The organism is Arthrobacter bambusae (assembly GCF_030812595.1).
GTDB classification, from domain to species: Bacteria; Actinomycetota; Actinomycetes; order Actinomycetales; family Micrococcaceae; genus Arthrobacter; species Arthrobacter bambusae_B.
Genome location: NZ_JAUSSZ010000011.1, coordinates 55,123 through 112,793 on the forward strand (window position 1 = coordinate 55,123; position 57,671 = coordinate 112,793).

Annotated in this window: 48 protein-coding genes and 1 tRNA gene (1 of these 49 running past the window's edge); 27 read left to right on the forward strand and 22 right to left on the reverse strand. The window is 63.9% G+C overall.

Annotation, left to right across the window (positions count from 1 at the left end; all coding sequences use genetic code 11):
* The first annotated feature begins 104 nt into the window (after positions 1 to 104).
* The gene (locus J2S96_RS15065) at positions 105 to 800 is read left to right on the forward strand and encodes a GNAT family N-acetyltransferase (protein ID WP_306865171.1); all 696 of its coding nucleotides are present in this window, start codon (positions 105 to 107) and stop codon (positions 798 to 800) included.
* A gap of 112 nt (positions 801 to 912) precedes the next feature.
* Entirely contained in the window at positions 913 to 3,237 is a 2,325-nt protein-coding gene (locus tag J2S96_RS15070; RefSeq protein ID WP_370873132.1) for a DEAD/DEAH box helicase, read from the forward strand.
* Here J2S96_RS15070 and J2S96_RS15075 read toward each other — a convergent pair.
* From J2S96_RS15075 to ssd, 7 genes are all read right to left on the reverse strand, one after another.
* Positions 3,234 to 3,611, reverse strand: coding sequence for an Rv3654c family TadE-like protein (locus J2S96_RS15075; RefSeq protein WP_306865175.1), 378 nt, complete (start codon positions 3,609 to 3,611; stop codon positions 3,234 to 3,236). The two genes, J2S96_RS15070 and J2S96_RS15075, sit on opposite strands and share 4 nt — an antisense overlap.
* Positions 3,608 to 4,159 (reverse strand): TadE family type IV pilus minor pilin, encoded by a 552-nt coding sequence (locus J2S96_RS15080; RefSeq protein WP_306865177.1) that lies wholly within the window; start codon positions 4,157 to 4,159, stop codon positions 3,608 to 3,610. The genes J2S96_RS15075 and J2S96_RS15080 overlap by 4 nt, the downstream gene beginning before the upstream one ends.
* The gene (locus tag J2S96_RS15085) at positions 4,156 to 4,518 is read right to left on the reverse strand and encodes a DUF4244 domain-containing protein (RefSeq protein WP_306865179.1); all 363 of its coding nucleotides are present in this window, start codon (positions 4,516 to 4,518) and stop codon (positions 4,156 to 4,158) included. The genes J2S96_RS15080 and J2S96_RS15085 overlap by 4 nt, the downstream gene beginning before the upstream one ends.
* Before the next feature lie 178 nt (positions 4,519 to 4,696).
* Positions 4,697 to 5,329, reverse strand: coding sequence for a type II secretion system F family protein (locus tag J2S96_RS15090; RefSeq protein WP_306865185.1), 633 nt, complete (start codon positions 5,327 to 5,329; stop codon positions 4,697 to 4,699).
* Entirely contained in the window at positions 5,329 to 6,120 is a 792-nt protein-coding gene (locus J2S96_RS15095; protein WP_306865188.1) for a type II secretion system F family protein, read from the reverse strand. The genes J2S96_RS15090 and J2S96_RS15095 overlap by 1 nt, the downstream gene beginning before the upstream one ends.
* Entirely contained in the window at positions 6,117 to 7,370 is a 1,254-nt protein-coding gene (locus J2S96_RS15100; RefSeq protein WP_306865191.1) for a TadA family conjugal transfer-associated ATPase, read from the reverse strand. The genes J2S96_RS15095 and J2S96_RS15100 overlap by 4 nt, the downstream gene beginning before the upstream one ends.
* Positions 7,367 to 8,725, reverse strand: a complete 1,359-nt coding sequence (gene ssd / locus J2S96_RS15105; protein WP_306865193.1) for a septum site-determining protein Ssd — start codon at positions 8,723 to 8,725, stop codon at positions 7,367 to 7,369. The genes J2S96_RS15100 and ssd overlap by 4 nt, the downstream gene beginning before the upstream one ends.
* A 159-nt stretch (positions 8,726 to 8,884) precedes the next feature.
* Between ssd and J2S96_RS15110 the strand changes: the two genes are divergently transcribed.
* The 3 genes from J2S96_RS15110 (at position 8,885) to J2S96_RS15120 (ending at position 11,932) form a co-directional block, all read left to right on the forward strand.
* On the forward strand, positions 8,885 to 10,591 hold the full coding sequence (locus J2S96_RS15110) for a bifunctional 3'-5' exonuclease/DNA polymerase (RefSeq protein WP_306865196.1): 1,707 nt from the start codon (positions 8,885 to 8,887) through the stop codon (positions 10,589 to 10,591).
* A 44-nt stretch (positions 10,592 to 10,635) separates the two neighbouring features.
* Positions 10,636 to 11,499 carry a CHAD domain-containing protein gene (locus tag J2S96_RS15115; RefSeq protein WP_306865199.1) on the forward strand — a complete coding sequence of 288 codons (864 nt, stop codon included), beginning with the start codon at positions 10,636 to 10,638 and terminating at the stop codon, positions 11,497 to 11,499.
* Between the two features lie 232 nt (positions 11,500 to 11,731).
* Positions 11,732 to 11,932 carry a YegP family protein gene (locus J2S96_RS15120; RefSeq protein ID WP_306865202.1) on the forward strand — a complete coding sequence of 67 codons (201 nt, stop codon included), beginning with the start codon at positions 11,732 to 11,734 and terminating at the stop codon, positions 11,930 to 11,932.
* Positions 11,933 to 11,947: 15 nt separating this feature from the next.
* Here J2S96_RS15120 and J2S96_RS15125 read toward each other — a convergent pair whose 3' ends face one another.
* Genes J2S96_RS15125 through J2S96_RS15135 form a run of 3 tightly spaced genes read right to left on the reverse strand, consistent with a single transcriptional unit; the run spans position 11,948 to position 14,585 of the window.
* On the reverse strand, positions 11,948 to 12,628 hold the full coding sequence (locus J2S96_RS15125) for an NUDIX hydrolase (protein ID WP_306865206.1): 681 nt from the start codon (positions 12,626 to 12,628) through the stop codon (positions 11,948 to 11,950).
* A complete protein-coding gene (gene nth / locus J2S96_RS15130) occupies positions 12,625 to 13,416 on the reverse strand; it encodes an endonuclease III (protein ID WP_306865209.1) in 792 nt (263 codons plus the stop codon). The genes J2S96_RS15125 and nth overlap by 4 nt, the downstream gene beginning before the upstream one ends.
* Positions 13,417 to 13,427: 11 nt before the next feature.
* On the reverse strand, positions 13,428 to 14,585 hold the full coding sequence (locus J2S96_RS15135) for a hypothetical protein (RefSeq protein ID WP_306865212.1): 1,158 nt from the start codon (positions 14,583 to 14,585) through the stop codon (positions 13,428 to 13,430).
* 422 nt (positions 14,586 to 15,007) lie between these two features.
* On the opposite strand from J2S96_RS15135, the gene acs reads away from it, so the two are divergent.
* From acs to J2S96_RS15165, 6 genes are all read left to right on the forward strand, one after another.
* Positions 15,008 to 17,044, forward strand: a complete 2,037-nt coding sequence (gene acs / locus J2S96_RS15140) for an acetate--CoA ligase (RefSeq protein WP_306865214.1) — start codon at positions 15,008 to 15,010, stop codon at positions 17,042 to 17,044.
* A gap of 176 nt (positions 17,045 to 17,220) precedes the next feature.
* On the forward strand, positions 17,221 to 18,537 hold the full coding sequence (locus J2S96_RS15145; RefSeq protein WP_306865217.1) for an ABC transporter substrate-binding protein: 1,317 nt from the start codon (positions 17,221 to 17,223) through the stop codon (positions 18,535 to 18,537).
* A gap of 68 nt (positions 18,538 to 18,605) precedes the next feature.
* Positions 18,606 to 19,610, forward strand: a complete 1,005-nt coding sequence (locus J2S96_RS15150) for a carbohydrate ABC transporter permease (RefSeq protein ID WP_306865221.1) — start codon at positions 18,606 to 18,608, stop codon at positions 19,608 to 19,610.
* Positions 19,607 to 20,518, forward strand: coding sequence for a carbohydrate ABC transporter permease (locus J2S96_RS15155; RefSeq protein ID WP_306865223.1), 912 nt, complete (start codon positions 19,607 to 19,609; stop codon positions 20,516 to 20,518). Before J2S96_RS15150 ends, J2S96_RS15155 begins: the two co-directional genes overlap by 4 nt.
* A 6-nt stretch (positions 20,519 to 20,524) precedes the next feature.
* A complete protein-coding gene (locus tag J2S96_RS15160; RefSeq protein WP_306865225.1) occupies positions 20,525 to 22,552 on the forward strand; it encodes a beta-galactosidase in 2,028 nt (675 codons plus the stop codon).
* Positions 22,553 to 22,576: 24 nt separating this feature from the next.
* Positions 22,577 to 23,356: a DeoR/GlpR family DNA-binding transcription regulator gene (locus tag J2S96_RS15165; RefSeq protein ID WP_306865228.1), complete on the forward strand. Its 780-nt coding sequence runs from the start codon at positions 22,577 to 22,579 to the stop codon at positions 23,354 to 23,356.
* A 23-nt stretch (positions 23,357 to 23,379) separates the two neighbouring features.
* On the opposite strand, the gene J2S96_RS15170 is transcribed toward J2S96_RS15165, so the two are convergent.
* On the reverse strand, positions 23,380 to 24,399 hold the full coding sequence (locus J2S96_RS15170; protein WP_306865231.1) for a LacI family DNA-binding transcriptional regulator: 1,020 nt from the start codon (positions 24,397 to 24,399) through the stop codon (positions 23,380 to 23,382).
* Positions 24,400 to 24,412: 13 nt separating this feature from the next.
* On the reverse strand, positions 24,413 to 25,615 hold the full coding sequence (locus J2S96_RS15175; protein WP_306865233.1) for a Gfo/Idh/MocA family protein: 1,203 nt from the start codon (positions 25,613 to 25,615) through the stop codon (positions 24,413 to 24,415).
* Between the two features lie 246 nt (positions 25,616 to 25,861).
* Here J2S96_RS15175 and J2S96_RS15180 point away from each other — a divergent pair, with 246 nt between their 5' ends.
* The 4 genes from J2S96_RS15180 to J2S96_RS15195 all read left to right on the forward strand — a co-directional run bounded on the left by J2S96_RS15180 (position 25,862) and on the right by J2S96_RS15195 (position 31,648).
* Complete coding sequence (locus tag J2S96_RS15180; RefSeq protein ID WP_370873130.1) at positions 25,862 to 26,824, forward strand: carbohydrate ABC transporter permease; 963 nt, start codon at positions 25,862 to 25,864, stop codon at positions 26,822 to 26,824.
* Positions 26,825 to 26,836: 12 nt separating this feature from the next.
* Positions 26,837 to 27,805 carry a carbohydrate ABC transporter permease gene (locus J2S96_RS15185; RefSeq protein WP_306865236.1) on the forward strand — a complete coding sequence of 323 codons (969 nt, stop codon included), beginning with the start codon at positions 26,837 to 26,839 and terminating at the stop codon, positions 27,803 to 27,805.
* A gap of 134 nt (positions 27,806 to 27,939) precedes the next feature.
* Entirely contained in the window at positions 27,940 to 29,292 is a 1,353-nt protein-coding gene (locus J2S96_RS15190; RefSeq protein ID WP_306865238.1) for an ABC transporter substrate-binding protein, read from the forward strand.
* 166 nt (positions 29,293 to 29,458) lie between these two features.
* Positions 29,459 to 31,648: an alpha-galactosidase gene (locus J2S96_RS15195; protein WP_306865241.1), complete on the forward strand. Its 2,190-nt coding sequence runs from the start codon at positions 29,459 to 29,461 to the stop codon at positions 31,646 to 31,648.
* Between the two features lie 109 nt (positions 31,649 to 31,757).
* Here J2S96_RS15195 and aroQ read toward each other — a convergent pair whose 3' ends face one another.
* Entirely contained in the window at positions 31,758 to 32,222 is a 465-nt protein-coding gene (aroQ, locus tag J2S96_RS15200; RefSeq protein ID WP_306865244.1) for a type II 3-dehydroquinate dehydratase, read from the reverse strand.
* A 137-nt stretch (positions 32,223 to 32,359) separates the two neighbouring features.
* The gene (locus J2S96_RS15205; protein WP_306865246.1) at positions 32,360 to 33,544 is read right to left on the reverse strand and encodes a MarP family serine protease; all 1,185 of its coding nucleotides are present in this window, start codon (positions 33,542 to 33,544) and stop codon (positions 32,360 to 32,362) included.
* A gap of 247 nt (positions 33,545 to 33,791) precedes the next feature.
* Between J2S96_RS15205 and J2S96_RS15210 the strand changes: the two genes are divergently transcribed.
* The gene (locus J2S96_RS15210; RefSeq protein WP_011775987.1) at positions 33,792 to 34,469 is read left to right on the forward strand and encodes a Crp/Fnr family transcriptional regulator; all 678 of its coding nucleotides are present in this window, start codon (positions 33,792 to 33,794) and stop codon (positions 34,467 to 34,469) included.
* An 85-nt stretch (positions 34,470 to 34,554) separates the two neighbouring features.
* On the opposite strand, the gene J2S96_RS15215 is transcribed toward J2S96_RS15210, so the two are convergent.
* From J2S96_RS15215 to J2S96_RS15225, 3 genes are read right to left on the reverse strand one after another with little or no spacing between them, the layout of a single operon-like run.
* Positions 34,555 to 35,466 (reverse strand): NUDIX hydrolase, encoded by a 912-nt coding sequence (locus J2S96_RS15215; protein ID WP_306865248.1) that lies wholly within the window; start codon positions 35,464 to 35,466, stop codon positions 34,555 to 34,557.
* A 17-nt stretch (positions 35,467 to 35,483) separates the two neighbouring features.
* Positions 35,484 to 36,020: a RidA family protein gene (locus tag J2S96_RS15220; protein WP_306865250.1), complete on the reverse strand. Its 537-nt coding sequence runs from the start codon at positions 36,018 to 36,020 to the stop codon at positions 35,484 to 35,486.
* 2 nt (positions 36,021 to 36,022) lie between these two features.
* Positions 36,023 to 36,178, reverse strand: a complete 156-nt coding sequence (locus tag J2S96_RS15225) for a DUF4177 domain-containing protein (RefSeq protein ID WP_009359196.1) — start codon at positions 36,176 to 36,178, stop codon at positions 36,023 to 36,025.
* Positions 36,179 to 36,215: 37 nt separating this feature from the next.
* On the opposite strand from J2S96_RS15225, the gene J2S96_RS15230 reads away from it, so the two are divergent.
* From J2S96_RS15230 to J2S96_RS15250, 5 genes are all read left to right on the forward strand, one after another.
* Positions 36,216 to 38,486 (forward strand): transglycosylase domain-containing protein, encoded by a 2,271-nt coding sequence (locus tag J2S96_RS15230; protein ID WP_306865275.1) that lies wholly within the window; start codon positions 36,216 to 36,218, stop codon positions 38,484 to 38,486.
* Positions 38,479 to 39,441: a metallophosphoesterase gene (locus J2S96_RS15235; RefSeq protein ID WP_306865277.1), complete on the forward strand. Its 963-nt coding sequence runs from the start codon at positions 38,479 to 38,481 to the stop codon at positions 39,439 to 39,441. Before J2S96_RS15230 ends, J2S96_RS15235 begins: the two co-directional genes overlap by 8 nt.
* A 302-nt stretch (positions 39,442 to 39,743) precedes the next feature.
* Positions 39,744 to 41,573, forward strand: a complete 1,830-nt coding sequence (locus J2S96_RS15240) for an ABC transporter ATP-binding protein (RefSeq protein ID WP_306865279.1) — start codon at positions 39,744 to 39,746, stop codon at positions 41,571 to 41,573.
* Entirely contained in the window at positions 41,570 to 43,387 is a 1,818-nt protein-coding gene (locus J2S96_RS15245) for an ABC transporter ATP-binding protein (protein ID WP_306865282.1), read from the forward strand. The genes J2S96_RS15240 and J2S96_RS15245 overlap by 4 nt, the downstream gene beginning before the upstream one ends.
* Before the next feature lie 84 nt (positions 43,388 to 43,471).
* Positions 43,472 to 43,548 (forward strand) — tRNA-Pro (locus J2S96_RS15250).
* Positions 43,549 to 43,834: 286 nt separating this feature from the next.
* Here J2S96_RS15250 and J2S96_RS15255 read toward each other — a convergent pair.
* Positions 43,835 to 44,059: a hypothetical protein gene (locus tag J2S96_RS15255; protein WP_306865284.1), complete on the reverse strand. Its 225-nt coding sequence runs from the start codon at positions 44,057 to 44,059 to the stop codon at positions 43,835 to 43,837.
* 137 nt (positions 44,060 to 44,196) lie between these two features.
* Between J2S96_RS15255 and J2S96_RS15260 the strand changes: the two genes are divergently transcribed.
* A complete protein-coding gene (locus tag J2S96_RS15260; protein ID WP_306865287.1) occupies positions 44,197 to 45,483 on the forward strand; it encodes a helix-turn-helix domain-containing protein in 1,287 nt (428 codons plus the stop codon).
* A gap of 82 nt (positions 45,484 to 45,565) precedes the next feature.
* Here the strand turns inward: J2S96_RS15260 and J2S96_RS15265 are convergent, their stop codons facing one another.
* Both J2S96_RS15265 and purD read right to left on the reverse strand, forming a co-directional pair.
* Positions 45,566 to 46,501, reverse strand: coding sequence for a phosphoribosylaminoimidazolesuccinocarboxamide synthase (locus J2S96_RS15265; protein ID WP_306865290.1), 936 nt, complete (start codon positions 46,499 to 46,501; stop codon positions 45,566 to 45,568).
* 3 nt (positions 46,502 to 46,504) lie between these two features.
* Complete coding sequence (gene purD, locus J2S96_RS15270) at positions 46,505 to 47,815, reverse strand: phosphoribosylamine--glycine ligase (RefSeq protein WP_306865338.1); 1,311 nt, start codon at positions 47,813 to 47,815, stop codon at positions 46,505 to 46,507.
* 242 nt (positions 47,816 to 48,057) lie between these two features.
* Between purD and J2S96_RS15275 the strand changes: the two genes are divergently transcribed.
* From J2S96_RS15275 to J2S96_RS15295, 5 genes are all read left to right on the forward strand, one after another.
* A complete protein-coding gene (locus J2S96_RS15275; protein WP_306865293.1) occupies positions 48,058 to 49,635 on the forward strand; it encodes a molybdopterin-dependent oxidoreductase in 1,578 nt (525 codons plus the stop codon).
* A 36-nt stretch (positions 49,636 to 49,671) separates the two neighbouring features.
* Complete coding sequence (locus J2S96_RS15280; protein WP_306865297.1) at positions 49,672 to 50,688, forward strand: asparaginase; 1,017 nt, start codon at positions 49,672 to 49,674, stop codon at positions 50,686 to 50,688.
* A gap of 52 nt (positions 50,689 to 50,740) precedes the next feature.
* On the forward strand, positions 50,741 to 51,127 hold the full coding sequence (locus tag J2S96_RS15285) for a sterol carrier family protein (RefSeq protein WP_306865300.1): 387 nt from the start codon (positions 50,741 to 50,743) through the stop codon (positions 51,125 to 51,127).
* A 103-nt stretch (positions 51,128 to 51,230) separates the two neighbouring features.
* Positions 51,231 to 52,697, forward strand: coding sequence for an FAD-dependent tricarballylate dehydrogenase TcuA (tcuA, locus tag J2S96_RS15290; protein ID WP_306865302.1), 1,467 nt, complete (start codon positions 51,231 to 51,233; stop codon positions 52,695 to 52,697).
* A gap of 36 nt (positions 52,698 to 52,733) precedes the next feature.
* Entirely contained in the window at positions 52,734 to 53,369 is a 636-nt protein-coding gene (locus tag J2S96_RS15295; RefSeq protein WP_306865304.1) for a GntR family transcriptional regulator, read from the forward strand.
* Between the two features lie 160 nt (positions 53,370 to 53,529).
* Here J2S96_RS15295 and J2S96_RS15300 read toward each other — a convergent pair whose 3' ends face one another.
* Both J2S96_RS15300 and J2S96_RS15305 read right to left on the reverse strand, forming a co-directional pair.
* Positions 53,530 to 55,020 carry a cation:dicarboxylate symporter family transporter gene (locus J2S96_RS15300; protein WP_306865307.1) on the reverse strand — a complete coding sequence of 497 codons (1,491 nt, stop codon included), beginning with the start codon at positions 55,018 to 55,020 and terminating at the stop codon, positions 53,530 to 53,532.
* Positions 55,021 to 55,153: 133 nt separating this feature from the next.
* Positions 55,154 to 57,671, reverse strand: partial view of an aminotransferase class I/II-fold pyridoxal phosphate-dependent enzyme gene (locus J2S96_RS15305; RefSeq protein WP_306865309.1) — the 3' portion only. Its footprint extends 380 nt past the window's final position; 2,518 of the gene's 2,898 nt are visible here — the last part of the coding sequence; the start codon falls outside the window, past its right edge; the stop codon is at positions 55,154 to 55,156.

The window sequence follows — 57,671 nt, forward strand, 5'->3', positions numbered from 1 at the left end:
CCCCAAACCCGTGTGTCGAGCTATGGTGCGGTTGACCAAAGTGTTAATGGAGCTGTTACTGACCGGCCCTGTTGATTCCCGAACCGCTAGCATAGTCTCTCTACATGAGCCACGACGCCTTGGTTGAAGACATCGCTGAGCTGCTCGACGTCTGGGTGGCTGGCTGGTCCGGGTCCCGGAATTACGAAACGCGCAAGGAAGGCCGATTCCCGGCAGCTTTGCGCGCGGACAAAACCGGCGACTGGGAATACTTTGCGCATGACCCCTCGGATGCCGAGTTCGCCGAACTGGCGGCCAAGACCGCCCAGGCGGACAGCCGCATCCTGACGATCCTCACGAACGACGCTGGGCGCTATACCCAGCTGGCTCGGGAGAACCAGCTGAACATCACTTCGGATTCCCAGACCATGATGATCGTGGACATGGGGACTCAGGATGCCGAAGACCCTTGGCTCTCTGATGACGACCTCAAGCTCTCCACTTCCGAAAGCAACGGCGTCCACTATGCGGTGGTCCATGCCGGCGAAGAGGTGGCAGCCAGCGGTCAGGTGTTCGTGGTCCGGCAGACGGCGGTGTTCGACAAGATCGTCACCGAACCCAACTACCAGCGCCGCGGACTTGGCAGTTTCGTCATGAAAGCCCTCGCCGCCCAGGCATTTCAACACGACGTCGACAGCGGCCTCCTTCTGGCTTCCTTGGACGGACAGCATCTTTACTCGCACCTTGGCTGGAAGCACGTCTGCCAGGTACTCATGATGTCCACCAAGCCGGTCGACGAGACCGACCTGTCTGTGGCCTAGCCAGCCGTCCTGTGGCGTAGCCGACTTCGGTCCGCTTCAGGACCGCGGCGGCGCCGGCAACCGTCGTTTTCCGGCGCAATGGCAGAATGTTCAGGTGGACGCAACTGAATCGATGATCTCCCTTCTGGGCAGGAGCCCGGACCCGGAGCAGTTGCGACATGTCCGCACGATTCCGGCGCGCCAGGCCGTCCATGAAGCATGGCCTGGCTGGGCTCATCCCGATGTGGTTGCCGCCTACGGGTCCTTGGGCATCCATGAACCTTACCGGCACCAGATCGAAGCAGCCGAACTCGCCCACTCGGGCCAAAACGTCGTTATTGCCACGGGGACCGCCTCGGGCAAGTCGCTTGCCTATCAGCTGCCTGCCCTCGACGCGATCCATCGTTCCGAGTTGCGGGTGTTGTCCGAGCCGGGCAAGATCCACGACGACGGCGCCGTCACCCTGTATCTCTCTCCCACCAAAGCACTTGCAGCCGATCAGCTGGCAGCGATCCGCGGGCTCAGGCTCCCTACGGTTCGGGCGGAAACGTACGACGGCGATACGGACCAGTCCCAGCGCCGCTGGATCCGCGATCATGCCAACTTCATCCTCGCCAACCCCGACATGCTGCACTTCGGGATCCTGCCCAACCACACGTGGTGGGCCCGTTTCTTCCGCAGGCTGCGATACGTCATCGTGGACGAAGCGCACAGCTACCGTGGGGTCTTCGGGTCCCACGTCGCCAACCTCATGCGCAGGCTCCGGCGAATCTGCGCCTACTACGGTGCTGGCACCTCCTTTCCTGAACCGGTGTTCATTGCGGCGTCCGCGACAGCTTCAGACCCCGGCACGTCCTTTGCCCGGCTCATCGGCACTCCCGTCCGCGAAGTTTCCGAGGACTGTTCACCGCATGGCTCCACCACGGTGGCCTTTTGGGAGCCTGCCCTGACCGAGCTGAAGGGCGAAAACGGGGCGAAATCCCGCAGGACCGCCGTGGCTGAGACCGCGGACTTGCTGGCAAATCTGGTGTCCTCCCGGGTGCGGACCATCGCCTTCATCAAATCCCGGCGCGGCGCGGAAACAATTTCATCCATTACCAAACGACTCCTCGACGAGGTGGACCCTAGCCTGCCCCGGAGGGTTGCCGCGTACCGCTCCGGCTACCTTCCAGAGGAGAGACGGGCTTTGGAAAAAGCCTTGCGCTCCGGTGAGCTGCTTGGCGTCTCCAGCACGTCCGCGTTGGAATTGGGCATTGACATTTCCGGGCTCGACGCCGTGCTGGTAGCCGGCTGGCCCGGTACGAGGGCGTCCCTGTTCCAGCAGATCGGGCGGGCCGGCCGTGCGGGCCAAAACGCCATTGCCGCATTCATTGCCAGCGACGATCCCTTGGACACGTACCTCGTGAACCATCCGGAGGCGATCTTTGATGTGTCTGTCGAAGCCACCGTCTTCGATCCAGGAAACCCTTACGTGCTGGGCCCACACCTGTGCGCGGCGGCGGCCGAACTCCCCATCGGTGTGGCCGAGCTTGGCATGTTCGGGCCAACGTCCGAGTCGCTGCTGAATCAGCTGGTGGAACAGGGGTACCTGAGGAAACGGCCCGCGGGCTGGTTCTGGACCCACCCCGAGAGCGCCGCGGCCATGGTGAACCTCCGCGCGGACGGCGGCGGCCCCGTAAGCATCGTGGACTCCGACACCGGCTCCCTTTTGGGCACCATGGACTCGCCACAGACGCATTACCAGGCGCATGCAGGTGCGATCTATGTGCACCAAGGGGACAGTTACCTGGTCGAGGAACTGAACGAAGAGGACCATTGCGTGGTGGTTCGTCGAACCAACCCGGACTACTACACCACAGCACGGGACGTGACCCAGATCGAGGTGCTGCAGACGCTCCGGACGATGGAATGGGGGGATATCGCTGTCCACTTCGGCGAAGTGAAGGTAACAACACAGGTGGTCTCCTTCCAACGTAAGGCACTGATTTCCAATGAGGTCTTGGGCGAAGAACCGTTGGAACTCGGGGCCAGGGATCTCTTCACCAAGGCGGTGTGGTTTGTGGTCCACAACCGTTCACTGACTGCCGCGGGCCTTGTCGAGGCACAGTTTCCGGGTGCGCTCCACGCCGCTGAGCACGCCGCCATCGGGCTTCTCCCGCTGGTCGCTTCAAGTGACCGTTGGGATATCGGCGGTGTCTCAACAGCGCTCCACGCCGACACCGGAGTTCCTACGATCTTTGTCTACGACGGCCATCCAGGCGGCGCGGGATTTGCCGAGCGCGGCTTCGAAAAAGCCAAAGTCTGGTTGACCGCCACAAGAGACGCCATCGAAGCATGCGAGTGTGACACCGGATGCCCTTCCTGCGTTCAGTCCCCCAAATGCGGCAACAAGAACAATCCCCTGGACAAGGACGCCGCCGTCACGCTGATCAACGTGCTCCTACGGGACGCGTCCTAAGGCGGCGGCCCAGCTCGAGAGCGGCCGCCCGCTGTCCCGAAGAATGCACCGCGGACCAGTTCAGTGCGGATCTCCACGATCCCGCCTCCAAGCACTGTGCAGGCCGACAAGGAAGCTCCGTGCCGCGCGGCCGTTTCGCTCGCGACCAGGCAAGGATCCCCCGCTGTCAGGCCGCGTGCCGCGTCGGCTCCTGCGAGCGCTGCGAGGTCGGCAGCAGATGCTGCGCGGTGGGCCATCGCCATGGCCCGGGCCAACGTGAGTGCCGCCACCATGCAGACCATGACAACAAGGGCCAGGGCAATGGCCAGGATGGTTCCCGACCCGTGTTCCGCCTCGCGACAGTGCGCACCGGCGCGGGCACTGCCCGCCCTCACGCCGCAACCTCTTCCATAGCGGCTTGGGGCCCTGCAACCTGCACAGCACCTCTGAAATCCACAGCGCCTTTCCGGACCGCGAGCCCTGGAACAGTGGCGGCGGACGGCTGCGGGGCCTCACCCCTTGCCGATGCCGTCGCCGAGAGACTCCACGGGATGAGGGAGCCCAACGGGCCGGCGACCCGTGCAGAGACTGTGACCTTGATCCATTCGCCGTCGGCGGCAACCACAGTCGAGGCCGTATCTCCAGCCAATTTTCGAACGATTCCGTCCACGGTTGCGTGGCCATCTCCCCTGGCGAGGGCCCTGGCTCCTGCCCTGGCTGCCTCTTCCAAGCGAAGTTGCGTAATTCCCGCGGCCGATCCTGCCAGAAGCAAGGCCAGAAGAAGCAGGACAGCGGGAAGTGCCACAGCGAATTCCGCAGTGACGGCACCGTTGGCCCTTTCGGGGAAAACACCTCGCCGCCGGCGCCTCCGCGGGGTGTGGAGCTTCTCCGCCGGTGGACGCACCGAACTCTCGGCGCCGAGGTTTGCACCGTGCCGTGTCATGGCAGGGAAAGCGCGCTGCGAATGAGGTTGAGGAGGAAGCCACGAACTTCCTCGCTGCGAAGGATGACCACAAGAAGTCCGGCGAAGCCCACCGCCGCCAGCGTGGCGATTGCATACTCCGCCGTGGCCATTCCAAGCTCGGACCCCATGAGCCGCTTCTTCGACCTTTTCGGAGAGGAAGAATCGTCACTGGAACCCGCACGGCTTGTTGCAGCGTTGGAATTCAACTTGGTTGCACGCCGAACGGCCTTGCTTCCCGGCGGGACCGGGAACAATTCCCGGATCTCGGCTTCCAGCCTGGGAGGGGCTGCCTGGGCGAGGGCCAGGGCGGTCTGGACCGTATCGGCGGTTGCTTTCATTTCCGTTCCTTTCTGCGGGGCCGGCTTGGCTGCCGGACATACTTCGACTCTTCCGTCGGTACCGGGGCTTCAAAAGTCCCGAAGTCTCCTAAGTGGAAAACTCGCGCCTGACCGTTTGTGTGGAGGGAAACTGGCTTGAGCGGGATACCTCAAGCGCCGGCTCGGTCCGGGCCGCCGGCTATCCACCGGACGGAAGCATTGCCAACAGCACCGGGACGACACCGAGACAAATGAAGGCAGGCAGGGAACACAGGCCCAGCGGGATCACAAGCTTCACTCCGAGCGCGGCGGCGCGCTTTTCTGCCGCCCTGAACTGTTCACGCCGGAGGCGTGCTGCCTGGGCATAAAGGATGGCCGAGGATGGCGCTCCTGTCAGGGCCGCGAACGCGAGCGCGTCCTTGAGTTTGAGCGCTTCGGCGCTGTGCCGTCCCGAACTCCGCCACGCAGTCTCCCAATCCGTTCCGATGTCGAGCGCAGCGACCACCCTGCCCAGGGGGCGGCTGAGCTGCGGGGATGCGCACCCGGCGATCAACTCGAGGGACCGTCCCAGTCCCGCCCCTGAATCGAGCATGGCAGCCACAAGTTCAAGGATCATGGGCACGTTGCGTAAGCCGTCCTGGCCCTGAAGATCCGGGAGAGCGCCCCCTGCCTCGCCCGGGTGGGCCTTCTTCAGCGGGCCGTTGCTCGCGGGGGAGCCCCGATGCATTCGCAGGGCTGTACGCCGCCGGGCCCTCCCCTGATGCGCAAGCCCGAGAATTGCTGCGAAGATCAACGCCAGGGACGCTGCGATGGCTGGGAAAGTCGGGCCCATCAGTCAACGCCCGCGGCGGCATGTACCAAACGGGATGACCAGAGTCTGCCGGTGACGGTCAGGACTCCCCCAGCTGTGAGCGCTGCCAATCCGAGCCCATTGGCCAACAGGACCCCCACCGGGTCCACTCCAAGCATCATGCCCAGCCCCAGGCCGAACACCGGCAACCACGTCAGGAGGCGCGCTGTGGCTTTGGGTCCGGCCAATGCAGTCTGCCGAGCATCACCGGCGTCGTCCTCGGCCTCAAGCTGGGCGGCGAATCGTGTGAGCACGTCGGCCAACGGACAACCAGTCGCCTCCGCAACGTCCAAACAGGAGGCAAGTTCTCCCCAGACTCTGCGCTCCACGGGATTCCCGGATTTAGGATCCATTGCTGACGACGCTCTGATGGCCTCGGCGACCGAGGCACCGAGCATCGAGGCCGCCCGTGCTGCAGCGAGAACCTGAAAAGACCCGGAGGACAGCTTGGGCAATCCCGAAGCCTTCCCCCGCGCATGAAGGATCTCCGGGTTGCCCGCATCAACGCACTGATCCCTGCCCTCATGAACCATCCAGAGTTCCTCCCAGACCCTCGACGTAGAACGGCCTCCCCGGAGGAGCGCGGCCAACTGCTGTACGAGTACCGCGAGCGGCAATGCGTCCGCGCGGGAGTGTCTCAGGTGCACGCGCGTCACACGCCCCGCCGAGCGAGCACAAGGCAGAGCGCGCACTACCCGTTTGCCAAGTCGCCGGGAGGGCTGGAAGATCACCCATGCAGCAGCCGCCAGGGCGAGCATCAGGAGGCCGCTCACTCGACCACTCCGGAGCGACCTGCGCGGAGACTCGAGCCTTGGAGCCCGGGCAGAAGTCCAGGGTCCACCGCGATGCGGGCTGTGAGGTACTCCCACGCGGGACCGGCCACAGCGGTACCGGCCCGCAGTTCCACAGCAGGCACGATCGACTGGGCATTTCCGTCCTCCGCCAACATTCCAATACAGGAAACCCTTCTGCCGGCAGGCGTCCGCTCGACGTGGACCACTGCGTCCAAGGCCGTTGAAAGCTGGAGCTGAACGGCTTCGCGGCTCAAGCCTGCGAGCGCGCCCAAGGCCACGAGCCTGGCGGGGACTGCGGAGGCCGCGTTTGCGTGGATGGTGCCACCGCCGCCGGTATGCCCGGTGTTGAGTGCCGTCAACAGCTCGCGGACTTCGGTACCACGGCACTCGCCCACGATCAACCGGTCCGGCCGCATCCTCAGCGCCTGCCGAACGAGTTCACCGAGGCCGACTGCGCCGCCGCCTTCCAGGTTTCCGTGCCTGGCTTCAAGCGAAACCACATGCGGGTGGACGGGGTTCAGCTCCGAAGCGTCTTCAATCAGGACAAGCCGATCATGGGGGCTGCTCAAGCCGAGCATCGTGGAGAGCAGTGTGGTCTTCCCGGAACCGGTGGCCCCGCTGATCAGGAAGCTCAGCCTGCGGTCAACCACGGCCTGCAGCACCTGCTGGACGGATGCTCCAAACATCCCTCCCGCACGGAGCTCGTCCATGGAGAACACCTCCTCGCGCCTAATCCGAATGGACAACAAGGTTCCGCGGGTGGAAATCGGAGGTAGCACCGCGTGCACCCGGTATCCACCGTCGAGACGCACATCGACGCACGGCGAACCGTCGTCCAAACGACGCCCACCGGCCGCCACGAGCCGGGAGGCCAAGGCACGGATCTGAGCTTCGCCGTCGAGGTGCAACTGGGCCCGTTCCAGTCCTTTACCGCGGTCGAACCACACCGAGTCCGGGCCATTCACGAAGATGTCCGTTACGGCAGGATCGCGTGCAAGCTGTTGGAGAGGTCCAAGTCCGCTCAGTTCGGCGCTGATCGATTCGACGGCGGCAAGCGCCCCTGCGGTTCCGAGCAGCCTGCCCGTGGCATGGACAGCCGCGGCTACGCGTGATGGAGTGACCGGTCCGGCGTCGGCCATGACGGTTTCCCGGACGGTTTCAAGGAGCGCGGCGTCCAAGTGCCGGTTATTCCGTCGACGCTCGCCGCTTGGGAATACAGGGGAACTCATACTGCTCCGTCGTCGAGTAGTTGAAGGACGGATTCCGCAAAGCGACGCACGGGCTTGCGCTTGCCGAATTCCAGAAGGCGTCCAAGCTCAGCAGCTCCTGCAGTCCCGCGGAGTTCGGGGAGCACGCCGTGAAGCGGCAGTCCGAGCGATTCTGCTATGAGGGGTCCGTCCAGGGCCGAACTCGCATTTCCGCGTATTACCAGTGCCGTGTCAACGGGCGGCAGCTCCTGGAGAAGCCTGGCCGCGGCTACTGCTGCGCGGAGTTGGGCCGGTGCCACAAGAAGGATCCTGTCGCAGTCCCAAGCGAAGGTGCCCAGCGATTCCGTTCCGCGGCCGATATCGACAATGACCAGCTCGAACCCCCGTCTCGCCGCATCCAGGACAGCCGCGACGGCCCCGGGTTCCACGTCCGGGGAACGGTCGCGGTTTCCCGGCCAGGACAAGAAGGAGAAACCTCCGGCTATGGGCAGTGACTCGCTTAGCTGCCCGGTGCCGATGCTGCCGCTGGCGCCTGCAAGGTCGGGCCAGCGCAGTCCTGGCGCATCTTCAGCGGCCAGGCAGAGTTCAAGGCCCCCTCCCCTGGGATCGCCATCAACAAGCAGCGTCCGGACTCCGTGGACCGCCGCGTCCTGCGCCAGCCAGACCGCAGCGGTCGACGCGCCCGCACCACCGCATCCGCCTGTCACCCCGAGGACCAGCCCTCCGGGGTCCGGGTCACGGGACCTCCCGAGGTGCTCCGCCAGCCAGGCCGCAGCTTCGGGCAAGACGGCAACGCGTTCGGCCCCCAAAGCCGCTCCCAGTTGCCATACGGAGCCGCTTTCACTGTTGAGCCCCAGTAAGACGGACGGTGCACGACGGCGGGGCGGGAGTTCGCGGACATCGCTGCCAAGAAGCACCATCCCCGCGTTGTCCCACAAGGACAAAGCGGCCGATAAATCAACGGCTGTCCGGAGATTGGCACCGACAGCGGCTGCGATCCTCTCTGTTTCAGCTTGTAGCGGGGTGTTTCCTGTCACGAGAAGGACGTCGCCGGAGGTGCCAGGAAGCCACCGTTCGCGAGACACCGGGTCTGGTTCCGGTCCGGACCTGGGGCCGGACTCTGCGGATGGAGGCCGGCCGCGCTGAAACACCGACGAGCCGCGCCCAGCGCGACGCCCGGCCCGCGCTCCTACGCCGTTGGCCGCTCCCGCCTCGGCACGGGCCGCCATATCGCCACCCGCCCCGGTATCGGCACGCGCTCCGGTACCGGCACCCGCCCCCGCATCGGCACCCGCCGGGAAGCCATTGCGTTTTTCGTTCGGGCCGACCCCGCCTGCACCGCTGCTGCCGATCCGTTCGAGATGTTGCCCGCTCATGAAGCCACTCTCTCCGTTCCACCGTGGGCATTGAAGTGCCGTATCGACGTATGTGGACAAACGACCGCGACAACCTCTGTGGAGGACGAGTACGCATCGCGGACGGCACCTGTCCTCGAGGTGCAAGGTTCCACGGAATCACAGGGCAGAATTGTCAGCATGTACCTGCTGCTCGCCGCCCATCCAGACGGCGCAGCTATTCAGGAAAGCAACGCGTCCGGAGCTGCCCTGGCTGAGCCGCGGGTCGTACGAAAGGCCGATCTCGCCGGCGTCGTGAGCGCGTTGGAGAAGGGCCGTCCGCGCTGGGTCTGGAACCGGACTCAGGATTGGTACCCGGCATTGCTCCAGGCCGGGGTGGAACTGGAACGGTGCCATGACCTCACGCTCTGCCGCGCCATCCTGATCCACTCCGAGTTCACGGCTCATACCGACTATGCCCGCAGCGCCGAAAAGCTCACGCAAGACGAGGAAATGCCTGTTCCACCGCGGATCCTCCAGCCTCCCCCGCCGCCCGCGCCTGCGCATGCCGGGCAGGATGCGCTGTTCGACGACCTGGTCCGGCACAGCATCCAGCCTGGGCTGAACGAGATCCGGGCCGAGTTCGCGGCCCAGCAGCACGCGCTCGGCCAGGCCTCCACGGAGGAAGGACGGCACCACCGCCTGAAACTGCTGCTGGCTGCAGAATCGGCCGGCGCCCTGATCGCCGCCGAAATGCAGTTCACGGGCGTGCCGTGGCAGGAGACCTTGCACGAAGAAATCCTCGAAGGCCATCTGGGTCCCCGGCCTCCAGCCGGCCAGCGGCCAGCCAGGCTGGAGGCTCTCTGCAACGAGCTTCGCGGGATTCTCCAGTCTCCGAAGCTCAATCCGGATTCACCGCAGGACCTCATGCGGGCCCTGCACCGGAATGGCATTGAAGTGAAAACCACCCGCCAGTGGGAACTCAAGGAATCGAAGCATCCGGCCATCGAGCCGCTGCTGGAATACAAGAAGCTCTCGCGCCTGTTCGCCGCCAATGGTTGGTCCTGGCTGGACGCGTGGGTGAGCGACGGGAGGTTCCGTCCCGAGTATGTGGTGGGGGGCGTGGTTTCCGGGCGTTGGGCGTCCAGGGGAGGCGGCGCGTTGCAGATCCCTCGCCAGATCCGGGGCGCGGTGCACGCCGACCCGGGGCACAAACTGATCGTTGCGGACGCCTCCCAACTAGAACCCAGGGTTCTCGTGGCGCTGGCACAGGACTCGAAGATGGCCGAGGCTGCGCGCGACAAGGATTTGTACGCGGGCATCGCCGCGCAAGGCTTCGGTGGCGACCGCTCAAAGGCCAAAATCGCCCTGCTCGGCGCAATTTACGGCGCGACCACGGGCGAATCCGGGCGCCTCATGCCTCAGCTCACCCGCACTTATCCCCGCGCAGTCGGCTTCGTCGAACAGGCAGCCCGCGACGGCGAAGGCGGCCGTAGCGTGACTTCAAGGTTGGGCCGCAGCAGCCCTCCGCCGTCGGAACGCTGGGTCCGCAGCCAGCAATCCACGACGGCGGAAGAACAGCGGCGTGCGGACAGCATCGCGCGCTCGCGGGGCCGTTTCACGCGGAACTTCGTGGTGCAAGGTTCCGCGGCGGATTGGGCGTCGTGCTGGCTTGCCGAACTTCGACGCCGGCTGCGCACCGCACGTGCCGACGGCCTGCCCTCAGGGGAACTCGTGTTCTTCCTGCACGACGAAGTGATGGTCCACGCCCCTACCGAGTCGGTAGAAGCGTGCATCAATGCCATCGAAGAGGCCGCAGCCGCTGCGAAGGAATTGCTGTTCGGGCGCGTTCCGGTCGAATTTCCGGTGAGTGTCGCCGTCGTCGATTCCTACGACAAAGCGAAGTAATTGGCGCTATTGCCCCGGGGACAACAGCAGAGGACGATTACCCCGTGGGACACACAGGCCACGCACCGCTGGCCGCATACATCGCCTTCCAACTGACGGAGTTGGAAGGACAGTTGCCGCTGATCGCAACGGCCGATCCGGAGGCTGTACACAACGCAAGGCTTGCCCTTCGCAGGCTCCGCTCAGTCCTCAGCTGCTACCGGGGCATGATCCCGAGACTCCCCCGGCAGGCCCGCGAGGAAGTCGACTGGCTCGCGACTTCGCTCGGCGAGTCCAGGGATGCCTACGTCCTGGCACAGAGGATACGGCTATCGCTCGACACCAATGATTCCTGGAAAAGCCCCGAGGCCGTGCACGCGGCCGTGGAGGAACTGGAAGCTTCCAGCGCCCGGCTGGCGGCTGCCCTGGGCGGGCACAAGCGCAGCAAGCGCACGGTGCGGGCCGCGAGGGCCGCACTGTTGGAAGTCCCTGCCGGCACGAAATACCAGCCCCCGACGGCGGACCTTGCGGAGCGCCTGCAGGCACGGTGGGAGCGGTTGCAGCACAGCCTCGGGGAGCAGGCGGGCACCAGCGACCCGGAGGTGCGCAACGCGGCGTTCCACCAGGCGCGCAAGGACGTCAAGTGCCTCCGTTATTCGGTGGAGGCTATAGCGGATGCCTTCAGCCATCACGCTTTCGGGGTGATCCAGCCGGCGATCGGCCTGCAACGGGTGTTGGGCGAGCAGCACGACGCCGTGGTGGCGACCGAATGGATCAGGGAACTGGCAGATAACCCGGGCATTGACTCCGACGATGCCCGAATCCTGGAATCGATGGAGGTCCGGAGGCGCCTCAACGCCGAGGAAGAGTTCAGGATGGCGATCGCCGAATACCCGGTCCCGGCGCCGAGGCGCGCGTTGATCTTTTGAGGCGCGGAACCCTAACGGCGGGAAGGCCCGAAAGCGAGTCATATGGCGGAAACGAACCCGGCATGACCCGGGCAGGTCATGTACCCCAAAGTAACTTCAACTCTGCCGTTCCTTCTGGATAGTCTCGCCATATGGTGTTCGAGGTGAGGAACGCCACAGTGCGCAGACGCACTCGCTGCAAGTCACTAAGCAAGTCACTAAGCAAGGCCGTATTCAAGGGGGAACAGCAACGATGGCTGGACGATTCGAAATTCTCAAAGACAGCGAAGAGGGCTACCGGTTTCGGTTGACGGCAGCCGATGGAACCCTGGTGGCGGAATCACCGCGGTTCAAACACCTGAAAGCGGTAGTTGCCGGCATCAACGCCGTACGCGAAAACGCCGCCACGGGAATCGTCGTGGACAACTCAAAAACAGCCCGGCGCGCCGCATAGCGTTGATCGGCGCAGCTAGATCTCGATTTCGAGCAGTCGCTCGGTGTCCCAAGGAACAGTCCAGCCCAAAGCGTCGAACAGTCCGCTGAGCACCATCCCGGTGAAACCCCAGACCACCAGTCCGTTGACCCGGAAGACCGGGCTCGAGAAGGTCCGGCCCAACCGGGTGAGCGTCCCGGTGTAGCGATTGTCTGGATCCAGGAGGTCCCGCACCGGCACGCGGAACACTTGGGCGGATTCGGCGTAGTCCACCACCCTCACGGGCGACGGCGACGCCCACCACGCCAAGACCGGGGTGACCACAAAGTTGCTGCGGATCAGGCCGAGTTCCGGCATGACCCCGAGCACCTGGACACCACCGATGTCCAGGCCGGTCTCCTCCACCGCTTCCCTGAGAGCTGCCGCGACAGCTGAATCATCCCCGGGATCGATGCTGCCGCCGGGGAACGCCACCTGGCCTGGATGGTCGTCCAGGGTGTGCGCGCGTTCCAGAAGCAACACGTCCAGATCCGCCGGTGCCACCGGTTTCCCGGATTGGGCAGGGACGTCGTCCAAGGCCCCGAAGAGCATGAGCACAGCCGCTTTCCGTGCTTTTTCCGGATCGACGGTTGCAGCCGCAATCCGTGGATCAGGACCGGGATGCAGGCCGGAATCAATCCTTGTGATGAGACTGACGAGGTCCTCGAGCGCGGTCATGCCGGTCTCCTTTGCGATTCCATCCGAATCTCCGCCGCGCGATGGGTCTCGGCAAGGAGCTTTGCGAGAAGCGCTTCCTTGCCCGGGGCCAGTTCGTATTTGAGCAATTTGGCAGCTTTGACGGGATCCTTTTCGCCTTCACCGTAACTCGGGCACCAATTGGCCACCGCGCACGCCCCGCACGCCGGCCGGCGCGCATGGCAAACCCTGCGACCGTGGAAAACCACCCTGTGGGACAGCATGGTCCAGTCCCTGGGCTCGAACAGTTCCGCGACATCGAACTCGATCTTCACGGGATCCTCGGAGCTCGTCCAAGCAAACCTGCGCGCCAGCCTGCCGAAATGCGTGTCCACGGTGATTCCTGGAACTCCGAATGCGTTCCCTAGCACCACATTCGCCGTTTTACGCCCGACGCCGGGAAGCGTCACCAGGTCTTCCAGCCGGCCGGGAACCTCGCCGTCGAAGTCGTCCACCAAGCGTGTGCTGAGCGCCAGGACGTTCTTCGCCTTGGCACGGAAGAAACCGGTAGGCTGCAGGATCGCCTCCAGCTCGGCAAGCTCGGCCTCGGCCATGCTCCGGGCATCCGGATAGCGCGCGAACAGGATCTTGGTGACCTGGTTGACCAACACATCGGTGGTCTGGGCAGACAGCACCGTGGCCACGAGGAGCTCGAACGGGTTCCGGAAATCGAGCTCAGCGTGCGCGTAAGGATAGAGCTCAGCAAGCGCCTTGTTGATTTTGCGCGCACGCCGCTTCAAGGCCAGCGGTGTTTCCACGACAGCAACCACGGCCGGCCTGCTTAGCCGCGTTCGATGTTGCTGAGATCGCGCAGGACGCCCACTTTGCCATCAGTATCCTGCACGAGGAACTCCTCGCCGCGGTCTTCGAGGGCCAAGATCCACGCGCCCGGTTCGATGGTGAAGGCGGGCATTCCGGTGTGCTCGTCAACGACGACGCGGGGATGGGCCACGGCGAACCAGAATGCCTCGTACCCGGAGTCGTGCTCGGATTCATCCCTACGCGTCGCTGGATCAACCGTGGCGCCGATGGTCTGGTACGCCCGGGGCTGATCGACCATGCCGATGTGCTGGGTTGCGGCCCCGGCTCCCGCATCGGCGCCTCCGACGATCGGCGTAGCCATGGTGGCGGCAGGCATGTGCTTGGGCTCTGCAGGCATTGGCGCCTGCGCGTCCCGTGGGCTTTCGGCAACCGCAGGCTCTGAGGACTCTGCGGGAGGTACGACGGCGGCGGGTGCTGCAGGTGCCGTGGCGGCGGGTGCGGCCGGCCCCGCAGCAGCCGGCACCGCGGCAGGTGCGGCGGCCGCGGCGGGTGCGGCGGCCGCGGCGGGTGCGGCTGGCTCAGGCTTGGCCGGCTTCGGCGCTGCAGGCTTGCGCGTAGGAATGGCCGATTCGCGGGCCACAACGTGCGCGGGCTGTTCGGCCCGGTCCTTGAAATCGTCACGGAGAAGCGGCAAATGCGGAGCCAGCACGGTTGCAGCCAGCAGGCCTACCGAACCGATAAGTCCGACGAGCACGAAAACGGTAAATGCGCCTGCTGCGGACAGGAAGAACAAGGTCAGGGCGAACGACGCCACGACGGACGCGAACTGGTCAGTCGACAGGGAGCCGATCCGCACAATGTTCCCCGGCTGCAGGCGCCGCGCAACAAACAAAGCGGCAACAACGAGGGGAAGAAGGACGCCCAGCGCCAGGAAGAAAAGGTTGTCAAGGTTCCACAGGTTGTACCGTCCGCCAAACATCGGCAGGAGGGACCCCACAAACATCAGCAACACGGAACCGAAGACGGTCAGGTCCCGGATAGTGAACGGACCCAGCACGGCTTGGTACTTCGGGGAGGTCGCGCTGCCAGGCCCTGGCGTCCCGGATCCAGCTGCTGCTTCAGGGGCCGGTCCTGGCGTCTGCGCGCCATTCTTCGGACCTAGGCTCGTCTGGTTCATGTGCAAATCTCCTTAGTACGGCGGTTCCGGACGCTGCCGCCCATGGCTGCGCCCGATATTTTCCGGGCCGGACCGGGCGGCAAGTTTTCGCGTCTCGAGACCTCTTCAGCCTATGCCACCGGTCTGATAGTCCACTAGTTGGCGCCGGCGAGGAGGCCGGGATGCCGCTCTGTAATATTCCCCGCGCGCCGGGACCCGGCTTGGAGCTTTCCGGGCGACGCGGCGGCATTCACCCGCCGCCCACGGTCCAGAATGTGACCGCAGACACTTGTTGTCGCCTCAAAACGCTAAGGTGGGTTCCGGAAAAGCTCTTTGCGGAACCCCGTGAGGCACAAGCCCAACGCCGTGCACGTTTGGCATGGCCGGGCGGCCTCCCCACGGGGACACCCGCGCGGCAGAGATCGATGAATGAAGAGGTTCACATGTCCCAGGACGCCAATGGATCGACGACCACCGCTGCAACCGGATCCGACGGAGCAGGCAACGGCGAGGCCCTCGAAAACCTTCTCCACGAGAACCGGAAATTCGCGCCGACCGCTGAGTTTGCCGCGAACGCCGTAGTCGGCGCGTCGGAATACCAGGAGGCCGACGCGGACCGGCCCGCGTTCTGGGCTAAGCAGGCCCGGGAACTGCTGGACTGGGACACGGACTTCACCGAGGCACTGGACTGGTCCAACCCGCCGTTCGCTAAGTGGTTCGTCGGCGGAGAGGTCAACGCCGCCTACAACGCCTTGGACCGGCATGTGGAAAACGGGCTCGGGGACCGGGTGGCCATCCACTTCGAGGGCGAGCCCGGCGACACCCGCTCCTACACCTACGCGCAGCTGGCCGAAGAGGTCAAGAAAGCCGCGAACGCCTTCGAGTCCTTGGGCGTGGCCAAGGGTGACCGAGTGGCCGTGTACCTGCCCATGATCCCCGAAGCCGTCATCACCATGCTGGCGTGCGCGCGGATCGGTGCCGTGCATTCGGTGGTTTTCGGCGGATTCTCCGCAGACGCCCTGCGTTCGAGGATCGATGACGCCGAGGCCAGGCTCGTGGTCACCGCGGACGGCACGTACCGTCGCGGCAAGCCCAGCCCGCTCAAGCCCGCCGTGGACCAGGCCCTGGATGCAGCAGGCCACACCGTCCGGAACGTCGTTGTGGTCAAGCGCAACGGCCAGGACGTGGACTGGCACGAGGGCCGTGACCAGTGGTGGGAGGACACCGTCGGCGCCGCCTCCGGCGAGCACACCGCCGTCGCGCATGACGCCGAACACCCGCTGTTCATCCTCTACACCTCCGGGACCACGGGCAAGCCCAAGGGCATCCTGCACACCACCGGCGGGTACCTCACCCAGACCGCGTACACGCACAAGGCCGTCTTCGACCTGCACCCGGAGACGGATGTGTACTGGTGCACCGCCGACGTCGGATGGGTCACCGGCCACTCCTACGTCGCCTACGCCCCGCTCGTCAACGGCGCCACCCAGGTCATGTACGAAGGCACCCCGGATTCCCCGCACCAGGGCCGCTGGTGGGAAATCGTGGAGAAATACAAGGTCTCCATCCTCTACACCGCCCCCACCGCGATCCGGACCTTCATGAAATGGGGCCGGGACATCCCGGCCAAGTACGACCTGTCCTCCATCCGGGTCCTGGGTTCGGTGGGCGAGCCCATCAACCCCGAGGCCTGGATGTGGTACCGCGAAGTCATCGGCGGCAACGCCGGAAAGAACGGGGAAAAGAAGGAGCACCCCGCCCCTATCGTGGACACGTGGTGGCAGACCGAGACCGGCGCACAGATGATCGCGCCGCTGCCGGGCGTCACGGCGACCAAGCCGGGTTCCGCGCAGGTCCCCCTGCCGGGCATCGCCATCGATGTGGTCGACGAGGCCGGCCAGTCCGTGCCCGACGGGCACGGCGGCTACCTCGTGGTCCGCGAACCCTGGCCCGCCATGCTGCGCGGCATCTGGGGCGACCCCGAACGGTTCAAGGACACCTACTGGTCGCGCTTCGAGGGGATGTACTTCGCCGGCGACGGTGCCAAGAAGGACGAAGACGGCGATGTGTGGCTGCTGGGCAGGGTGGATGACGTCATGAACGTCTCCGGCCACCGGCTCTCGACCACCGAAATCGAATCCGCGCTCGTGTCGCACCCCTGGGTGGCCGAAGCCGCCGTCGTCGGAGCCAACGACGAAACCACCGGCCAGGCCGTCGTCGCATTCGTCATCCTCCGCGGCGACGCCGCCAACAACGGCGACGCCACCGTCGGGGAGTTGCGCAACCACGTGGGCAAGGAAATCGGCCCCATCGCCAAGCCCAAGCACATCCTTGTGGTTCCCGAACTGCCGAAGACCCGCTCCGGCAAGATCATGCGCCGCCTCCTCAAAGACGTCGCCGAAGGCCGCGAAGCCGGCGACGCCACCACACTGTCGGACCCCACGATCATGGCCCAGATCGCGGAGTCGCTGAGGAAGTAGGCCCGGCACGATGCCAGCAAAGGCGGCGGTTCCCTCCAAGGGGGACCGCCGCCTTTTGCGTTGAGATCATCTATCGCAAGAATGTGATTTTTAGTTCTTTCATGTTCTCTTTTGAGCGGTTATAGTGAGTCCTAAGTGAGATAACTCACAAGCACCGCGCTTTCAAAGGAGAGAACATGGCAGCGAACCTTGACCCGTTCCAGTCCGCGCACAGCGCTGGTCCGGGACGCCGCACCATCCTTAAGACGCTCGGCCTGGGTGCCGCCGGGCTGGCCGGCATTCCGCTCCTGGCCGGGTGCACCGGCGGTTCCGGCACCGCTCCCGGCGCTTCCTCGAACAGCCTGACCTTCGGCTCGGGTTCCTCGGACGATGTCCCTAAAGCCGCCTACAAGGCGGTGACCGACGCCTTCACCAAGAAGACCGGCATCACCGTAGCCACCAACGTTGTTCCGCACAACGACTTCCAGAACAAGATCAACTCCTACCTCCAGGGCAGCCCGGACGATGCCTTCACCTGGTTCGCCGGCTACCGCATGCAGTACTACGCAGGCAAGGGCCTCCTGGCTCCCGTGGACGACGTTTGGGACAAGATCGGCAGCAACTTCTCCGACGCCATGAAGAAGGCCTCGACGGGCCCCGACGGCAAGATGTACCTGGTCCCCAACTACAACTACCCGTGGGGCTTCTTCTACCGGAAGAGCTTCTGGGCCGAAAAGGGCTACGCAGTCCCCAAGACGTTCGATGAGCTGAAGACCTTGGCCACCAAGATGAAGTCCGACGGCATCGTCCCCATCGGCTTCGCGGACAAGGACGGCTGGCCGGCCATGGGAACCTTCGACTACATCAACATGCGCCTCAATGGTTACCAATTCCACGTGGACCTGACCGCGCATAAGGAAAGTTGGGACCAGAAGAAGGTCAGTGACGTCTTCGACACCTGGAAGGCCCTCCTGCCGTTCCAGGACCCCAATGCCCTCGGCCAGACATGGCAGGACGCGGCCAAGGCCCTCGAAGCCAAGAAGACCGGCATGTACCTGCTGGGTTCGTTCGTGACCCAGCAATTCACGGATCCCGCCGTGCTGGCGGACATCGATTTCTTCCCCTTCCCGGAAATCGCGGTGGAAGGTACCGACGCAGTCGAAGCCCCCATCGACGGACTGCTCCTGTCAAAGAAGGGCGGCGACAACAAGGCGGCCCACGACTTCCTGGCCTTCATGGGAACCGCGGAGGGCCAGAACGCCTACGCCTCCGTGGACAGCTCCAACATCGCCACTGTCAAGGGCGCGGACACCTCGAAGTTCTCCCCCTTGAACAAGAAATGCGCGGACACCATCGCAAACGCCAAGCACATCAGCCAGTTCCTTGACCGCGATGCCCTGCCCGCCATGGCGAACAACGTGATGATCCCGGCGCTGCAGTCCTTCATCAAGGACGGCACCGTGGACGTCAAGAACCTTGAAGCCCAGGCCAAAACCCTTTACGCAGCCCAGTAGCAGGTACGACGACGGCGGTTCCGGCCGCCGTCGTCGGGCTCCGTTTTTGCAAACTAAAGGATTCCCCCATGAGTACTACCGCCGCAAAACCGGCCGGAGCGGGCAGTGAGCCCGGCGCCGCCGGGCAAACCACGGCCGGCAAACGCCAGCTGAGTTCCGGAAGGCGGACCGGCAAGGCAGGAAAGGTCCGCCGCCTCACCCGGCGTGACAAGTTGGTTCTTGGGATCATGGTGGGGGTCCCCACCCTGATCCAGCTGCTCCTCGTCTGGCTGCCGACGGTGTTCTCGATTGCGCTGAGCTTCACCCGCTGGAACGGCCTGGACCTCTCGGACCTCAAAGGCGCCGGGACGGATAACTACCGCTTCGTGGTCCAGGACTATCCCCCGTTCTGGCCCGCCGTTCAACACAATGTCCTGTGGCTGGTTTTCCTGGCATTGATCGCGACGCCCCTCGGCCTGCTCCTGGCCGTGCTCCTGGACCAGAACATCCGCGGCACCAAGATCTACCAAAGCATCTTCTTCACCCCCGTGATGCTCTCCCTGGCACTGATCGGCATCATCTGGCAGCTGTTCTACAACCGGGACAGCGGGTTGCTTAACTACCTCCTCGGCACGGCAGGCACACCAGCGGCCGTCGACTGGTTCGGAAACTCCAACATCAACATCTGGGCCGCCATGGTCGCGGCTACCTGGCGCCACGCGGGATACGTCATGATCCTGTATTTGGCCGGGCTGAAGGGTGTGGACCCGTCGTTGCGGGAAGCTGCATCAATCGACGGCGCCAACGCGGTCCAGACGTTCTTCCGGGTGGTTTTCCCGGCCATGCGTCCCGTGAACATCGTGATCGTGGTGATCACCATCATCGAGTCATTGCGTGCCTTCGACATCGTGTACGTCATCAACCGAGGCACCAACGGGCTGGAATTGCTCAGCGCCCTGGTGATCCAAAACCTGGTCGGCGAAGGCCAAGTGATCGGCGTGGGCTCTGCCCTGGCCGTCATCCTCCTGGTCATCTCCCTGATCCCGATCGTCTTCTACCTCATCCGCACCTTCGGCAAGGAGAGCAAAGCATGAGCACGCTCGCCAACCCCATCCCGAACACCACCACTTCCATCGTCGTGGGTAAGAACGCCCGCAGGCGCCACTACGGGACCCATATCTTCCTGACGGTCATGGCCATCATGTGGCTCATCCCGCTGGTCTGGGCCCTGTTCACGGCTCTGCGACCGAAGGCGGACACCGACAAATTCGGCTATTTCAGCTTCGGCGGCAGCTTCAACTTCGACAACTTCATCACCGCATGGACCCAGGGCGGCTTCTCGAAGTACCTCCTGAACTCCGTACTGATCACCGTTCCTTCGGTATTGGGCACGCTGCTTTTCGCCTCCATGATGGCCTTCGCGGTGTCCCGGGTGAGCTGGAAATTCAATATCACCCTGCTGATCATGTTCACGGCAGGCAACCTCCTGCCGCCGCAGGTCCTCGCCGCGCCGTTGTTCGAGATGTTCAAGCACCTCACGCTGCCCTATTCCTTCAGCGATTCCGGCAACCTGCTCAATACCTATATCTCCGTGATCGCCGTGGACACGGCGTTCCAGATCGGTTTTTGCACTTTCGTGCTCTCCAACTACATGAAGGCCCTCTCGTCCGACCTGACGGAGGCCGCGCTGGTGGACGGTGCCGGGATCTGGCGGCAGTACTGGAACATCATCCTGCCGCTGTGCCGGCCCGCGCTCGCGGCGCTCGGAACCCTGGAAGTCATCTTCATCTACAACGACTTCTTCTGGCCGCTGCTTTTCATCCAAAGCGGAGACCGGTTGCCCATCACCACCGCCATCAACAACCTCCAGGGCGAGTTCCTCAGCAACTACAACCTGTTGGCGGCGGGCGCGACCATCACCGTGATCCCCACCCTGATCATCTACCTCGTGTTGCAGCGCCAATTCGTGGCCGGACTCACGCTCGGTTCCAGCAAAGGATAAGAACGCATGGCAATGGACTACATCATCGAAAAGCTCGGCGGCCGGATCGCCTTCGGCGGAGACTACAACCCCGAGCAATGGCCCGAGGAAATCTGGAAGCACGACGTCGCCCTCATGAAGGAAGCCGGGGTGAACCTGGTGAGCGTAGGCATCTTCAGTTGGGCGCTCCTGGAGCCCGAGGAAGGACGGTACGAGTTCGGCTGGCTGGACCGGGCATTGGACCTGCTCTACACCAACGGCATCAGCGTGGACCTCGCGAACGCGAGCGCTTCTCCCCCGCCGTGGTTCAGCCGCAAGTACCCCGATTCGCTCCCGGTGGATGCCGACGGCGTCCGGCAAAGTTACGGTTCGCGCCAGGCTTTCGCGGCGTGCTCGCCGGACTATCGCCGGGCGGCAGCAGCCCTGACGACGGCGATCGTGCAGCGTTACGCCGGGCACCCCGCCGTCGTGATGTGGCATGTCCACAACGAGTACGGCTGCCACAACCAACCGGACTTCGGCCCCCATGCGGAGCGCGGCTTCCAGGAGTGGCTCCAGCGCAGGTACGGGAATCTGGAGGCGCTTAATAAGGCCTGGGGCACGGCTTTCTGGTCCCAGCATTACTACGACTGGGCCGAGATCCTGCCGCCGCGCCGCTCGGGAACATGGGTGAACCCTACGCAGCAACTTGATTTTGCGAGGTTCTCCTCGGATGCCCTTCTCGAGTGCTTCAACGCAGAGGCAGACATCATCAGGGCACATTCGAAGCACCCGGTGACCACCAATTTCATGGGCTTCAACATGGGCCTGAACGCCCCTGTGGACTATTGGCGCTGGTCCGGACACATGGACGTCGTGTCCAACGACCACTATCTGATTGCCGCAGACGAACGGAACTTCCAGGAACTGGCCATGACGGCGGATCTCACGCGCGGCTGGGCACAGGGCAAACCATGGCTCCTGATGGAACATTCCACCTCGGCGGTCAACTGGCAACCCCGGAACATCGCCAAGGCGCCGGGTGAGATGCTGCGAAACTCCCTCCAGCACGTGGCCCGCGGAACCGATGGCGTCCTGTTCTTCCAGTGGCGCGCTTCCCGCGCCGGGGCCGAAAAATTCCACTCCGGGCTGGTCCCCCACGCCGGCCGCGACAGCAAGGTGTGGCGCGAAGTGGTGGAGCTGGGCCGTGCGCTCGAGAGCATTTCCGAGGTGGCCGGCTCAACGGTCAAGGCCGAAGCCTGCATCATCCATGACACGGACGCCCGCTGGGGCACCGAACTGGACTCGCACCCCAGCGAGGACGCACGGAACCTCCCGGAAACGCGGCGCTGGCACGACGCCCTCTACCGGGCCGGCGTCACCACTGATATTCGGCAAAGCACGGACGACCTTTCCGGCTACAAGCTGGTGATCGCGCCCATGCTGTACCTGGTCACGGACGAGGCCGCCGCGAAGCTGCACGAATATGTCGAAGCCGGTGGAACCTTGGTGATCACGTATTTCTCCGGAATCGTCGACCAGAAGGACCACATCCGGATGGACCCGGTCAACGGCGGCGGCTACCCGGGGGCATTCTCGGAACTGCTGGGCGTGAGCATGGAGGAATTCTTCCCCCTGCGTTCCGGCGATGCCGTGGGCTTGAGCCGCTTCGGCTCCGGGACGGTCTGGAGCGAGTTGGGGAAGGCAACCGGCGCGGAGGTTCTTGCCACGTTCGACGACGGGGGCTCACCGGCGGTGACCCGCCGGGCGGGATCGACGGGTCGCGGCGCCGCCTACTACGTGGCCACCAGCCTGGGCAGCGCGGGACTGGCCGAACTGCTCCAGCTTCTCTGCCCGGATGCCGGAGTGGAGCCGGTCCTGGGCATTCAGCCTCCGGAAGACGTGGAAATCGTCCGCAGGAGCAACGGCGCCAAGGACTGGACTTTCGTCATCAACCACAGCGCGCAGAACGTCCAGGTCCCGCTCGACGGCGTCGAGCTCCTGAGCGGCACCGCAACCGGAGGTACGCTAAACCTTACTGCCGGAGGCGTCGCTGTCGTCGCCGCTCCCGCCTAACCACCCGCCCCCCGAAAGGCTCCGATGCTTCAGGCAGCTCGCCACACCGCCATTGTCGACGCCGTCCAACGTGAACGCGTGGTCCGCGTCTCGGACCTCGCACAACTGCTGGGCGTCTCAGCCATGACCGTCCGGCGGGACATCGAGTCGCTTGAGGAGTCCGGACTCGTCGAACGTATCCATGGCGGCGCCAAGATACCCGGCGATGCCCGGACCCACGAGCCCGGCTTTGAGCTCAAGTCGACCCAGTTGATCGAGGAAAAGCACGCAATCGCCGTCGAGGCCGCCAGCCTGGTCCATGAGGGCATGGCCGTGGGCCTGAGCGCCGGAACAACCACCTACGAGCTCGCCAAGGTCCTCATGGAAGGCCCGCGGATCACGGTAGTGACGAACTCCATCAGGATTGCGGATCTCTTCCACAATGCCTCGGGTCCCCGGGAGGGTTTCCCGGTCATCGTGACGGGCGGTGAGCGCACGCCGTCGGACGCTTTGGTGGGTCCCATCGCCACGGCCGCGCTGAAGCAACTGCACTTGGACACCCTGTTCCTGGGCGTCCACGGTATGGATGCGGACGCCGGATTCACCACGCCGAACCTGCAGGAGGCCGAGACCAACCGGGCCTTCATCAGCGCAGCCCGCAACGTGGTGGTTTTGGCCGACCACAGCAAGTGGGGAACGGTGGGCATTGCCTCGATTGCCCAGCTGGAGGAAGCCGACGTGCTCGTGACGGACTCGCACCTCGGCGAGGATGCACGGCGCATCCTCGCCGACGGCGTCGGGAAGCTCAGGATCGCAACCGCGTAAACCCAACTGACCCGGGGGTGCGGCTAGTGGCAGCCGCACGACTGGCGGATGCGCAGCTGGGTCGGGAAGAGCCTGTGCTGCGGGGGTTCGTTTCGATTCTCGCCTACCAGTGCGGACACTGCGGCCTCTGCCATCTCCCACACCGGCTGCTCCACGGTGGTCAACGCCGGCCAGGTGTATTCGGCCTCGACGGAACCGTCAAAGGACGCCAGGGCAATATCCTCCGGAACGGACAAACCGGCCTCGCGGATTGCCCGCAGGACCCCGATCGCCTGCATATCGGAGCTGGCGAAGATCGCCGTCGGACGGTTCTCTGAGGCAAGAAGCCGCTGTCCCGCCGCGTATCCGCCGGGACGGTCGAACCGGTTCCGGGCCAGAGGCCCTTCCGGCAAGCCCGCGGCGTGCAGTGCGCGCAGCCAACCCCGTTCCCTTCCGTCGGCCTCGTCGTCCGCTGTGGTTCCCATGGCAAGCCCGATGTTCGTGTGGCCATGGCTGATCAAATGTTCCACGGCCAGGCGGGCGCCGGCTTCAAGGTCCACGCCCACGCTGTTGAAGCCGGGAGCCGCGGAAGCGTGGTTGAGCAGGACGGATGGGATTCCAGCTCCGACGAGTTCCATCAAATCGGGTTCAAACAAGACGCTGGCAAGGACCACGCCGTCCACCTGCCGCGCCGCGAGGTTGCGGATGTGCCGACGCTCAGTGTCCAGTTTGTTGTCCGAATTCGTCAGCAGCAGGGCGTATCCGCGCTTGGCGGCGGCCAATTCCACGGCATGTCCCAGCAGCGCCCAAAACGGGTTGCTGGAATCAGGAATCACTAAGCCAACAGTCTGGTTGGATCCCATTTTGAGCGCACGGGCAATGGCGTTGGGTCGGTACCCCAGGATCCGGATGGCTTCCTGGACTTTGGCTTCGGTGGCTGGCGCCACCTTCTTGGGGCCGCCATTCACGACATAGCTCACGACGGCGGTGCTCACCCCGGCGTACCGGGCCACGTCTTTGCGCGTCACCGGTCCGCGTGGGGTGTGCACCGCCGAAATAGTCATTGGATCATGCTAGCTACAAAGCCTCCGGAGCATCTCCGAAATCGCGGATGGCGAGACGTTCGCCGCCGCGGAGGGCGGACTCGTGGGCCACGATGCCGGGGAGCGTGAAGCGCGCCGCTACCCAGGCGTTGACCGGGGGAAGGCTTCCTTTGTTCACGGCCGTGATGAAGTCGTCAACCAGGAACTGGTGGCTGCCTTCGTGCCCGTTGGGGGCTCCCTCGAATTCAACGGGCAGGCGCCCGGCGTCATGCACCGGAGCGAGCCCCGAGATGAAGGCACCGCGGAGTTCCGGCGCGACATCCGCGAGCGAGGGATCGTCGGGGGACATGCTCGGCTTGGTCTCCACCTCTTGGGACACGTCCAGCACGCCCTCCTTGTCCTGCCATAGCGTGGTGGTGGCCAACTGTTCAAAGCTTGCCTCGGTGCCGAAGAAGCGGAAGCGCGATTCGCGGATGTGCGAGGGGTAGCCCACGCGGCGCATCTCATTGGTACGCATCACGCCGCCGTCGTTCATTTCGAAGAGCGCAGTCGCGTTGGAGAAGTCATTGTCGAACATGCTGACTTCCTTATCGAAGACGCCATCGCCCCGATCGTCCTTGACGCCTATGCAGCTGACGCTCACGGCGTGGCCCGGAATGGCGCCCAGCACGCCTCCGATGGCGTGGGTGGGGTACAGCATGGGCGGGTAGCTCGCGGTCGCTTTCCAGTTTTCGCCACCGCTGTACTGGTAGGCCTCGTAGAAGCCCAGGTCCATGTCATGGACGTAGTCGCCCTCAGTGTAGAAGATGCGGCCGAACTTGCCGGCGGCGTGCTGCTCGCGGGCGTAGACGGTGGCCGGGTTGTAGTAGCTGGTCTCCCCCATGGCATAGACGAGCTTGGTCTCACGCACGGCCTCGATGATGCCGGCGATCTCGTCCTCGGAAATTGCCATCGGAACAGCCGAATAGACGTGCTTTCCGGCGCGAAGCGCCTTAAGCACCAACGGCCCGTGCGTCCAGCGCTGAGTGAAAATGGCGACGGCGTCGACGTCGGAGGCGAGCAACTCATCGAAGCTGCCCATGGTGCCGTCAAGCCCCAGCTGTTCGACGGCCCTGGTGGCCCGCTCCGGGAGCTCGTCCACGGCGTAGACGGCGGAAACACCGGGGTGAAGCTTGAAGAGGTGGGCAAATTGGCCGCCGAATTGGCCAAGGCCCACTACTCCCATTGAAAACGTCATTGTTAGCCCTTCGTTTTGTTTTGTGCGGATTGATTCGAGAAGGTCCCCACGCACCTGGGTCGCGCTCCCGATTGAAGCCCCGGCGAGGATCAAAACCAGTCAAACACCCGGTTCTACTCGAGTCAACAGAACGCAATAAATACAAAATAATCGAACAAAACTTCACAGAAACACTTGACCCCTCCAAATCTACTCGTGTAGATTCGCTCCAGATGTTAGCCGTGTCACACCTAGGAAGGGTCGACGATGACCACGCTCACCAAACAGCCTGATTCGGGGCTCTCTACCGTCGGTGGCTCCCGGAAGTCCCGGAAACGGGGCAAGTCCGGCGCGGGCTTCCGCGCCATGGGGGATCTCAAAATCGCTTTGTTCTTCATTGCCCCGGCCATGATCGGCTTCGTGCTCTTCTACGTCGTACCCACGATCCGCGGCATCTACCTGAGCTTCACCGAATACAGCATCCTTGGCGATCCGGAGTGGATCGGGATCAAGAACTACGAACAGATCGCCAAGGACCCGCTCTTCTGGAACGCGCTGGGCGTCACCTTGGAATACGTCGTGATCAACATCGTCCTTCAGACGGCCCTGGCCCTTGGACTGGCTCTCCTGATGCACCGGGTGGCGAAGTCGACCCTTGTCCGCGGTGCCCTGCTGCTCCCTTACCTCATGGCAAATGTCATCGCAGCGCTCCTGTGGTTCTGGATGCTCGACTACCAAATCGGCATCGTGAACCAGCTCATCGAGTGGTTCGGCCTCCCCCGCGTTGCCTTCTTCGGCAGCGAGGAATGGGCCATACCCACCCAAGCACTTATCAACACCTGGCGGCACATGGGCTACACCGCCCTCTTGATCTTCGCCGGCCTGCAGGCGATCCCCGCCAGCGTCTACGAAGCCGCCAGCATCGATGGTTCCAAGGCGGCCAGCACGTTCTGGCGGATCACCCTCCCGCTGCTTCGACCCGTACTTGTCCTCGTGCTTGTCGTGACCGTGATCGGGTCATTCCAGGTCTTCGACACAGTCGCGGTCACCACCCAGGGCGGTCCGGTCAACGCGACCCGCGTCCTGCAGTACTACATCTACCAGCGGGCCTTCGCCCAGCAGGACTTCGGCTACGGCTCGGCACTCGCCGTCATCCTCTTCCTCATCCTCGCGATCGTGGCCTTCATCCAGATGAAGTTCCTCCGGGGCAGCCAGTCGGACTTGGACTAAGGACACACCCCCATGACTACCGTTTCCTCCCCCAACGCGACCACCCGCCGTCGTCCGTTCCAAAAGAACCGTCCATTCCAAAAGAACCGTCCAAGCAACGGGAAGCGCCCGTTCAATTGGCGCCGCGCCACCGCTCGGATCCTGCTCGGACTCGCCATTGCCGTAAGCGTCCTTCCCTTCTACTGGGTGCTGCGGACCGCCCTTTCGACGAACGGCTCCCTCGCAGCCAACTCCGCGAGCCTGTTGCCCGCGGACTTCAACCTCGGCGCCTTTGAGCGGGTCTTCGGCCTACAGAGTGCTTCCGATGCCATAGCCGAGGGCGGCTCGGGCGCCTCGATCAACTTCTGGCAGTACCTGCTGAACTCGCTGCTCTTCTCCAGCATCACCACTGCGGGCGCCGTTTTCTTCAGCTCGATGGCCGCCTACGCCTTCGCGCGGCTGCGCTGGAAGGGCCGCGACGGGGTCTTCTCCCTTTTCCTCGGGACCATGCTGGTCCCGCCGATCTTCACCGCGCTGCCGAACTTCCTCCTCATCAAGAACTTCGGACTCCTCAACACGATGCTCGGCCTTGTGCTGCCCTACCTGTTCATGACTCCTTTCGCGATCTTCTTCATGCGCCAGTTCTTCCTCAACATGTCCCGCGAGGTCGAAGAAGCCGCCATGCTCGACGGCGCGAAGCACTTCCGGATCTTCTTCCAGATCGTGATGCCCAACGCAGCCGCCCCGATCGCGACCCTCGCCCTCTTGACGTTCATGGGTCAGTGGAACGAGTACTTCTGGCCTCTGCTCGTGGGCTCCTCCGAAGAATCGCGGGTACTCACGGTCGGCTTGGGCGTCTTCAAGTCCCAGTCCCCGCAGGGCGCTCCGGACTGGTCCGGACTCATGGCCGCAACCCTGGTTTCGGCCATCCCGGTCCTGATCCTGTTCGCAATCTTCGGCAAGAAGATCATCAACTCGATCGGCTTCAACGGCACCAAGTAGGCCGTGTCCTCCATTTCGTCCCCCACCGGGGCTTGGCACCTGCCCGGCCCCACCGGGCCCGGCGCACGCCCGGCCCCACCGGGGCTTGGCACTTCTGCCCGGCCCCACCCCACCATGTCTCGAAAGGACGCACCATGAAGAAAAAAGCACTCGGCGCAGTCGCCGTCGCAGCTGTCGCCGCAATCGCGCTCGCCGCGTGCGGGAGCGGAGGAGGGAGCAGCGCGGACTCAGGCAAGGGTGAGATCAGCTACTGGCTTTGGGATGCCAACCAGCTCCCCGCGTACCAACAGTGCGCCGACGACTTCCACAAGGCCAACCCGGACATCACCGTCAAGATCACCCAGACCGGCTGGGATGATTACTGGGGCAAGATCACCAACGGCATGGCCTCGGGCACCGCGCCGGACGTCTTCACTGACCACCTGTCCAAGTACCCAGACTTCATCAAGACCAAGCAGCTCGTTCCCCTGGATGACGCAGTCGCCAATGACAAGATCGACCTGACCCAGTACAACCCCGGCCTCGCGGACCTCTGGGTCGGCCAGGACGGCAAGCGTTACGGACTGCCGAAGGACTGGGATACCGTGGCCCTGTTCTACAACAAGAAGATGGCCTCCGACGCCGGAATAACGCCTGAGCAGATGGCTTCCCTGACGTGGAACCCGCAGGATGGCGGAACGTACGAGAAGGCCATCGCCCACCTCACCGTGGACAAGAACGGCAAGCGCGGCGACGAGCCAGGCTTCGACAAGAACAACGTTGCCGTCTATGGCCTCGGCCTGCCAGGTTCAGACGCCGAAAACGCCGGACAGACCCAGTGGAGCTTCCTTTCCGCCACCACGGGTTGGACCACCACGGACAAAACCCCGTGGGGCTCGCACTTCAACTACGACGACAAGCGGGTCCAGGACACCATCGCCTGGTGGGCCGGCCTCGCGCAAAAGGGCTACATGCCCAAACTCGAGACCACGGTGGGCGCCAACGCAGCGGACAGCTTCGGTGCAGGCAAGGCCGCGATCAACTCGCACGGTGACTGGATGATCGGCCAGTACACCAGCTACAAGGGTGTCGACGTCGGCATCGCCCCCACCCCGAAAGGCGTGAACGGCAAGAACGCGTCCATGACCAACGGCCTGGCCGACTCCATCTGGGCCGGCACCAAGAAGAAGGACGCCTCCGTCAAGTGGGTTGAGTACCTCGCTTCCGCCAAGTGCCAGGATGTCGTCGCCTCCAAGGGTGTCGTGTTCCCTGCCATCAAGAGCTCAAGCGACACAGCGGCGGCCGCGTTCAAGGCAAAGGGCGTTGATGTCACCCCGTTCACCGAGCACATCAAGAACGGCACCACCTTCTTGCTCCCCATCACCGACAACGCCGCCAAGGTGGCGGGCATCATGAAGCCCGCCATGGATGCAGTCATCGCCGGCAAGTCCCCGGCAAGCTCCCTCACAGCAGCCAACGATCAGGTCAACGCCCTCTTCGCGAAATAGGAACCCCGGCGGGGCCAGGCCGGGGCCGCCCCCCGCTATCCTGACAGCAAGTTCTTCACGCTGCAGGCACCGCACCAGTTCGGGCGCCGCCGCTTCTGTCCTTTGACGGCGGCGCCCGGGCCCTACACCTTTAACAGCACACGACTCTCTCGAAAGTGAACAACCCATGGATCCGATCCACCTCCGTTCGGCCGGCACAAGCCTGGTGATCAGTTTCGATAGCGGGGAAGCCGAAGTCATCCACTGGGGTGCCGACCTCGGCAGCACCCTCCCGGACCTCGCCATCCTGGGTGCCCCCATCCCGCACTCCGCGGCCGATGCCAGGGTTCCGGCTGCGCTCCTCCCGCAAGGTTCCTCCGCTTGGCTGGGCCGCCCCGGCCTGCGCGGACAGAGAATCGCAGACGGCGTCCCGGGGCTGGACTTTTCGGTACGGCTTCGCGTCGCGGACGTCCAGGCTGACGGCAGTTCCGCCGCACCCTCGGCGGTGATTGTCCAGAAGGATCCCGACGCCGGAATCACAGTGACGTCCAGGCTCACCCTTCACCACGGCGGCCTCCTTGAGCTGCGCCACACTGCTGTCAACGACGGCGCATCCCCCTTCCAGCTCGACGAACTGGCCACCGTCCTCCCGGTGGGGCCCGACGCCGTCGAACTCCTCGACCTCACAGGGCGTTGGTGCCGGGAACGGCACCCGCAGCGCCGTCCCGTCCAGCAAGGGACGTGGGTACGCACGGGACGCCACGGCCGCACCGGGCACGACTCCTCATTGCTTTTCGCCGCGGGTACCGCCGGATTCGGCCACCGCCACGGGAAGGTCTGGGCCACCCACTTGGCTTGGAGCGGCAACCACGAACAATTCGCCGACACCGTGGCGGACGGCCGCACCATGATCGGCGGCTCTGAGCTCCTGGGGCCGGCTGAAGTCGTGCTCCAGCCCGGCGAGGAATACACCACGCCCGCACTGTTTGCCGCCTACTCGGACCGCGGCCTGGATGGCATCAGCGAAGCCTTCTACAGCTGGTTCCGTTCGCGGCCGCATCACGTCCTTCCGGCAGCTTCCACGGGTCTGCCCACCGGCAGGCCCCGCCCCGTGGTCCTCAACACCTGGGAGGCCGTGTACTTCGACCACAAGCTGGCCACCCTGATCGAGCTCGCCGAGTCCGCTGCGGAGCTGGGCGTTGAGCGCTTCGTGCTCGACGACGGCTGGTTCCGCGGACGCCGCGACGATCACTCCGGGCTGGGCGATTGGTACGTCGACGACACCCTTTGGCCCGACGGCCTGACACCGCTCATCGAGGCCGTGAACTCGCACGGCATGGAATTCGGGCTCTGGGTGGAACCGGAAATGATCAACCTGGATTCCGATGTCGCCCGGGCGCACCCCGACTGGATCGTGGGGCCCGCTGCCCTATCCCACAAGGACGGCGGCCGCCTCCCCCTGGAATGGCGCCACCAGCACGTCATCGACCTCGTCAACCCGGCGGCCTGGCAGTACGTGTTCGATCGAATCGACGCCCTGCTTGCGCAAAACAACATCAAATACCTCAAATGGGACCAGAACCGGGACCTCAGCGAGCACGGGCATGCCGGCCGTCCATCCGTGCATGCGCAGACCCTGGCCGCCTACCGGCTCTTCGACGAGCTCCGCAAGGCCCACCCCGGCGTCGAAATTGAAAGCTGCTCTTCCGGCGGGGCGAGGGTGGACCTCGGCATCCTTGAGCGAACCGACCGTATCTGGGGATCGGACTGCAACGACGCCCTCGAGCGGCAGACCATCCAGCGCTGGACCGGCGTCGTGGTTCCACCGGAGCTGGTGGGCGGCCACATCGGCCCTACCACATCCCACACCACGGCCCGCACGCACGATCTCTCCTTCCGTGCCATCACTGCCTTGTTCGGGCATTTCGGCATGGAATGGGACGTCCGGCAGGTCCAGGGAGCCGAACGCGAGGAACTCAAGCGCGTCATCGGCCTGTACAAGGAACACCGCGGGCTCATCCACAGTGGACGGATGGTCCGTGCGGATGTCCCGGACGACTCGCTGATGGTGCACGGCGTGGTTTCCGACGACGGCGACGCCGGCTTGTTCGCCGTCGTCAGCACCCGGACGTCCTTCGCCGAACAGCCCGGCCGTGTGGCCGTTCCGGGCCTCGATCCCGAGCGTTCCTACCTGGTGCAGGCTATTTTCCCGGCTCCCGGCGACGCCGACTACGTCCGCACGTTCACCCAGGTGCACCCGCCGGCGTGGCTGCCATCCGGCGCCGAGGCAAGCGGCCGATTCCTTGCCGAGGTGGGCCTTCCCATGCCGGTCCTGAACCCGGAGCACGCGTTGCTTCTCCGGATCACTGCGGTGTAGGTGTTATTTTGGAGCATGCTCAATCCTCGTTGTGAGCAGTGGACATCATTGGGTTATGTCCGCTGCTCACCGCGAAAAACGGGCATGCTCCGGGGATCGGGGCGAATTCCTAGACCGCGCTCGCCAAGTAATCGATAGCCAGCTTGTAACCTTGGACTCCTGCTCCGACGATGACTGCGGTGCACACGGGCGAGAGGTAGGAGTGGTGGCGGAATTCTTCGCGCTGGTGCACGTTGGTGATGTGGACCTCGACGGCGGGGAGCTGCACTGCCGCGATGGCGTCCCGCAGTGCAACTGACGTGTGGGTGTAAGCGCCCGCGTTGATGACGATCCCGGCGGCTGTTCCACGTGCACCGTGGATGGCGTCCACCAGGTCGCCTTCGTGGTTCGACTGGACGCAATCCACCGTGAAGCCGTGCGCCTCGGCAGCGCTCATGGCGAGCTGTTCAACGTCGGCCAAAGTGGACGTACCGTACTTTTCCGGCTCGCGGGTACCCAAGAGGTTCAAGTTGGGTCCGTTGAGGACAAGGATCGTGCCGCGGTCGGCTTCATTGGCAGCGGGAGCTTCAGTCATGCGTTCCAATGTAGCGGGCTACGAGTCCGCCCGGCGTTTCTTACGCACATGCCCACTCTTCAGGACCAGCACCGGACATATAACCACTATGTCCAGCGCTCAACCCCACCGCTGAGCATGTCCCTTGGTGGGCCGGGTTATTTCTTGGTGCACTGCCCAGACGGCACTGCCGCGCTCAGGGATCCTGCTTGCTGGGCCACCGGTGAGAGCTCGTCCATGGTGAGGGCGTAGCCCACTGCCACATCCGAAGTGGTCTTGGCGAAGACCACGCCGGCAACTTGCCCCTGGGTGGTCAGAAGCGGACCGCCCGAATTGCCCGGCTGCACGTCTCCGGCAAGCTTGTAGACCTGCTCCGGTGACGGGTTGTTGCCGTAAATGTCCGGGACAAGCAATGTAGAGATGCCCTCCACCGCGGCCGGTTTGGACTGGAACGGACCGCCGTGGGGGTAGCCTGCGAAGGCTGCGGGCGAGCCTGCCGGAAGGTCGACGCTCAACTGGAGCGGCGCCGTCGGGAGGCCGTCGACGGCGATCACGGCCAGGTCGCGTTGGCTGTCGAAGTAGACCACGCGGCCCGGCATCGCACCGCCGTCGGGAATTTCCACCACCGGCTGCGACACGCCGGCCACGACGTGCGCGTTGGTCACCACGCGGCCAGGGGAGACAACGAAGCCGGAGCCCGTCTGGTTTTGGCCGCACTGGTAGGCCGTGCCGGCAATCTTCAGCACGGAATGGGCCGCATTGTTGAGTGCGGGAGTGTCCGTGCTGGTGTTCGGAATGGGCACGGGAGCCACGGGTCCGATGCCCTCGATGAGCTGCGGAATGCCGTTGCCCATGACCGTCGAACGCAATTGCGCCACGCTTGCCTTCACGGGCGTTGGCGTGACGGTGTCGATGATGCGGATCACCTTGGAATCAGCCAACTGCTGCGAAACGAACGGCACACCCAAGGAACCGATGCTGAACGCCAACATGGACATGACCAGTGCGGCGACGACCAGGCTGACCAAACCGCCCAGCACGCGATCCAGCGCGTGCAACGGTTGGACGCGCACGGCCCTGCGGACCATCTGGCCGATCCAAGTACCAAGGCCATGCCCCAGGACAATGAGCAACACGGCCGAGCCGATAATGGCAGTCAGCCTCCAGCCGCTGTCTTTCACCCAGTCGCCGACTAGCGGAACGGCGATGAAAGCGGCCATTGCGCCCACGGCGAAGCCTGCGATTCCACCGAGGGTCACGAAGAAGCCGTTGCGCAGTCCGTAGACAAGGTAGGAAAGAAGCGTCAAAATCAACGCCAGGTCCAAGATGGTCAAGCCGAACACCAAAGCTCCTCACAGCCGTGTAAGCACCAATTGTAGTTGCATGGACTGACTGCTTCCCTTCGCAAGTAAGCTGTCACCCAGCTCACGAAGCCGCCGTCGAACGAAGCATTCCGGGCGGGTCGGGGCGCCATTTTGGGCCTGTTCCGCGTGATTTAGGGCGTTTCGGCTGCCAAGTACGTCACAGACACGACAAAATTCTGAAACAATGGCTGAAGCGCCCCAGCCGAACTTTTACTCAGGAGATTTCATGGATATCGAGGTATTGCGCCGCGCACCCCTCTTCGCCACACTCGACGACGATGCTTTCCGTCTGCTGACGGACGAACTCACCGAGGTGGACCTTTCACGCGGAGCGTCTGTTTTCCGCGAGGGAGATCAGGGTGACCAGCTGTACTTCATCGTGTCCGGCAAGGTTAAGCTCGGCCGCACCTCTCCTGATGGCCGCGAATCCCTGCTGGCCATCCTCGGCCCGGGCGAGCTTTTCGGCGAGATGGCCCTGTTCGACCCCAGCCCGCGCACCGCAACGGCCACGGCCGTTTCCGAGACCCGTCTGGCAGGCCTGAAGAACGAAAGCCTCAACGCCCTGCTGCGCACCCGGCCCGAGGTATCCGCACAATTGCTGCAGGCCCTCGCCCGCCGCTTGCGCCGCACCAACGATTCGCTGTCCGACCTCGTGTTCTCGGACGTCCCGGGCCGTGTCGCCAAGGCCCTGCTGGACCTCGCGGACCGCTTCGGCCGGCCCGCCACCGACGGCGTCCTCGTAGCCCACGAACTGACGCAGGAAGAACTGGCCCAGCTTGTCGGAGCTTCCCGCGAGACGGTCAACAAGGCTCTCGCCGAGTTCGTCCAGCGCGGCTGGCTGCGCCTGGAAGCACGCGCAGTGGTCATCCTGGACATGCAGCGCCTCCGCCAGCGCTCCCGGTAATTTCTACGACACGAAAAATGCCTGGCGACACCGGAATTCCGGTGTCGCCAGGCATTTTTTGTGTCGCCGGTCGATTTGTGTGTCGTCAGCGCTCCCTCTGCGGCTCCCCTGACACGGTGCGGGCCGCTTCGACTTCGAGCATGAGGGCGCCGTCCTCTTCTACGAGCCGCGGCTGGTACATGTGCGGCTTGCGTTTGTAGCTGAGGTACGCAATACATCCTTGGGCGGCGGCCATCTTTTCGAGGATGATCTCCGAGCCCGGCACCAGCAATTGGCCCAATGGCAAGCCAACTGTGTTTTCCTGGCCGATTTCGTCCCCAAGCAGGGTGGTCTCGCGCTCGGCCATGAGTTTGGAAACGCACACCCAGCGCCCCCAGACACCCTTGCTAGCCAACAACGAGGGCTGCTGGTTAACGGGAAGGGTGGCCGCGAAGTAGCGGGTGTTGAAGCGCCGGTGCGCAAAGTCCGGGCTGAGCCAGTTCACGAGCGGCTTGAGCAGGTCCGTGCGGAGCGACAGGCCACGCTTGGCCAGGACATCCGTGAACGACTTGTCCTGGGCTGCTACGGCCTCGCGTGCCTTCATCCACTCCGAAGTGGAGGTTGCCTCCACTGTTGAGGACAAGTCGGGGCCAGCCAGGAGCACGCCGGTTTCTTCGAACAGTTCGCGGATGGCGCCCACCACGTGGCGGCGGGCAAGTCCGACGTCGGCCGTCCCCAGAGCGTCAGCCCAATGCTGAGGCGAGGGGCCGAGCCAGCCCAGGGCGTCGTCGTCGCTGGGTTCCAGCGACCCGCCGGGAAACGCGACAACGCCCAACGGCGAGGAACCCGGACGGTAACCCATCCATGTTTCCAAGCCAGTAGGCGAATCGCGGAGAAGGACAACAGATGATGCAAAACGCGCGGCGCGGGGGGCTGGTGCGCCGAGCTCAAGCCAGTTCCGTGCTGCCCCTTCCAGTTCAGGGGGTAACGCAAACAGGCGTCGGGCTAGTTGTGGCAATTGAGTGAACCGGTTCCTTAGCTGAATTCAGCGATCAACTCGACCTCGACGGGAGAGTCGAGCGGCAGGACGGCAACGCCGACGGCGGAACGCGCGTGCTGCCCTTTGTCGCCGAAGACACGCCCAAGGAGCTCGGATGCACCATTGATTACACCGGGCTGGCCGGTGAAGGAAGCATCGGAGGCCACGAAGCCAACGACCTTCACGATGCGCGTGATGCGGTCAAGGTCTCCGATGACGCTCTTGACGGCGGCCAAGGCATTGACCGCACAGACGGCAGCGTACTTCTGCGCGTCTTCCGGAGACACCGTGGGCTCTTCCGAAAGGCCTTCTTCGCCGCTGGAGACTTTGCCGGTAGCTTCGAGTTTGCCGTTAATAAAGGGCAGCTGGCCGGAGGTGTACACGTGGTTGCCGGAGACGACGGCCGGGACGTAGGCGGCCACCGGAGCGGCGACAGCAGGCAGGGTCAGTCCCAGTTCGGCAAGGCGCTGCTCGACAGCGGATGCCGGAGTTGTGGATTCCGCGCCAACGGCGGCTTCTGCGGGCGTTGTCATGGTTACTGCTTCTCCCTCTTCAAGTATGCAACAAGCCCGTTTCCGTCGGGCCCGGGAACAACCTGGACGAGCTCCCAGCCGTCCTCTCCCCACTGGTCGAGAATCTGCTTTGTGGCGTGAATGATGAGCGGAATCGTCGCGTACTCCCATTTGGTCATGAAAGAAAGACTAGCCCTTGCCGGTAAAGTGGTGAACATGGTGACTCGTAGGAACCCTCTATTCGACACTGCCACCACTCTTGGAAAGATCCTCGGATTCCTCGGTGTGAGCGCTATTTGTGGTGTCCTGGTGGCGGGCTTGCTCGTCCCCGCGGCCGCAGTTTCGGGCAGTGCGGCGAGTGGGTCCATTCAGTTCTTCGACACACTGCCGGCGGAGCTCCAAGTGAACCCGCCCAGCCAGGCGACCACGATCCTGGCCGCGGACGGCAGCCAGATCGCCTCCATCTACTCGGAGAACCGCACGCGGGTTTCGCTCGACCAGATGAGCCCATACATCAAGGACGCGATCGTCTCGGTCGAGGACAGCCGCTTCTATGAGCACGGAGGCATCGATGCCACCGGCATCATGCGCGCCATTGTCAGCACGGCGCGCGGAAAGCAGCAGGGTGCCTCCACCATCACCCAGCAGTATGTGAACAACGTCATCAACGAATCGCTTGTTTCCCAGAACAAGGCTTCCGACGTCAAGCTCAACGGCGTGAACAAGGGCGTGGGAGACAAGCTTCGGGAGATGAAGCTGGCCATCGCACTCGAGAAGAAGTTCACCAAACAGCAGATTCTTGAGGGTTACCTCAACATCGTCTTCTTCAATAAGGACGCCTACGGCATCGAGGCCGCATCAAGGCTCTTCTTCAGCACCAGCGCCAAGGATCTCACCTTGCCGCAGGCCGCCTTGCTGGCGGGCGTCGTGAACAGCCCGGCCTATTACGACCCGGTGACGAACCCGGACCACGCGAAGCAGCGCCGAGACCTCGTTCTCGGCCTCATGCTGGACCAGGGCAAGATCAAGAAGGCTGACTACGACGCTGCCGTCGCGACGCCGGTGACCACCAAGGTCACGCAGCCTCGCCAAGGCTGTGCCTACGCCGCTACCGCTGCGTACTTCTGTGACTACGTACTCCATTTGGTCTTGAACAACCCGGCCTACGGCGCCACGCCGGAAGAACGCGGAAACCGCGTCGCAAGGGGCGGTCTCACCATCCAGACCACGCTCGATCCGAAGGCCCAGGCCGTGGCCCAAGCCCAGGTTGACGCTTCCGCTGGCGCGAATCCGGACAAATGGGGCGCTTCCTTGGTGTCGGTCCAGCCGGGCACCGGCAAGATCATTTCGATGGCCCAAAATACCGTCTGGTTACCGGCCGACGGGAAGTTCCAGGCCGAGCAGAACTTCAATGTGGACAAGCTCGACGCCAATGGCAACGATCTCAACGGTTTGGGTGGCTTCCAGCCCGGTTCAACCATGAAGCCCTTCACCTTCGCTGAGTGGTTGAACGAGGGCAAGTCCATGAACACGGTGTTGGACGGCACCGTCCGGAAGTATCCTCAGAACTTCCCCTGGAAGAATACTTGCCCGACACCCGAGGACGGCTTCTACGACGGCAACGTGCAGGGCAGCTTCGACCTTCAGAACGCCGAAGGCGGCTATTACAAGCCCATGACGGTAGTCGATGGTTTGGCCAACTCCATCAACACCATGACATTTGCCACGGCTGCAAGGGTTGACCTTTGTGGAATCCAGAAGATCGTCGACGCCGTCGGAATCCACGGCGGCCTGCCCGGAGCCAGCGGAGATCCCAACCCGAAGATTCCCATGACTCGCCTGGCCAACCTCATCGGCGCCACCCAGACCTCACCCCTGACCATGGCCAGCGCCTTCGCAACCTTTGCCAACAATGGAAAGTACTGCGAGCCCATCGCCATCACGTCGGTCACCGACGAAACGGGTGCCAAGCTGCCGGCCCAGTCCACTAGCTGCAGGGATGCGGTGACCCCTGAGGTCGCTCACGGAGTTGCTTACGCAATGCAAGAGGTTCTGAACAAGGGTTCCGGAGCGCTGATCCAGCCGCGTATCTCCACCAAGACCACTTTCCCCATTGCAGCCAAGACCGGTACGAACGACACCAACAGTTCCACCTGGGTTGCCGGCTACACCTCCGGTCTCGCGACTGCCACCTGGTTTGGCGATCCGCTGGGCAATCAGCAACGCCCCGGACAAAATGTGACCATCAACGGCAAGTTCTACCAAGGCATTGACGGTTACATGATCGCTGGTCCCCAGTTCTCCAACTACATGCTCCAGGTTGCTCCCGCCTACGGAACCAACCCGTTCCCGGCTCCGCCGTCGAACCTCTTGGATCCTCCGGGGTACAAGACTTCAACGCCGTACAACAACACTCCGAGCAACACCTTCCCAAGCACCCCGCAGAACAACAACGGAAACAACAACGGGAAAAAGAACAATGGCTAGCGGCTCCAAGCCCATCATTGAATCGCTGGCAAGCCGCGTCCGACGCATCGGACGCGGCTTTGCCGTAGCCGCGGGCGCGGGCGCAACTGCCGGTGCTGCGGGATTTGCGTATGGCCTCTGGGAAAAGAACCAATTCGTCCTTCGGGAGGAGACCCTTCCCATCCTGCCCGACGGCTCGGCTCCCCTCCGTGTGTTGCACATCAGCGACATCCATTTCGTACCGAGCCAACGCAAGAAGGCCGAATGGCTACGATCGCTCGCGGAGCTTGAGCCTGACCTCGTGGTGAACACGGGTGACAATCTCAGCCACCCTCACGCCGTCGTCCCGCTGCTGGATGCATTGCAGCCACTCATGAAGTTCCCGGGCGTCTTCGTTCCGGGATCCAACGACTACTACGCCCCGCGGTTCAAGAACCCCGCCGCGTATCTCCTCGGCCCGTCACGCGTCCAGAACAATCCGGTCGAGCTCGATTGGCCGCGCCTGCGTTCAGGTTTCGGGATGTCCGGCTGGATCGACCTCACCAACAGGCACCAGTCCCTGCCGATCAACGGGATCCGCTTCGATTTCTCCGGAGTGGATGACCCCCATTTGAACCGGGAGCGCTACACCGGCTGGCCACGCGGCACCGTCGGACAGGACTCCCGCCCGCACCTGCGCGTTGCCGTTATCCATGCCCCCTACCAACGGGTCCTGGACCATTTCACGAACGACTCCGCAGACCTCATCCTCGCCGGACACACCCACGGCGGCCAGATCTGCGTCCCCGGCTACGGCGCCTTGGTTGCCAACTGCGATCTCCCCACCTGGCGCGCCAAAGGCCTGCACGACTGGGAAAACGACGGGCGCACGACGCCGGTCAACGTCTCAGGCGGCATCGGAACCTCACGCTTCGCCCCGGTCCGGATCGCGTGCAAGCCAGAAGCCGTGCTGCTGACACTGACGGCCCGGCGATAAGGAGCACCACCACCGAGCATGCGCATTCCCCCGAGCAAAGGATGGACATGTCCACCTCGAGCAAAGGAGCATGCGCACTCCCCCACGCCAGCAATGGGCATAACAGTGATATGTCCATCCGTGGCTACCAGCGTTGGGCATGTCCGGGAGGACCGCTCCCAATACCTCGCATCACGCAACGCAATGGTGCTGTGAATCCCGTTACGCGATGGCATAGGGTAGTTGCTATAGGAAACTACCTTCACGGGACGGGTCGCGCCGGGCGGGCGCGGAACGCCGGACAAAGCTGTTGAGAAGCGGGCATGGCCAAACAGACTTCATTCTTCACCTCCATCAAACGTCTCTATCCACACGTCAAGCCGATCCTGCCCCGGCTTTTCATGGGGCTGGTCAGCGCTTTGCTGGCCAGCATCATGGCGCTTGCCATTCCGCAGGTCCTGCGCGTTTTAATCAACGGCTCCCTCCACCCTGGCGGCCCCACCAACGCGGTCTGGACTGCCACCGCCGTGGTGCTGGCTCTCGGCATCGCTGAAGCCGGGCTTGTGGCACTGAGGCGCCAGTTCGTCATCAATCCCGCAACCACGGTGGAATCGAGGATGCGGGTGTCCCTCTACGGGCACTTGCAGGACCTCACCGTTTCCTTCCACGACCGTTGGGGTTCCGGCCAGCTTCTGTCCCGCGCGATGACGGACTTGAACTTCCTGCGGCGTTGGATGGCGTTCGGCACGATCATGCTGGTGGTGACCACCTTGACGGTGGTGATCGGCGTCGTGGCGATGTTCTCGATGAGCTGGCAACTGGCTTTGATCTTCCTGGCCGCCGCGGTACCCATCATGGTCTATTCCTTCCGCTTCCGCCGCCGCTTCAGCCTGGTGACCCGCCTGAGCCAGGACCAGGCCGGCGACCTCGCCACCACGGTTGAGGAGTCCGTTCACGGCATCCGCGTGCTCAAGGCATTCGGGCGCAGCCGCGAAGCGCTGGAAAACTTCAACGAGCAGGCCGAGGAGCTGAGGCAGACCGAGATCGCCAAAGCCAAGCACCAAGCCACCTTCACGCTGGTGGTGACGCTCTTGCCCGAACTGGCGCTCGGCGTCGGGCTCGTGGCGGGCATCCTGCTGGTGTCCACCCACGAACTCAGCATCGGCTCCCTCGTTGCGTTCTTCGCCACCGCAGCGGTGGTTGCGGCGCCCGTGGAATTCTCGGGGACCCTCCTGGCCATGGCACTGACCGCCAAGACCGCCCTCGACCGCCACTTCGAGGTCATGGATACGCCCAACACCATCAACAGCCCGGCGGAACCCCGAACCCCCACGGAGCTGCTCGGGGCCTTGAGCTTCAAGGGAGCCGCTTTCGGTTTCGACGACGGCGACCGGCTCCTGCACGACATCACCCTCGACATCAGTCCCGGGGAAACCATGGCGCTCGTGGGTATCACCGGAAGCGGAAAGAGTGCCTTGCTCCAGCTCGTCCCCCGGCTCTATGACGTGACCGAAGGGTCGGTGACGATCGACGGCGTCGATATTCGCGATTTCAGCGTCGAGCAACTGAGGACCGTCGTGGCGGTCGCCTTCGAGGACACCACGCTGTTTTCCAGTTCGGTCCGGGAAAACGTACTGCTCGGCGCGCCCGACGCTTCCGAGGATGCCCTCGAGGAAGCGCTCGACGTCGCGCAGGCGCACTTCGCCTATTCGCTGCCCGACGGCGTCGAGACCCTCATCGGAGAAGAAGGCCTGAGCCTCTCCGGTGGGCAGCGGCAGCGGATCGCGCTTGCCCGGGCCATCGCCACCAAGCCCCGGATCCTCGTGCTCGATGATCCGCTGTCGGCCCTGGACGTGAACACCGAAGAACTCGTCACGGCGAGGCTCCGCGAAGTCCTCAGCGACACCACCACGCTCATCGTCGCGCACAGGCCCTCGACCGTTGCCCTCGCCGACCGCGTCGCGCTGCTTGAAAACGGCACCATCACCGCTGTCGGGACCCACACGGAGCTCTTGGCCAACAATGCCCACTACCGCTATGTGATCGCCAGCCTCGACTCCGCTCCGAAGGACCTCGACCTCGAACTCGACGAACTCGAACATGAGCTGGATTCGGAACAGCACATGGACCAAGCCGGGGAGGGACGCCGATGAGCACGTTCGGAACCGCCAATGAAGATAACGCCCACCTGAGCCGCAGCGACAGCAAAGCAGTACGACGGCGGTCGGTAGCCTTGCTGGGATCGCTCATCCGCCCGGTGCGGTTGCGCTTCTGGCTGACGCTGGGCATGGTGGTGCTCTCCCAGGCCACCCGGGTTGCCGGGCCGGCGATTATTGCCTTCGGCATCGACCACGCACTTCCCGCCCTGCTCGCCGGGAACAACATGCCGCTGGTCCTGGCCGGCGTCCTGTACCTGACCGCGGCCGTCGCAACGGCGGTCTTGACTGCCCTCTACGTCACTTCCACGGCGAAGCTGAGCCAGTCCATGCTCCTTGACCTGAGGGTGCGGGTCTTCCGGCACACCCAGCGTCTAAGCTTGGAGTTCCACGAGAAGTACACCTCGGGCCGGATCATCGCGCGCCAGACCTCGGACCTCGAGGCGCTGCGTGAACTCCTCGATTCGGGCGTCAGCTCGCTGGCTTCCGGGATCCTGTTCATGCTCTTTACGGCATGTACGGTATTTGCCCTCGATTGGCGCAGCGGGCTCCTCATGCTCGCCGCGGGCGTGCCCGCTTACTTCCTGGCCCGCTGGTACCAGAAGCACTCGCAGATCGCCTTCCGGGAATCGCGTGTTGTGTCCGCCAGGCTGATTGTGCACTTCGTGGAGACCATGACAGGAATCCGGGCCATCAAGGCCTTTCGGAAAGAGCCGGAGAACGCCCGACGCTATGCCGAGCTCTCGGAGGAGTACCGCAAAGTCACGGTCCGCTCCATCAACCTCAACGGCGTCTTCCAACCGGGCCTGGTCCTGATCGGCAATGTGTGCGTGGCCGTAGTCCTGCTGTTCGGCGGATTCCGGGTGCTCTCCGGAGAGCTGGCGGTGGGTGTGCTCCTTGCACTGATCCTTTCAACCAAGCGCTTCTTCCAGCCCGTGGACCAGATGGCGATGTTCTATAACTCCTTCCAGAGCGCGCAGGCCGCGCTGGAGAAGGTGTCCGGGCTGCTCGAAGAAGTTCCCACCGTCCGGCCGCCCAAGAACCCCGTGCCCTTGCCCCATGCCCGCGGCGAAATCGACTTCCGTGGCGTGGAGTTCGGCTACGGCAACGGCAAGGTGGTGGTCCCCAAGCTGGACCTTCACATTCCCGCCGGACAGACCATTGCCCTCGTTGGACAGACCGGCGCCGGGAAATCGACCTTGGCCAAGCTGATCGCCCGCTTCTACGACGTCACCGAAGGATCCTTGACCCTCGACGGCGTCGACCTCCGGGAGCTCTCGACGGCGGACCTGCGCCGCGCCGTTGTGATGGTCACCCAAGAGGCCTTCCTCTTCAGCGGCACCGTTGCGGAGAACATCGCGCTGGGACGACCGGAGGCTACCCGCTCGGAGATTGAAGAAGCTGCCCGGGCAGTAGGGGCACATGACTTCATCTCCGCCTTGCCTGAGGGTTACGACACGGATGTCAACAAGCGGGGCGGCCGCGTTTCCGCCGGGCAACGGCAGTTGATCGGCTTTGCCCGCGCATTCATTGCGGCCCCGGCAGTACTCATCCTGGACGAAGCGACATCTTCGCTTGATATTCCGTCCGAGCGGCTCGTGCAGGCCGGCCTCAGCAGCCTGCTTTCCGGAACGGACTCCGAGCGGACGGCCATCATCATCGCCCACCGGCTCTCGACCGTTGAGACCGCGGACCGGGTGCTGGTGGTGCACGAGGGACGCATCGTGGAGGACGGCACGCCGGCCGAGCTCATCGGCGGCGGAGGCCGGTTCGCCCGCTTGCACGGCGCTTGGAAGGACTCGCTGGTCTGAGTCCGGCCTCCCCCCGGTGCCCCCCTTCGATTTCGCATCCGGGGAGGGATCGGCTATTCTTGAACAGTTGCTTTCGCAGCGGATCGGGATGTAGCGCAGCTTGGTAGCGCGCTTCGTTCGGGACGAAGAGGTCGCAGGTTCAAATCCTGTCATCCCGACCAATTGGTAGAAGGCCTTCCACTCGGAGGCCTTCTACTTTATTTAACGAGTTTTTCGACCATCGCCGAAAAACGCACAAGACATTCTCCGACCGGATTACCCTGGGCCGCCCACGGTTTAGAGACAAGTGTTGTTAACAACCCCGACGCAATGCTGGTTAATATCATGGCCGGGCGCTCTTCGCGCAAAAGAAATCCCCGGTGTGTCGATTTCACAACCGGGGACTTCTTCACTTCGTTTGAATTATCCGTGGCTGCCGGGATCTCCGGCGGCCCCGTCAAGCTTCGACTACATGGGATCGGGCCAGTTACCGATAGCCTGCGAGACCCTCATGGGATCAGGCCAGTTACCGATAGCTTGGGAGACCACACTCATCGGGTCCGGCCAGTTACCAATGCTGAGCACCGTGCTGACGGTGTCTGCCACAGGGGCTGCGGAAACCACGGCGGGTGCCGCGGCGGAGAATGCAAGAGCGCCAGCCAAGGCCACTGCTGCAGCGATCTTCTTCAACATAATTTTTCCTCAATGCGAGTCGGATTCGTTACGGAAATTACGCGGTCCCTGTTGACATTCATTGTAAAATGTTTTCCACAGCGACTGTCAAGCTTTAAGCGTAAAGACAGGCAAAGACAAGCCTCTAGGAGGAACCTGTGGGGAACGGATTCGGAGAAAAGCTCCGTGCCGAACGGCTCGAACGTGGGCTGACCCAGGCTGAATTGGGCAGGGACCTTTACTCTCCCAGCTACATTTCGCTTCTTGAAACCGGCCGTCGGGAGCCTACGGCCGAGGTTATTGAGGAACTCGCCCGCCGTCTGGAACTAGCACCAAAAGCCTTGGAAGCCTGGAGCCAGCCCGTGTCCGTCAGTGACGCCGAATACGTGCTTGCGGGGCTGTACGCAAGGCAAGCCTGGGATCTGAGGGATTACCCGCTGGCCGCAAGCCACGCGTCAACCGCCGCCCAAATCGCGCTCGAGGCAAAGAACACCAGCGCTTGGTGGAATATGACCTACATGCAGGCTGAATGCCTCATGAAGCAGGGGCAGTTGAAGGAGTGCCAGCAGATCATCCAACATCTCCTGGAACACCCCATGGCTACGGAATCTGCGGGCCTGGGGGTCCGAGCCCGGCAGATGCTTGCCGCTGTCTGCCACGGGCAAGGGCAGCTGGCCACCGCCGTCGAGCACGCCAAGGAAGCCGTGAGGCTGTCCGAGCAGCTGCCCAAAGGCTCAACCCTGATCATCGGGGCGCACCGGGCACTGATCGGAGCACTGGCCGAGAGTGGCAGGTTGGACGAAGCCTGGACGTACTGCCAGGCCATGATCAACCAGATGGACGACCATTCGATGTCGCAGCTCGCGGGCGAAGTGGCCTGGGTTGTGGGAAACGTGGCCTTCATGCGCCACGACTATGTCGAAGGCATCAAGCATCACGAGCGTGCCGCGAAGCTACTCTCCCCCGCCAATGACATTGAACTGTGGGCCCGCTTCAACAAGGCGTCGGCGGCGGTACGGCTCTCCTCGGGAATCGTGGAGCCGGAGACCCTTTCGGCCATTGAACGGGCCGAACTCGCCCTGTCCATTGTGGGCGGAAACAGGACGGACCAGCTGGAGGTTGCCTTCATCCGCGCCCGCTGGCTCTACTTGACGGGCGACATCCCGGCAGCAATTGCCAAGTTGCGCGAAATCCAGGCGGACCGTGAAGTCCTGGCCCGGCACACGGCAGGCGAAGTCGCCTTCCTCCTCGGCAAGGCGCTCAAGGCGGCCGGTGAAAACGCTGACGCCTTGGTCCATCTCGAAGAAGCCCAACGCGATTTCACCGCCGCGGGCGCAGCCGACCGCGTCCAGCAGGCCATGGACTCCGTACTGGAGATCCGGTTGGCTGAGCGCCGGGCGGCGGCCGGCCCCGGCGGCAGCGCGCAGTCATCCCGCGCAAGCTAGGGCCGCGACGAACACATGTGAAGAGCCCCGAACCGCTCACAGACGGTCCGGGGCTCTTCACATACCTGCTGCACCCTGTGGCCTAGGCGAAAGTCCTGCCGGTCAGCTTCTCGTAGGCTTCCACGTAGCGGGCGCGCGTCTTCTCCACGACGTCGGCCGGCAATGCGGGCGGCGGGGTGTCACCGAAGCGGTCCCAGCCCGATTCCGCAGAGGTCAGCCAGTCACGCACGAACTGCTTGTCGAACGACGGCTGCGCCTTGCCCGGCTCGTACGTGGAGGCATCCCAGAAACGCGAGGAATCCGGAGTGAGCACCTCATCGCCCAAGGTGATGACGCCGGTATTGACATCGATGCCGAATTCAACCTTCGTGTCGGCCAGGATGATGCCGCGGCCCCGGGCGATCTCTTCCGCGCGGGTGTAGATCTTCAACGTGAGTTCGCTCAGGCGCGCGGCGATGTCGTCACCCACGATCGCAACGACGTCGTCGTACGTGATGTTCTCGTCGTGTTCGCCGACGTCAGCCTTGGCGGAAGGGGTGAAGATGGCGTGCTCGAGACGCGAGCCGTCAACCAGGCCCTCGGGCAATGGAATGTCGCAGACGGTGCCTGACTGGCGGTACTCGGCCAAGCCGGAACCCGTGAGATACCCGCGGGCGATGCATTCCACGGGGAACATCTCCAGCCGCTTGCAGATCATGGCGCGGCCCTCAACTTCCGCGGGCACACCCTCGGCGGCCGTGGACGCGATGACGTGGTGCTCCACGCCAAGCTGCTCGAACCACCACAGGCTCAGCTGCGTGAGGACCCGCCCCTTGTCCGGGATCTCGCTGCTCAAGACGTGGTCATAGGCGCTGATACGGTCGCTGGCCACCACCAAAACGCGGTCCTGGCCGGATTCGGCCCCGCTGAAATCGTCCGCCAGAACGTAGAGGTCACGGACCTTGCCCGAGTAGAAGTGCTTCCACCCCGGGAGGTCGAGGGTTTCGGCCTGCAGGCCTTTGGCAGTGTTTTCAGGCATGGTTCAGGCCTTCACGTTCGGGATGGAACCGGTGGCCGGGGAGACCACGTGGATCTCGCCGCGGGCAGCCTTGCCGGCGATATCGGTGCGGAACTGTCCGCCGTCGAGCTGGACCAGCTCCACGCCGTCGTATGCCCGCTCGCGGGCCTCGACGAGGTCCGTGCCCAACGCCACAACTGCCAGCACGCGGCCGCCTGCGGAGACAAGCCGGCCTTCGTCGTCCAGTTTGGTACCGGCGTGGATGACGTGGACGCCTTCCAGCGCGTCCACCTTGTTCAGGCCGCGGATGCGGTCCCCCGTGCGGGGCTTGTCCGGGTAGTTTTCGGCGGCGACGACGACGGCGACGGCCGACTCCTTCGACCAGCGCAGCTCTTCGGCCTGGTCCAATTCGCCCTTGGCGGCCGCCAGCAAGAGGGCCCCGAGTGGAGTTTTGAGGCGAGCCAGGACGGCCTGCGTTTCGGGATCGCCGAAACGGACGTTGAACTCGATGACGCGCGTGCCGCGGGAGGTCAAGGCCAAACCACAGTAGAGGACGCCTACGAACGGAGTTCCACGGCTTGCCATCACGTCGACCGTGGGCTGCGCCACGCGGTCGATGACTTCCTGGACCAGGCCTTCGGGCGCCCAGTCGAGCGGAGTGTAGGCGCCCATGCCACCGGTGTTGGGGCCTTCGTCGTTGTCGAATATCCGCTTGAAGTCCTGGGCCGGGGACAGCGGCACCGTCGTGCGGCCGTCGCACAGCACGAAGAGGGAGACCTCGGGCCCGTCCAGGAACTCCTCGATCACCACGGTTCCGCCGGCATCGAAACATGCCTGGGCGTGGGCGAGTGCTTCCTCACGGTCGTCGGTGACCACTACGCCCTTGCCGGCGGCCAGTCCGTCATCCTTGACGACATAGGGAGCGCCGAAAGTGTCCAGTGCGTCAGCAGCCTCTTCAGCGTTTGTCGCCACGCGGGCCATGGCAGTCGGCACGTCGGCCTCGGCCATGACTTCCTTGGCGAAGGCTTTGGAGGCTTCGAGCTGCGCCGCCGCCTTGCTGGGACCAAATACCGGAATGCCCGTCTCGCGGACGGCATCGGATACGCCTGCCGCGAGCGGGGCTTCGGGGCCCACCACAACCAAGTCCACCGCCAGTTTTGTCGCAAGCGCTGCAACGGCGCCGGGGTTGTTCCCATCGATCGCGTACGTGGGGACCAGCTTGGCGATGCCGGCGTTTCCCGGAGCCGCGTGGACTTCGGAAACGTTGGGATCCTTGAGCAAGGAGCGGACAATTGCGTGTTCGCGGCCGCCGGGGCCAATGACGAGTACCTTCACAGTCTTCAAGGGTACTTTGTGCGGGGGCGGGACTCCTAAGCTGTGTCTACGACTGGACATGTCCACCCTTCCCGAGCTCCACGAGTGAGCATGCCCACCCTTGGCCCTGACCAACGGACATAACACTGATATGCCCACTCCTGAGCACCAACGCAGGGCATGTCCCTCCGGCACCAACCACCAATCACCAAGAGGGAGCATGTCCAACCCATCTCGGGGGCTTTCCGCTACGAACAACCTGCATGAAGAAGATCAGGAACTGGCTCGGGGGACCCACGGCGTTGGCAGCACTGGCCGGGGTGGCCGCTGCCGGCGTCGTACTTTCCGTTGCGGAACTGATCGGCGCCTTCTTTACGGCCCGGGCCACACCCGTCATTGCGCTGGGATCCACGTTCATCGACTTCACACCGCCGTGGATGAAGGACTTTGCCGTGACCACGTTCGGCACCAATGACAAAGCTGCACTGTTTGTGGGCATGGGCCTGACCATCTTTGTGCTCGCTTGCGTGCTTGGAGTCGTGGCTTTCCGCAATTGGGCGCTGGGCGTGCTGGGCGTGCTGGGCATGGGTGTGGTGATCGTGGCCGCCGTGGTGACCAGGGCCAGCGTGAAGCCCATGGATTCCATCCCGAGCCTGATCGGCACCGCGGCCGGGCTCGTGGTCCTCCGCCTCTTGGTGGCACTGCTCTGGCGGATGAAGTCCTTCCCCGACGCTCCTGCGGACACGGCGGCCAAAGGCATCGAACGTCCCGCCACGTCCCGCCGAACTTTCTTCGCCGCTACCGGCATTACCGTTGCCGCCGCGGCCATCGCAGCCGGAGGAGGCCGGTTCCTGAGCGCGGCGCGCAGCAATGTGGCCAAGGCGCGGGATTCTTTGAAGCTCCCCGCTCCCGCCCGGGCGGCTGCTCCCGTTCCGGCGGGTGTCCAGTCCCCGACGCCCGGAGTCACCCCCTGGCTCACCCCGGCCAAGGACTTCTACCGGATCGACACCGCCCTGAGCGTGCCGGAGATCAATGCCCAGGACTGGGAACTGCGGATCCACGGGCTCGTGGAACAAGAGGTCCGGCTGACCTTCCAGGATCTGCTCGACGCCCAACTGATCGAGACCCATGTGTCCCTCACCTGCGTGTCCAACCCCGTGGGCGGGAACCTGGCCGGCAATGCCAAATGGCTTGGCATGCCCATCCGCGACGCGCTCAAACAAGCCCGTCCCAAACCCGGCGCGGACATGGTCCTCTCCACCTCGATCGACGGCTTCAGCGCCTCCACTCCCCTGGAAGTGCTCCAGGACGGCAGGGACGCCATCCTGGCCATCGGTATGAACGGGGAACCCCTCCCGCTGGAACACGGCTACCCCGTGCGCATGGTGGTTCCGGGCCTTTACGGCTTCGTCTCCGCAACCAAATGGGTTGTGGACCTGGAAGTCACCCGGTTCGCGGACAAAAAAGCGTATTGGACCACCCGCGGCTGGTCCGAACGGGGTCCCATCAAGACCATGGCCCGCCTGGAAGTACCCAAGTCCTTCGCCAAAGTGACTGCCGGCAAGGTCGCTTTGGGAGGCACGGCCTGGGCCCAGACCCGTGGCATCATGAAGGTGGAGGTCCAGATCGACAACGGTCCGTGGGCAGAAGCGACCCTGGCCGCGGAGGCGTCCGTTGTGACGTGGAGGCAGTGGTCCTTCATTTGGGACGCCACTCCGGGACCCCACTACATCAAGGTGCGGGCCACGGACGGAACCGGCGATCTCCAGACCGAAAAGCGGGCGGATCCTGTGCCTGACGGCGCCTCGGGATGGCAGTCCGTCATGGTCACCGTGGAGTAGCCCGGGAAGACGGTTCCTTCACCCTAGACTTGCATCATGCCCTTGAGTTCGCACGAAACCTTCAGCGTTGAGTCCGCCGTCGAACTGGCAGTGATCGAACGCAGCGGCTTCATCGAATCGCGCCACATCGGTTCCGCGGTGGTCCTTTCCGGCGACGGCTCCGTGGTGACCCAACTCGGCGACATCACCACGCCCATCTACGCCCGCTCGGCGCTCAAGCCGTTCCAGGCCCTCGCGTCCATGCAGTCGGGGGTGCCCCTGCGCGGCGCACAGGTGGCTTTGGCCTGCGCCAGCCATGTGGGCTCACTGGATCATATGGACGTGGTGGAAGGCATGCTGAAAGCTGCCGGCGTCCAGGAAGAACAGCTGCAATGCCCTTCGGCCTGGCCGCAGGACGAAGTCGCCCGCAATTGGCTGATCCGTTCGGAGCACGGCAAGTCCAAGCTGGCCTTTAACTGTTCAGGCAAGCATGCTGCGTTCCTCTGGGCCTGCACCGAGAACGGCTGGGACACCCACAGTTACTTGGAGCCCAACCATCCTTTGCAACAGCGCGTGCGGTCCGTCATCGAGGAATACAGCGACGAAAAGATCGCCCACCTGGGCATTGATGGCTGCGGGGCGCCGGTCGCCGCCCTTTCCCTGACCGGGCTGGCACGGGCCTATTCGCGCCTGGCCCAGGCTCCGCAGGACCAAAGCTCGAACGCCCGTGCGGCAACCATTGCCACGTCCATGCTGGACTATCCGTGGGCAGTGCAGGGCCGCGGCGAGGCGAACACCATCGTCATGGACGAACTTGAAGTGCTCGCCAAGGGCGGGGCGGAAGGTGTCTTGGTCTTGGCAACGCCCACCGGCGCCTCGGCGGCGGTCAAGATCCTGGACGGCAATCCCCGCGCGGCCACGCTGGTCGGGCTGACGCTGCTCGCCGTTGCGGGCGCCGTGGATATTCCCGGCGTCTCGAGCGTGCTCGAAAAGGTAGTGGAGCCTGTCCTGGGCGGTGGCCACTCGGTTGGCAGGATCCGCTTGGGCCATGCCGTTTCGGCGCTGCTGGACTGATTGGCGCTGCTGGACTGATTTGGAGTTGCTGGACTGATTGGAAATGCGAACCATGGCAATTGCACGACGCCGAATCGACATTGAGGAAGGGCGCGCGGCACTGGCCGCATGGCAGGCCGCCGTCGGACAAGAAACAGGGCCTGCGACGCCGCCGTCGCGCACTCGGCTGGCCACCGCGGTACGTTACTCGCTCGAGGAACTCACCGCCCGCGCCCCAGGCAACTCCGTGGAAGTCAGGGTGCCGCCCTTCGGCGTCACCCAGTGCGTGGAGGGCCCCCGACACACGCGCGGAACGCCGCCTAACGTCATTGAGTGCGACGCCGCCACCTGGCTCGCGATGGTGACCGGCCGCCTGAGCTGGGAGGCCGCGGTCGACGCCGGACGGGTAGCCGCATCGGGCCTGCGCGCGGATTTGTCGGAGCTACTGCCGCTGTTCTAGGAAAGCGGTCTCCAAGGCAGCCGGCAAAGCACATTCTCATGCCGCATTACATTCACCAGCATATCTATGTATACAATCGTATGCAGCGATGGAGCTGAGGAGAATGATGATGATCAAAAGCGACGTCTTGGTAGTTGGGGGCGGCAACGCGGGATTCGCGGCGGCGCTCGCCGCCGCTGAACGCGGACGCAAAGTTGTGCTGCTTGAAAAGGCCGAGGAGGCCTCTTCCGGCGGCAACAGCTTCTACACCGCCGGTGCCACCCGTATCTCCCACAACGGGCTTGAGGAGCTCATCGATTTCGTGGAACCGGATGAGCGCCACGCCGTCAGCGAAGTTCCCGCCTACGCCGCTCACGAGTATCTGGCTGACCTGCGGAAGGTCTCGGACGGCCGGAATGACCCCGAACTGTCCGGGGTCCTGGTCAATGAGAGCAACCCGACCTTGCGCTGGCTTCAGGGCATGGGCCTCAAATACCGCTTGATGTATGAGCGGCAGGCATACCGGACCGAGGAGGGCGGCTATCTTTTTTGGGGAGGACTCCACGTTGGCAACGTCGGCGGCGGCAAAGGGCTCATGGCTGACCACCGGGCGGCCGCAAAGCGCCTGGGCGTGGAAGTTATCTACGGCTGCGCGGCAACCGGACTGATCCTGGAAGAGAACCGGGTATGCGGAGTCCGCTACCGCACTTCCTCGGGAGAAGGCGAGTTCCGGGCCGAATCGGTAATTCTGGCGTCCGGGGGCTTTGAAGCCGCACCGGGTCTCCGACGTCAATACTTGGGCGAGGGCTGGCAAAACGCGAAGGTGCGCGGCACCCCCGGAAACACCGGTGAGATGATCGTAGCCGCCTTGGACGCAGGCGCGGCCAAGGGCGGCGATTGGTCCAGCTGCCACAGCGTGGCCTGGGACGCGTGGCATCCGGAGAACGAGAGCAACCTTGAGCTCACCAACCAGCTGACCCGCGGTGGATACCCGCTCGGGATCGTGGTGAACAACGAGGGCAAGCGGTTTGTCGACGAAGGCGCCGACTACCGCAACTACACCTACGCGCGGTATGGCCGGGACATCCTTGCCCAGCCGGGATCGGCTGCTTTCCAGATTTTCGACGCCTCGTCCCGTCCCATGCTCCGGACCGAGGAATACGACATGCCGGGGGTCTCCGTGGTCACTGCGCCAACCCTGGCCGAACTGGCCGAGAAAGCCGGCATAAGTGTCACGGGCCTCGAGGAGACTGTCAGGGATTTTAATGAGTCGATCAGCGAGGGTCCGGCCTTCAACCCCAATGTCAAGGACGGCCGCCGGGCGGATACCCAACCGCCGAAAAGCAACTGGGCCCGCAGCATCTCCACCGGTCCGTTCTACGCCTTCCCCGTCACCTGTGGGATCACCTTCACTTTCGGAGGCCTGAAGACTGATACCTGGGGCCGCGTGCTGACCGAAAGCGCTGAGCCGATTGGGGGGCTCTACGCGTGCGGTGAAGCACTGGGCGGATTGTTCAGCGGAAACTACCCCGGCGGTTCCGGGCTTGCAGCAGGAGCTGTCTTCGGACGACGGGCCGGCTGCGTCGCCTGAGGCCGAGCTGTCGAAACCACACGGAAAGAGGAATAATTGACCACGCCCATTCATCAGCAGCTGCGCGACGACGTTTTGGCGAGCGTATTCGCCCCTGACGAGCCCCTCACGGAGGCCAAGCTCACTGCGCGCTATGGTGCTTCGAGAACCCCCGTGCGGGAAGCATTGCAGCGGCTGGAACAGGACGGGCTCGTCGAAAGGCGCGGCAAAGCGGTGGTGATCCGCACGCATTCGGCCGAGGAAATCATCGATATCTACGAGTCGAGAATCATCCTTGAACAGGCTGCCGCTTCCAAAGCTGCACTCAAGGCAACGGCCCTGGACAAGAGCTCGCTCGACGCGCTGCTTGTGAAAATGCGCGGATTGGACATCAATGATGGACCAACCCTTGCGGAAACAAACCGTGCTTTCCACACGCAGCTTTGGCACGCCACCCACAGCCCATCGCTTATCAGCCTGCTGGAGCGCCTGGACCAGCAGGTCCGCCGGTACACCCTCACGACTTTGACCTACCCCGGCAGGTGGCCCGTGGTGCTGGCTGACTATGCCGAACTGCTCGCCGCCATTGAGGAGAACAACCCCGAGTTGGCGGGCCAGGTCGCCGCCCGCCACATGTCAGAGGCCTTGGCCATCAGGTTGAAGATGTACGCCGCGGACCCTAGGACGCTATAGCCCGCACCCACGACCCGGGGACGTTCCCCACCAGGCCCGCCGGCCGATGCTCCTGCATTACTCCATCGCAACAGGTAACCCGAAAGTCGGGCGCAGGACATCGGTCGGCGCAAGAGGTGGGCCAGGCTCACAAGGAACCCGGCCCACCTCGCATTTCATATCAGTCGGGGCTGACCGAGGGGCTCCGGTGTTGGCCCGGCTTGATCATTTCGAACTGCGGGATCGCGTCGGGGTTCGGGCCGCCCCGGAATTTCGGCGATGGCTCGCGTCCTTCGCTGAGGCGTTCGATTTCCTGTTCTTCGAAGATCGCTTCGGCTCCGAGCATGATGGCGGAATCCTCGTTGGTGATTTCGCCACGGAAGGCGCGCACCATGACGGAACGGTCGAACTGGCCTTCCCACTTGGCGACGATGAACGTCGCAACGCAGTTGCCGAGGAGGTTGACGACGACCCGCATGGAGTCCATGAGGCGGTCGGCGCCCAGGAGCAGGGCAACACCGGCAACCGGGAAGATGCCCAGCGCGGCGGCCGTGGCTGAGAGGGCCAGGAACGAGGATCCTGGAACGCCCGCCATGCCCTTCGAGGTCAGGAGCAGCACGCCGAGGGCGGCTAATTGCTGGCCGAGATCAAGGTGGTGTCCGAATGCCTGGGCAAGGAACAGCAGCGAGATCGACAGGTAGATAGCGGCGCCGTCGAGGTTGAATGAATACCCCGTCGGGACCACGAGGCCTGTGGTCGCGCGGGAGCAGCCGGCGTTCGTGAGCTTGGTCATGATCCGGGGCATGACGGCTTCGGTGGAGGCCGTGCCGAGCGCCAGGAGGAATTCCTCGCGGGTGTATTTGAGGAACTGCCAGAGCGGGACGCGTGCGAAGCTCCAGGCGACGAGGAACAACAGTCCGATGAAGACCAAGGCCGCACCATAGCAGGAGGCGATCAGGAGCGCGTACGTGCCAAGCGTGTCCAAGCCGTATTGGCCGATGATGAACGCCATCGCACCGAAGGCACCGATGGGCGCCACTTTCATGATCCAGGACATGATCTTGAAGATCAGTTCCAGCAGCGTTTCCATGAGGCTGATAACCGGAAGGCAGCGCTCGCGGCCGATGACGACGATTGCCGCGCCGAAGAAGACCGAAAAGAAGAGGACCTGGAGCAGGCTGTTGCTCGCGAAGGCCCCGATGACGCTGGTGGGGATGATGTCAAGGAGGAAGGCCGCGGCATCCTTGGGCGGGGCCGTTCCCGTCTTGGCATTCAGCGCATCCTGGGAAAGGGTGCTCGGATCGATGTGGAGTCCAGCGCCCGGCTGGACAAGGTTTCCGACGATGAGGCCGAAAACGAGTGCGAAAAGCGTGGCGCCTGTGAAGTACAGGAGTGCCTTGACCCCGACTCTTCCGACCGCCTTGACGTCGCCCACGGCCGAGATGCCCGTGACGATCACGAGGAAAATCAACGGGGCAATAATCATCTTGATGAGTTGAATGAAACCATCGCCCAGTGGCCGGAGGGTGGACCCGATGTTCGGCCAAAAATGGCCGATGAGCACACCCGCGACGACGGCGATCAGAATTTGGAAGAAGAGCGACTTGTACAGTGGCTTCTTCTTCCGCGGGGCCGAACTCGCCTTCAGCGCCGCAGAGTCTGGAAACTTCATTGATCTGAACCAATCATTTGGGAACAGCCCCCGATTTCGGGGATGAAATCAATGTAATCCCGCTCACACCATTCCACAAGGGGAAATTCAATTTTCACAATGTGGAATCCGGATGATCCAGACCCGCGCCTCTCTACTCCTTGCCTGTGAAGACCCTGAACCCTCGCTCGGAGTCAAAGCCGTGGACTTCCCGGGTATCCAGGGCAGCCATGAACTCCAGCGCCCGGTACGTGATCACCTGTCCCGGGACGAGAATCGGGAAGCCCGGAGGATAGGGGGTCACGAATCCGGCCGAAACAACCTCCTCGCCTCCCTCGATCCTGGCTTTGATGTCCTCGGCAGACAGGTAGGTGGTTGCTCCATCCTTGTAGCTCTCGAAGTAAGCGGCACGGATATCCCCATCGGGGCTGAGCTGATCGCGTCGGTAGCGGTCTGCAAAGCTGCTGAAATCGGGCAGCGGCGGAGTGGCTCCAGGGAGGCACTCGTCGAGACCGGCGCCTGCCGTTTTCCGCGCCGGCCGTGCCTCTTCGAAAGACTCGGCCAGCTTGACCAGGACTTCGATCAGGTAGGCGACGGCGCTCCGCGACGTGCCGATGTTGGTCATGAAGAGCACGGTGTTACGGGAGGTCTTGTTGACTTGGATGCCGTGCTTGTCGGCGAGATACCGGTGCCGGAAAGTGTCGCCGTCGATCCCTGTCCGGCTGATGTCCAGCGTGAGGCGGCTGGGGTCGACGACAAACTCGTCGTGCAGCCAGGCGTCCGCCAGTGCAGCCAGCCCGTCCCGTAGCGGCATGGCGCTGCCGGTTTCCCGATAGGGCGCCGCAATGAGGTCCCTCGACGTGAGGACCCGGAAGTATTTCTTCAGCAGGGCGTGCCGGGCCACCGCCTGGGCAACGATGGTCGCCAGGTCCGCCTGTTTCTGCACCAGGCCGAACCCCTCAAGTTCCACTTGGCGGCGGCCGATATCCAGGGACGCGAGGATCTGGTAATTCGGCGAGGTGGAGGTATGGGTCATATATGCCTCGCGGAACGACTCTTGGTTATGCTCGCTGAAGTCTTGGTCGAAGACATGGATCATGGATCCCTGACGTAGCGAGGTGAGGGTCTTGTGCGTGGACTGCGTGGCGTAGACGCGCAGCCGCGCTTTCGCTGGATCCGGGATAAGCCGGGTCTTGAGCCAGAGTTCATCATCGGCCGGCGCGCCAGTCACCGCGTCGTGGAGCGATGCCGCTTGTTCGGCATGCCTGGCGGCATAGCCGGGATCGCTGAAAGAGGCCTCAAGCTTCTTCGCCGCGGCCATGGCTGTCCTGCGCCGGAAGACGGGGTGGGACCGGGCGAAGGCGAACCACGCTTCGTCCCAAAGGAAGACGAGGTCCGGTTTGATGGCCAGGCATTCTTCCATGACGCGCTCGACGTCATAGACGATGCCGTCGAAGGTGCAGTTGGTCAGGGTGATCATCTTGACTTCGTCCAGGCGCCCGGCACGTCGGTAGGCCAGCAACCGGGCCTTGATGGTGGCCAGTGGAACGGCACCGTAGAACGCGAACTTGTCCAGCGGGTAGGCGTCCAGGTAGGCCACCTGGGCTCCGGCGAGGACGAAAGCGTAGTGGTGGGATTTGTGGCAGTTACGGTCGACGAGGACGACATTCCCCGGAGCGAGGATCGACTGATGAACGATCTTGTTGGCGGTGGATGTTCCATTGGTGACGAAGAACGTTTTCTGGGAACCGAAAGCCCGCGCCGCCAAATCTTGGGCCTCCTTGATCGATCCATGCGGATCCAACAGCGAATCGAGTCCTCCCGACGTCGCGGATGTCTCGGCCAGGAGAAGGTTCATGCCATAGAAATCGGCCATGTCGCGGATCCAGGGAGAGTTCCCCACAGAGCCGCCGCGAGAGATCGGCAAGGCGTGGAAAACGCTGGCAGGCCGCCGGCTGTATTCCTGCAGCGCGGTGAAAAACGGGGTCCTGTAGCGCTCGGCGACGCCCGACAACAGCGAAAGGTGCAAGTCGAGATTGTCTTGCCGGCGGAAAATCCTCCGGAACCGCTTCGTCAGTGAACCCGCGAGGCTCTCCATGGCGACTCCGGCTACCAGGTACACATCCAGTTCGGAGCGTAACTCGGAGATCTGTTCCGCCAGGCTGAGGAACCTTCCCAGCGGTGGCATGCCCGAAAGTTCGGGGCTCACCAGGCCGGAAAGGTACTTCCTCAGATCCCGGCCAAGGGGCTGGCTGCTGCCGATGGCGAATCCCGGGCGGAGGATGCACGCCTGGATGGCAGGGTTCAGAAGCAAGGCAACCAGCGCATCCTCGTAGCTGGGAACCACGACGAGCTCATACGTGAAGGCATCGGACGGCCTCCTTTGGGCCAGCATTTCCGCTTTCAGCGCTTCGCCTTCTTGTTCGGTGATGTCGTCGACAACCAGGACCTCGAACCGGGGACGCTCGCTCGCAGGCCGTGGCACCGCGGACCCTTCGTCCTGGACACCCGGCATGGAGCGCCCGGCCCAGGGCTGCCGCTGTTCCGGATCCGCCTGGCCCGGGTCCACTCGGCCCGGGCCGGCGTGGTCCGGGCGGAGCGGTGCCGGACTGATTGGTGCGGGACTGATTGGCGCGGGACTGATTGGTGCGGGACTGGCGGAAGGCAGCAGA

Excerpts from the sequence above, each read along its gene's own strand:
- J2S96_RS15175 (WP_306865233.1), bottom strand. The coding sequence starts at position 25,615 with ATGACGTTTTCAATGGGAGTAGTGGGCCTTGGCCAATTCGGCGGCCAA.
- J2S96_RS15220 (WP_306865250.1), bottom strand. The coding sequence starts at position 36,020 with ATGACAACGCCCGCAGAAGCCGCCGTTGGCGCGGAATCCACAACTCCG.
- J2S96_RS15300 (WP_306865307.1), bottom strand. The coding sequence starts at position 55,020 with ATGAAGTTTCCAGACTCTGCGGCGCTGAAGGCGAGTTCGGCCCCGCGG.
- acs (WP_306865214.1), top strand. The coding sequence starts at position 15,008 with ATGTCCCAGGACGCCAATGGATCGACGACCACCGCTGCAACCGGATCC.
- ssd (WP_306865193.1), bottom strand. The coding sequence starts at position 8,725 with ATGAGCGGGCAACATCTCGAACGGATCGGCAGCAGCGGTGCAGGCGGG.
- J2S96_RS15110 (WP_306865196.1), top strand. The coding sequence starts at position 8,885 with ATGTACCTGCTGCTCGCCGCCCATCCAGACGGCGCAGCTATTCAGGAA.
- J2S96_RS15265 (WP_306865290.1), bottom strand. The coding sequence starts at position 46,501 with ATGCCTGAAAACACTGCCAAAGGCCTGCAGGCCGAAACCCTCGACCTC.
- J2S96_RS15240 (WP_306865279.1), top strand. The coding sequence starts at position 39,744 with ATGGCCAAACAGACTTCATTCTTCACCTCCATCAAACGTCTCTATCCA.
- J2S96_RS15145 (WP_306865217.1), top strand. The coding sequence starts at position 17,221 with ATGGCAGCGAACCTTGACCCGTTCCAGTCCGCGCACAGCGCTGGTCCG.
- J2S96_RS15070 (WP_370873132.1), top strand. The coding sequence starts at position 913 with ATGATCTCCCTTCTGGGCAGGAGCCCGGACCCGGAGCAGTTGCGACAT.
- J2S96_RS15065 (WP_306865171.1), top strand. The coding sequence starts at position 105 with ATGAGCCACGACGCCTTGGTTGAAGACATCGCTGAGCTGCTCGACGTC.
- J2S96_RS15245 (WP_306865282.1), top strand. The coding sequence starts at position 41,570 with ATGAGCACGTTCGGAACCGCCAATGAAGATAACGCCCACCTGAGCCGC.
- J2S96_RS15185 (WP_306865236.1), top strand. The coding sequence starts at position 26,837 with ATGACTACCGTTTCCTCCCCCAACGCGACCACCCGCCGTCGTCCGTTC.
- J2S96_RS15275 (WP_306865293.1), top strand. The coding sequence starts at position 48,058 with ATGAAGAAGATCAGGAACTGGCTCGGGGGACCCACGGCGTTGGCAGCA.
- J2S96_RS15165 (WP_306865228.1), top strand. The coding sequence starts at position 22,577 with ATGCTTCAGGCAGCTCGCCACACCGCCATTGTCGACGCCGTCCAACGT.
- J2S96_RS15180 (WP_370873130.1), top strand. The coding sequence starts at position 25,862 with ATGACCACGCTCACCAAACAGCCTGATTCGGGGCTCTCTACCGTCGGT.
- J2S96_RS15160 (WP_306865225.1), top strand. The coding sequence starts at position 20,525 with ATGGCAATGGACTACATCATCGAAAAGCTCGGCGGCCGGATCGCCTTC.
- J2S96_RS15195 (WP_306865241.1), top strand. The coding sequence starts at position 29,459 with ATGGATCCGATCCACCTCCGTTCGGCCGGCACAAGCCTGGTGATCAGT.
- J2S96_RS15210 (WP_011775987.1), top strand. The coding sequence starts at position 33,792 with ATGGATATCGAGGTATTGCGCCGCGCACCCCTCTTCGCCACACTCGAC.
- J2S96_RS15285 (WP_306865300.1), top strand. The coding sequence starts at position 50,741 with ATGGCAATTGCACGACGCCGAATCGACATTGAGGAAGGGCGCGCGGCA.
- tcuA (WP_306865302.1), top strand. The coding sequence starts at position 51,231 with ATGATGATGATCAAAAGCGACGTCTTGGTAGTTGGGGGCGGCAACGCG.
- J2S96_RS15155 (WP_306865223.1), top strand. The coding sequence starts at position 19,607 with ATGAGCACGCTCGCCAACCCCATCCCGAACACCACCACTTCCATCGTC.
- J2S96_RS15150 (WP_306865221.1), top strand. The coding sequence starts at position 18,606 with ATGAGTACTACCGCCGCAAAACCGGCCGGAGCGGGCAGTGAGCCCGGC.
- J2S96_RS15080 (WP_306865177.1), bottom strand. The coding sequence starts at position 4,159 with ATGACACGGCACGGTGCAAACCTCGGCGCCGAGAGTTCGGTGCGTCCA.
- J2S96_RS15280 (WP_306865297.1), top strand. The coding sequence starts at position 49,672 with ATGCCCTTGAGTTCGCACGAAACCTTCAGCGTTGAGTCCGCCGTCGAA.
- J2S96_RS15230 (WP_306865275.1), top strand. The coding sequence starts at position 36,216 with ATGGTGACTCGTAGGAACCCTCTATTCGACACTGCCACCACTCTTGGA.
- aroQ (WP_306865244.1), bottom strand. The coding sequence starts at position 32,222 with ATGACTGAAGCTCCCGCTGCCAATGAAGCCGACCGCGGCACGATCCTT.
- J2S96_RS15225 (WP_009359196.1), bottom strand. The coding sequence starts at position 36,178 with ATGACCAAATGGGAGTACGCGACGATTCCGCTCATCATTCACGCCACA.
- J2S96_RS15120 (WP_306865202.1), top strand. The coding sequence starts at position 11,732 with ATGGCTGGACGATTCGAAATTCTCAAAGACAGCGAAGAGGGCTACCGG.
- J2S96_RS15190 (WP_306865238.1), top strand. The coding sequence starts at position 27,940 with ATGAAGAAAAAAGCACTCGGCGCAGTCGCCGTCGCAGCTGTCGCCGCA.
- J2S96_RS15125 (WP_306865206.1), bottom strand. The coding sequence starts at position 12,628 with ATGACCGCGCTCGAGGACCTCGTCAGTCTCATCACAAGGATTGATTCC.
- J2S96_RS15255 (WP_306865284.1), bottom strand. The coding sequence starts at position 44,059 with ATGTTGAAGAAGATCGCTGCAGCAGTGGCCTTGGCTGGCGCTCTTGCA.
- J2S96_RS15170 (WP_306865231.1), bottom strand. The coding sequence starts at position 24,399 with ATGACTATTTCGGCGGTGCACACCCCACGCGGACCGGTGACGCGCAAA.
- J2S96_RS15100 (WP_306865191.1), bottom strand. The coding sequence starts at position 7,370 with ATGAGTTCCCCTGTATTCCCAAGCGGCGAGCGTCGACGGAATAACCGG.
- J2S96_RS15235 (WP_306865277.1), top strand. The coding sequence starts at position 38,479 with ATGGCTAGCGGCTCCAAGCCCATCATTGAATCGCTGGCAAGCCGCGTC.
- J2S96_RS15090 (WP_306865185.1), bottom strand. The coding sequence starts at position 5,329 with ATGGGCCCGACTTTCCCAGCCATCGCAGCGTCCCTGGCGTTGATCTTC.
- J2S96_RS15085 (WP_306865179.1), bottom strand. The coding sequence starts at position 4,518 with ATGAAAGCAACCGCCGATACGGTCCAGACCGCCCTGGCCCTCGCCCAG.
- J2S96_RS15135 (WP_306865212.1), bottom strand. The coding sequence starts at position 14,585 with ATGAACCAGACGAGCCTAGGTCCGAAGAATGGCGCGCAGACGCCAGGA.